This window comes from Pseudomonas juntendi (assembly GCF_009932375.1).
In the GTDB taxonomy this organism is placed as follows: Bacteria; Pseudomonadota; Gammaproteobacteria; order Pseudomonadales; family Pseudomonadaceae; genus Aquipseudomonas; species Aquipseudomonas juntendi.
Genome location: NZ_BLJG01000020.1, coordinates 1 through 46,173, shown reverse-complemented (window position 1 = coordinate 46,173; position 46,173 = coordinate 1). Strand labels below are relative to the sequence as shown.

At 63.0% G+C, this 46,173-nt stretch carries 47 protein-coding genes; 28 read left to right on the top strand and 19 right to left on the bottom strand.

All coding sequences use genetic code 11. From position 1 onward, the window contains the following. Window positions 1–131: 131 nt before the first annotated feature. A complete protein-coding gene (locus GYA94_RS03270) occupies window positions 132–587 on the top strand; it encodes an REP-associated tyrosine transposase (RefSeq protein WP_110679976.1) in 456 nt (151 codons plus the stop codon). A 110-nt stretch (window positions 588–697) separates the two neighbouring features. Here GYA94_RS03270 and GYA94_RS03265 read toward each other — a convergent pair whose 3' ends face one another. Then, the gene (locus GYA94_RS03265; protein WP_236185716.1) at window positions 698–976 is read right to left on the bottom strand and encodes a DUF3077 domain-containing protein; all 279 of its coding nucleotides are present in this window, start codon (window positions 974–976) and stop codon (window positions 698–700) included. A 961-nt stretch (window positions 977–1,937) separates the two neighbouring features. Continuing rightward, window positions 1,938–2,276, bottom strand: a complete 339-nt coding sequence (locus GYA94_RS03260; protein ID WP_009686802.1) for a YgaP-like transmembrane domain — start codon at window positions 2,274–2,276, stop codon at window positions 1,938–1,940. A gap of 325 nt (window positions 2,277–2,601) precedes the next feature. On the opposite strand from GYA94_RS03260, the gene GYA94_RS03255 reads away from it, so the two are divergent. From GYA94_RS03255 to GYA94_RS03235, 5 genes are all read left to right on the top strand, one after another. Next, window positions 2,602–3,318: a GntR family transcriptional regulator gene (locus GYA94_RS03255; RefSeq protein WP_054913774.1), complete on the top strand. Its 717-nt coding sequence runs from the start codon at window positions 2,602–2,604 to the stop codon at window positions 3,316–3,318. 61 nt (window positions 3,319–3,379) lie between these two features. Further along, window positions 3,380–4,699 carry an NAD(P)/FAD-dependent oxidoreductase gene (locus GYA94_RS03250; protein ID WP_110677837.1) on the top strand — a complete coding sequence of 440 codons (1,320 nt, stop codon included), beginning with the start codon at window positions 3,380–3,382 and terminating at the stop codon, window positions 4,697–4,699. 182 nt (window positions 4,700–4,881) lie between these two features. Beyond that, window positions 4,882–6,210 (top strand): MFS transporter, encoded by a 1,329-nt coding sequence (locus GYA94_RS03245; protein ID WP_054913772.1) that lies wholly within the window; start codon window positions 4,882–4,884, stop codon window positions 6,208–6,210. A gap of 72 nt (window positions 6,211–6,282) precedes the next feature. After that, a complete protein-coding gene (locus tag GYA94_RS03240) occupies window positions 6,283–7,176 on the top strand; it encodes a dihydrodipicolinate synthase family protein (RefSeq protein WP_161891776.1) in 894 nt (297 codons plus the stop codon). Window positions 7,177–7,190: 14 nt separating this feature from the next. After that, window positions 7,191–8,681 (top strand): aldehyde dehydrogenase, encoded by a 1,491-nt coding sequence (locus GYA94_RS03235; RefSeq protein WP_110677831.1) that lies wholly within the window; start codon window positions 7,191–7,193, stop codon window positions 8,679–8,681. A gap of 104 nt (window positions 8,682–8,785) precedes the next feature. On the opposite strand, the gene GYA94_RS03230 is transcribed toward GYA94_RS03235, so the two are convergent. Next, entirely contained in the window at window positions 8,786–9,256 is a 471-nt protein-coding gene (locus GYA94_RS03230; RefSeq protein WP_009686799.1) for an RNA methyltransferase, read from the bottom strand. A gap of 72 nt (window positions 9,257–9,328) precedes the next feature. Continuing rightward, window positions 9,329–9,700, bottom strand: a complete 372-nt coding sequence (locus tag GYA94_RS03225; RefSeq protein ID WP_009686798.1) for a YajD family HNH nuclease — start codon at window positions 9,698–9,700, stop codon at window positions 9,329–9,331. Window positions 9,701–9,832: 132 nt separating this feature from the next. Here GYA94_RS03225 and GYA94_RS03220 point away from each other — a divergent pair, with 132 nt between their 5' ends. Then, entirely contained in the window at window positions 9,833–10,111 is a 279-nt protein-coding gene (locus tag GYA94_RS03220) for a hypothetical protein (protein WP_009686797.1), read from the top strand. 289 nt (window positions 10,112–10,400) lie between these two features. Here GYA94_RS03220 and GYA94_RS03215 read toward each other — a convergent pair whose 3' ends face one another. Next, window positions 10,401–12,443, bottom strand: a complete 2,043-nt coding sequence (locus tag GYA94_RS03215) for a S9 family peptidase (protein WP_161891775.1) — start codon at window positions 12,441–12,443, stop codon at window positions 10,401–10,403. Window positions 12,444–12,565: 122 nt separating this feature from the next. Between GYA94_RS03215 and GYA94_RS03210 the strand changes: the two genes are divergently transcribed. Genes GYA94_RS03210 through GYA94_RS03200 form a run of 3 tightly spaced genes read left to right on the top strand, consistent with a single transcriptional unit; the run spans window position 12,566 to window position 14,382 of the window. Then, on the top strand, window positions 12,566–13,063 hold the full coding sequence (locus GYA94_RS03210) for a hypothetical protein (protein ID WP_009686795.1): 498 nt from the start codon (window positions 12,566–12,568) through the stop codon (window positions 13,061–13,063). 14 nt (window positions 13,064–13,077) lie between these two features. Further along, window positions 13,078–13,851, top strand: coding sequence for a class II glutamine amidotransferase (locus GYA94_RS03205; RefSeq protein ID WP_009686794.1), 774 nt, complete (start codon window positions 13,078–13,080; stop codon window positions 13,849–13,851). 9 nt (window positions 13,852–13,860) lie between these two features. Further along, window positions 13,861–14,382 carry a DUF2937 family protein gene (locus GYA94_RS03200; protein ID WP_161891774.1) on the top strand — a complete coding sequence of 174 codons (522 nt, stop codon included), beginning with the start codon at window positions 13,861–13,863 and terminating at the stop codon, window positions 14,380–14,382. Window positions 14,383–14,424: 42 nt separating this feature from the next. Here the strand turns inward: GYA94_RS03200 and GYA94_RS03195 are convergent, their stop codons facing one another. After that, window positions 14,425–15,339, bottom strand: coding sequence for a LysR family transcriptional regulator (locus GYA94_RS03195; RefSeq protein WP_161891773.1), 915 nt, complete (start codon window positions 15,337–15,339; stop codon window positions 14,425–14,427). Window positions 15,340–15,467: 128 nt separating this feature from the next. On the opposite strand from GYA94_RS03195, the gene GYA94_RS03190 reads away from it, so the two are divergent. From GYA94_RS03190 to GYA94_RS28470, 5 genes are all read left to right on the top strand, one after another. Further along, on the top strand, window positions 15,468–16,754 hold the full coding sequence (locus GYA94_RS03190) for an MFS transporter (RefSeq protein ID WP_054905135.1): 1,287 nt from the start codon (window positions 15,468–15,470) through the stop codon (window positions 16,752–16,754). 9 nt (window positions 16,755–16,763) lie between these two features. Beyond that, a complete protein-coding gene (locus GYA94_RS03185) occupies window positions 16,764–17,540 on the top strand; it encodes a 5-oxoprolinase subunit PxpA (protein WP_110677825.1) in 777 nt (258 codons plus the stop codon). Next, window positions 17,540–18,226, top strand: coding sequence for a 5-oxoprolinase subunit PxpB (pxpB, locus tag GYA94_RS03180; protein ID WP_009686789.1), 687 nt, complete (start codon window positions 17,540–17,542; stop codon window positions 18,224–18,226). The genes GYA94_RS03185 and pxpB overlap by 1 nt, the downstream gene beginning before the upstream one ends. After that, window positions 18,223–19,140 (top strand): 5-oxoprolinase subunit C family protein, encoded by a 918-nt coding sequence (locus GYA94_RS03175; protein ID WP_161891772.1) that lies wholly within the window; start codon window positions 18,223–18,225, stop codon window positions 19,138–19,140. The genes pxpB and GYA94_RS03175 overlap by 4 nt, the downstream gene beginning before the upstream one ends. A gap of 375 nt (window positions 19,141–19,515) precedes the next feature. Further along, a complete protein-coding gene (locus GYA94_RS28470) occupies window positions 19,516–20,229 on the top strand; it encodes an RHS repeat-associated core domain-containing protein (RefSeq protein WP_161891771.1) in 714 nt (237 codons plus the stop codon). A gap of 95 nt (window positions 20,230–20,324) precedes the next feature. On the opposite strand, the gene GYA94_RS03165 is transcribed toward GYA94_RS28470, so the two are convergent. From GYA94_RS03165 to GYA94_RS03155, 3 genes are all read right to left on the bottom strand, one after another. Next, window positions 20,325–21,503: a vWA domain-containing protein gene (locus GYA94_RS03165; protein ID WP_009686787.1), complete on the bottom strand. Its 1,179-nt coding sequence runs from the start codon at window positions 21,501–21,503 to the stop codon at window positions 20,325–20,327. A 13-nt stretch (window positions 21,504–21,516) separates the two neighbouring features. Beyond that, window positions 21,517–22,362 carry an AAA family ATPase gene (locus GYA94_RS03160; RefSeq protein WP_009686786.1) on the bottom strand — a complete coding sequence of 282 codons (846 nt, stop codon included), beginning with the start codon at window positions 22,360–22,362 and terminating at the stop codon, window positions 21,517–21,519. 221 nt (window positions 22,363–22,583) lie between these two features. Beyond that, on the bottom strand, window positions 22,584–23,657 hold the full coding sequence (locus tag GYA94_RS03155) for a DUF748 domain-containing protein (RefSeq protein WP_161891770.1): 1,074 nt from the start codon (window positions 23,655–23,657) through the stop codon (window positions 22,584–22,586). Window positions 23,658–23,790: 133 nt separating this feature from the next. On the opposite strand from GYA94_RS03155, the gene cysK reads away from it, so the two are divergent. The 4 genes from cysK (at window position 23,791) to GYA94_RS03135 (ending at window position 27,159) form a co-directional block, all read left to right on the top strand. Further along, window positions 23,791–24,765 carry a cysteine synthase A gene (gene cysK / locus GYA94_RS03150; protein WP_009686784.1) on the top strand — a complete coding sequence of 325 codons (975 nt, stop codon included), beginning with the start codon at window positions 23,791–23,793 and terminating at the stop codon, window positions 24,763–24,765. A 172-nt stretch (window positions 24,766–24,937) separates the two neighbouring features. Continuing rightward, on the top strand, window positions 24,938–25,873 hold the full coding sequence (locus GYA94_RS03145; RefSeq protein WP_009686783.1) for an aspartyl/asparaginyl beta-hydroxylase domain-containing protein: 936 nt from the start codon (window positions 24,938–24,940) through the stop codon (window positions 25,871–25,873). A gap of 127 nt (window positions 25,874–26,000) precedes the next feature. Then, window positions 26,001–26,162, top strand: coding sequence for a hypothetical protein (locus tag GYA94_RS03140; RefSeq protein WP_009686782.1), 162 nt, complete (start codon window positions 26,001–26,003; stop codon window positions 26,160–26,162). 115 nt (window positions 26,163–26,277) lie between these two features. Beyond that, complete coding sequence (locus GYA94_RS03135) at window positions 26,278–27,159, top strand: DMT family transporter (RefSeq protein ID WP_110677810.1); 882 nt, start codon at window positions 26,278–26,280, stop codon at window positions 27,157–27,159. Window positions 27,160–27,162: 3 nt separating this feature from the next. On the opposite strand, the gene GYA94_RS03130 is transcribed toward GYA94_RS03135, so the two are convergent. Both GYA94_RS03130 and GYA94_RS03125 read right to left on the bottom strand, forming a co-directional pair. Further along, window positions 27,163–27,621, bottom strand: a complete 459-nt coding sequence (locus GYA94_RS03130) for a DUF4265 domain-containing protein (protein ID WP_054881627.1) — start codon at window positions 27,619–27,621, stop codon at window positions 27,163–27,165. 13 nt (window positions 27,622–27,634) lie between these two features. Beyond that, window positions 27,635–28,510, bottom strand: a complete 876-nt coding sequence (locus GYA94_RS03125; protein ID WP_110677808.1) for a DMT family transporter — start codon at window positions 28,508–28,510, stop codon at window positions 27,635–27,637. A gap of 144 nt (window positions 28,511–28,654) precedes the next feature. Between GYA94_RS03125 and aceK the strand changes: the two genes are divergently transcribed. Then, complete coding sequence (gene aceK / locus GYA94_RS03120) at window positions 28,655–30,370, top strand: bifunctional isocitrate dehydrogenase kinase/phosphatase (protein WP_161891769.1); 1,716 nt, start codon at window positions 28,655–28,657, stop codon at window positions 30,368–30,370. Window positions 30,371–30,402: 32 nt separating this feature from the next. Here aceK and GYA94_RS03115 read toward each other — a convergent pair whose 3' ends face one another. Further along, window positions 30,403–31,266, bottom strand: coding sequence for a DUF6279 family lipoprotein (locus GYA94_RS03115; protein WP_054912669.1), 864 nt, complete (start codon window positions 31,264–31,266; stop codon window positions 30,403–30,405). A 130-nt stretch (window positions 31,267–31,396) separates the two neighbouring features. Between GYA94_RS03115 and GYA94_RS03110 the strand changes: the two genes are divergently transcribed. After that, window positions 31,397–32,233 (top strand): CvfB family protein, encoded by an 837-nt coding sequence (locus GYA94_RS03110; protein WP_009686776.1) that lies wholly within the window; start codon window positions 31,397–31,399, stop codon window positions 32,231–32,233. On the opposite strand, the gene GYA94_RS03105 is transcribed toward GYA94_RS03110, so the two are convergent. Both GYA94_RS03105 and GYA94_RS03100 read right to left on the bottom strand, forming a co-directional pair. Further along, complete coding sequence (locus tag GYA94_RS03105; protein ID WP_009686775.1) at window positions 32,234–32,614, bottom strand: hypothetical protein; 381 nt, start codon at window positions 32,612–32,614, stop codon at window positions 32,234–32,236. Window positions 32,615–32,778: 164 nt separating this feature from the next. Continuing rightward, entirely contained in the window at window positions 32,779–34,251 is a 1,473-nt protein-coding gene (locus GYA94_RS03100) for a right-handed parallel beta-helix repeat-containing protein (RefSeq protein WP_110677804.1), read from the bottom strand. 243 nt (window positions 34,252–34,494) lie between these two features. On the opposite strand from GYA94_RS03100, the gene GYA94_RS03095 reads away from it, so the two are divergent. The 3 genes from GYA94_RS03095 to def all read left to right on the top strand — a co-directional run bounded on the left by GYA94_RS03095 (window position 34,495) and on the right by def (window position 36,319). Continuing rightward, the gene (locus GYA94_RS03095) at window positions 34,495–34,674 is read left to right on the top strand and encodes a CsbD family protein (RefSeq protein WP_029885390.1); all 180 of its coding nucleotides are present in this window, start codon (window positions 34,495–34,497) and stop codon (window positions 34,672–34,674) included. A gap of 152 nt (window positions 34,675–34,826) precedes the next feature. After that, window positions 34,827–35,786, top strand: a complete 960-nt coding sequence (locus tag GYA94_RS03090) for a YihY/virulence factor BrkB family protein (protein WP_009686772.1) — start codon at window positions 34,827–34,829, stop codon at window positions 35,784–35,786. Further along, complete coding sequence (def, locus tag GYA94_RS03085; RefSeq protein WP_110677802.1) at window positions 35,783–36,319, top strand: peptide deformylase; 537 nt, start codon at window positions 35,783–35,785, stop codon at window positions 36,317–36,319. Before GYA94_RS03090 ends, def begins: the two co-directional genes overlap by 4 nt. Here the strand turns inward: def and GYA94_RS03080 are convergent. Then, window positions 36,274–36,642 (bottom strand): GNAT family N-acetyltransferase, encoded by a 369-nt coding sequence (locus tag GYA94_RS03080; protein WP_054912666.1) that lies wholly within the window; start codon window positions 36,640–36,642, stop codon window positions 36,274–36,276. The two genes, def and GYA94_RS03080, sit on opposite strands and share 46 nt — an antisense overlap. 352 nt (window positions 36,643–36,994) lie before the next feature. Here GYA94_RS03080 and GYA94_RS03075 point away from each other — a divergent pair, with 352 nt between their 5' ends. Then, on the top strand, window positions 36,995–37,252 hold the full coding sequence (locus tag GYA94_RS03075; protein WP_161891768.1) for a DUF2790 domain-containing protein: 258 nt from the start codon (window positions 36,995–36,997) through the stop codon (window positions 37,250–37,252). Between the two features lie 187 nt (window positions 37,253–37,439). Next, entirely contained in the window at window positions 37,440–37,925 is a 486-nt protein-coding gene (locus GYA94_RS03070) for an SRPBCC family protein (RefSeq protein WP_009686768.1), read from the top strand. 57 nt (window positions 37,926–37,982) lie between these two features. Here GYA94_RS03070 and GYA94_RS03065 read toward each other — a convergent pair whose 3' ends face one another. Then, window positions 37,983–38,453 (bottom strand): MaoC family dehydratase, encoded by a 471-nt coding sequence (locus GYA94_RS03065; RefSeq protein ID WP_009686767.1) that lies wholly within the window; start codon window positions 38,451–38,453, stop codon window positions 37,983–37,985. Between the two features lie 34 nt (window positions 38,454–38,487). Beyond that, window positions 38,488–39,432 carry an alpha/beta hydrolase gene (locus GYA94_RS03060; protein WP_110677798.1) on the bottom strand — a complete coding sequence of 315 codons (945 nt, stop codon included), beginning with the start codon at window positions 39,430–39,432 and terminating at the stop codon, window positions 38,488–38,490. A 219-nt stretch (window positions 39,433–39,651) separates the two neighbouring features. On the opposite strand from GYA94_RS03060, the gene fadD2 reads away from it, so the two are divergent. Further along, entirely contained in the window at window positions 39,652–41,340 is a 1,689-nt protein-coding gene (gene fadD2, locus GYA94_RS03055; protein ID WP_125920310.1) for a long-chain-fatty-acid--CoA ligase FadD2, read from the top strand. A gap of 355 nt (window positions 41,341–41,695) precedes the next feature. Then, window positions 41,696–43,393, top strand: a complete 1,698-nt coding sequence (gene fadD1, locus GYA94_RS03050; RefSeq protein WP_009686764.1) for a long-chain-fatty-acid--CoA ligase FadD1 — start codon at window positions 41,696–41,698, stop codon at window positions 43,391–43,393. 150 nt (window positions 43,394–43,543) lie between these two features. Here the strand turns inward: fadD1 and GYA94_RS03045 are convergent, their stop codons facing one another. Then, entirely contained in the window at window positions 43,544–44,851 is a 1,308-nt protein-coding gene (locus tag GYA94_RS03045) for an NAD(P)/FAD-dependent oxidoreductase (protein ID WP_029885384.1), read from the bottom strand. A 25-nt stretch (window positions 44,852–44,876) separates the two neighbouring features. Further along, on the bottom strand, window positions 44,877–46,173 hold a 1,297-nt coding region (locus GYA94_RS03040), incomplete at its 5' end, for a glutamine synthetase family protein (RefSeq protein WP_161891767.1).

The window sequence follows — 46,173 nt, the reverse complement described above, 5'->3', positions numbered from 1 at the left end:
GCGGGCAAGCCCGCAAAAGGGCCGGCACAGCCAAGCACATGCTTCAGTCATATCCGGAAACCACCAACCACCCGGCCACCCCGCTTCAGCCACTACTTTCAAAGGGAGGTTCAATTTCAAGGAAGATCACAATGCCGTTAGCCGAATCCCATCTGCTGCGCCGTGGGCGCTTTTCCGAGCCAGGCAGGCTCTACATGCTGACCACCATCACGCAACAGCGAAAGTCACTTTTCCTCGACTTTCACCATGCCCGGCTGGTGGTCAAACATCTGCGGATCTCAAATGATATTCAGGACTGCCGGTCATTGGCCTGGGTAGTGATGCCGGACCATCTGCATTGGTTGATCGAACTGAAGGAAGTGGCATTGGCGACACTGATGCGCAAGTTCAAATCACGCGCAGCCATTGCCTTGCGCAAGGCAGGTGTCAGGCACAAGCCGATATGGCAACCGGGGTATCACGACCATGCACTGCGGCGGGAAGAGAATGTGGTGCATGTGGCCCGGTACATCGTTGCCAATCCCTTGAGGGCAGGCTTGGTCCGGAGTGTCAGGGATTATCCACACTGGGATGCGGTATGGCTTTGAATCGGTGCTGGGGCCTTCGCGGGCTCGCCCGCTCCCACAGGTACAGCGCAGGCCCTGAGACTTCGCTGTACCTGTGGGAGCGGGCGTGCCCGCGAAAGGGCCGGTACAGGTCAGACCTGAACTGAGGCCTTGTTGAGGCCAAGCTCAATGTCATCAATGAGGGCTTTGGCAAAGCCACTGAGAATTCTTGCTGCACTACCTGCCAGCCGATCATTTTCCATCTCGGCTTCGGTTGTCAGGTGATTGATACAGCCGAGCATGACGGAGAGTTCGGAGAAAGCATGATTGAAGGGGATGTTGGCCTGTACGCGGAAAAGCTCCATGCAGGTTTCTTTACCGACAGTGCTGCTGTAGCTCGGATGGGTAGAATCAAGGTCGTGCTTGGTCATGGTTGGAATCCAATGTCGTTAATTGGACCACCAACTCGTCTTTCTCACGGACAAGGGGTGGCAGCCGTACGCGGGGTGAGAAACCGAGGACATTGAACCCGGCCAGGCCGAAGCCTGCCCACGTAGGCTGCCATGACTGGAAGTCCGTTCAACATCGTTCGGGTTCTCACACCCGATCACCATGAATGGCGACCCTACGACGTTAGCCCTGGGGCATTTCCCCTACAACAGAGCAGCTTCCACGCGGCTCGTAGGATAATTCCCAAGCAGCGCCGATTGAAGCTTTGGGCTCAGGTTGATGAAAAGTCGTACGCCATCAGGGCCTCTTCGCGGGCTTGCCCGCTCCACAGGTCCAGCGCAGGCCCTGAGACTTGCGCTGTACCTGTAGGAGCGGGCGTGCCCGCGAAAGGGCCGGTACAGCCAAGCACATGCTTCAGTTATATCCGGAAACCACCAACCACCCGGTCACCCCGCTTCAGCCACTACTTTCAAAGGGAGGTTCAACTTCAAGGAAGATCACAATGCCGTTAGCCGAATCCCATCTGCTGCGCCGTGGGCGCTTTTCCGAGCCAGGCAGGCCTGCATCTTTCTCACGGATGGGGCGGCAACCGTACGCGAGGTGAGAAACCGCGGATATAGGAACGCAGCCAGACCTGGGTCTGCCCGCGCACGGCTGCCATGACGGAAGCACTATATCGTTGGGTTCTCACACCCAGTCGCCAGTACTGGCGACCCAACGACATTAGCCCTGGGGCATTTCCCCTACAACAGAGCAGCTTCCACGCGGCTCGTAGGATAATTCCCAAGCAGCGCCGATTGAAGCTTTGGGCTCGGGTTGATGAAAAGTCGTACGCCATCAGGGCCTCTTCGCGGGCTTGCCCGCTCCTACAGGTACAGCGCAGTCTCAACGCCTGTGGGAGCGGGCAAGCCCGCGAAGAGGCCGGCACAGGCAATGCATCAATCAACCGCCAGCCAACGGATCCTTCCCGGTCACCGTCACCCCGCGCGTCGCCGCCTCGGCGCTGGCCTTCAACGCCTCCAGGTCCGCCGCGCTACGCTCGATATCCGACCGCAATCGCTGATACTCCTGCCGGTGCCGCTGCCACCAGGCCTTGGTGGCGCAGTGCCCGCTGACCCCACGCGCCACGGCCAGGCCGCCCACCGCCATCTGCAGCAAGCCAACCAAGCCGCCACGGCGCAGCCCTTTGCTGAACATCAGCGCACCACCGGCCAGCGAGCTGGCACGTTCCAGGCCATGAACATTGTGCTGCGACGACGCAGCGGAATGGCTATCGAGCATGGCAAACCCTCCTTGTGGAATGTAAGCAGCTGACCTGCACGGCAACGCCAGCGTTCAGTTGCATCGCTCGGCGGCGAGCCCTGGGTGGGGTTGAAACGGTGAAAAGCAGCTGGCTGTGTCGTATATGGCGAATACCCTGTCCGGTTTGGCAATGCAGCTTCAAGGGTGTTTAATCACCGCTGTCGAAACCGCTGGAGGCCTTGAAAACAAAGGCTCAGACAGATTCAGCCGTTTATCTGAAATGCTGTAGACACATTGTCTAACAGTGCCCTATAGTCGTTATACAAATAGTAGACACAGCGCCATGACCACAAAGAAGGCCGCCATGAAAGCCACCGTTCAACCCCTCGAAGCGCAAGTGCCACCGGACCGCAAGGCGGTGTTGGCCGAGGCGCTGCGCCGCCGGATCCTGAGCATGGAACTGGCCCCGGGGGCAGTAGTGGACGAACTGGCCCTGTGCGACGAATTCGGCCTGTCGCGGCCACCCGTGCGTGAACTGCTGCGCCAGATCGCCGCCGAGGGCTACATCGAACTGGAAGCCAACCGCGCACCACGGGTGGCGGCCATGAACCACGAGTCGCTGCACAGTTTTTTCGTTGCCGCACCGCTGATCTACATTGCAACCACGCAGCTGGCCGCCACCTATGCCAGTGCCGATGAAATCGACGCGCTCAAGGCCATCCAGGCCCAGTTCCGCCAGGCGATCGAAGACCGTGATGTGGAAAACCGCGTGCTTTACAACGACGCCTTCCACCTGGAAATCGGCAAGATGGCGCACAACGACTACCTGCTGCCGAGCCTGCGTCGCTTGCTGATCGACCACACCCGGCTGGGCAAGATCTTCTATCGCCACCCGACCACCGATGACATGCAACGTGACCTGGAAACCGCTTGCGCGCAGCACGACCAGATGATTGATGCGATCGAGCGCCGTGACCCGCAAACGGCTGGGCAACTGGTGCGTGAGCACTTCGAGCTGTCGCGCCGGCGCATGGCTGAATACGCCGCACCACAAGGGCTGGATGTACCCATACAGATATGAATGACCCGGTCAGGCCGGCGCTGGCTGACCGCTCGACGACAACAAGCACCAGGTTAGCCCAATGACAAGAATAAGTTCGTTACCTGCCGATGATGCCACCTGTGGCTGGTATCACCTGAGCCAGCCCCGCACGCCAAGGCCGGCCCACAGCGGCAACACCCAGGCCCGCTGGGTGATCGTCGGCGCCGGTTTCACCGGCCTGGCTGCTGCGCGCCAACTGGCAACGAACTTTCCGCATGACGAAGTGGTGTTGGTCGAAGCCCAGGAGGTCGGCTTCGGCACCTCCGGGCGTAACGCCGGTTTTGCCATCGACCTGCCGCACGACATCGGGGCCGAGGACTACATTGGCGACATCGATATCGCCAAAACCGTGCTCAAGCTCAACCTGGGCGGGCAGTCGTACCTCAAGGAGCTGATCGAGCGCTACGCCATCGAGTGCCAGTTCCGCCACTGCGGCAAGTACCAGGCGGCCGTCGAGGACCGCGGTATTGCCGTGCTGGACGCCTACCGCCGAGGCCTGGACAAGCTGGGCCAGCCTTACGAGGTGATCGAGGGCCGTGACCTGCCCGGGCACATTGGCACGCATTTCTACCGCAAGGGCCTGTTCACCCCGGGCACTGCCTTGCTGCAGCCCTCGGCCCTGGTCAAGGGCCTGGCCGACAGCTTGCCGAGCAATGTTTCGCTATACGAGCACACGCCCATCACCGATGTGGAGTATGGCGACAAGGTAGTGCTGCGCCACGCCAAGGGCTCGATCACAGCCGACAAGCTGGTGCTGACCACCAATGCCTTCGGCATGAGTTTCGGCTTCCTCAAGGGCCGCATGCTGCCGGTGTTCACCTACGGCAGCATCACCCGCCCACTGACCGCTGAAGAGCAGGCGCGGCTGGGGGGCAACCCCTACTGGGGCGTGATCCCTGCCGACCCGTTCGGCACCACCATGCGCCGTACCGTCGACAACCGCCTGCTGATCCGCAACAGCTTCAGCTACAACCCCGACGGGCGCAGCAACCGCAAGTTCCTGCAGCGCTTTGCCGAGCGCCACCGTGAATCGTTCGCCCGGCGCTTTCCAATGTTGCCCGGGGTGGGCTTCGAGTACACCTGGGGCGGTGCCCTGGCGCTGTCGCGCAACCACATGGGGTTTTTCGGCAAGTTGGCGCCCAATGTAGTCGGCGCACTGTGCTGCAACGGCCTCGGCGTTACCCGTGGCACGGTCACCGGCAAGTTGCTGGCTGACTGGCTGGCGGGCGACAAGAACGAACTTATCGAGTTTTTGCTAAATGCCCCCGGGCCTTCCGCGAACCCGCCGCAACCCCTGGTTTCGTTGGGTTTGAACGCCAACTTGATGTGGGGGCAGTTCCGCGCTGGCAAAGAAAGCTGATCGCTGACAGGCATCAGGCATAGCACAGACAGGTCGGCATCCAGTTAGCCGGCACGGGCTCGCTCGGCCCGAAATTGACCACCGGTGGTTATTACCGGGTCCCCGGGGCTGAACAGTCTTTTCAGTTTCGCGGGCGCGTTCGCCTTGAAAACACGTAGTAAGCAGAAATGGTAGGAACAATAATGACAAGTCCGAATGTTTCGATTGAAGAAGTACCGATCAACAACTTTCACCAGTTGCTGACTTTGCGTTCCGGCGGCGGCTCGTTCGTTGACGGCTATGTACTGAGCATCATTGGCGTGGCCATGGTGCAGATGTCTGCAGGCTTGAGCCTGAGCAGTTTCTGGCAAGGCATGATTGCCGCATCGGCGCTGATCGGCATTTTCTTCGGTGGTTTCTTCGGCGGCTGGCTCACCGACCACTTTGGCCGCAAAAGGGTGTTCTTCGTCGGCCCGACCCTGTTCATCCTGGCCTCGCTGGCGCAGTTCTGGGTGGAGTCGGCCCTGGCGTTGTTCCTGCTGCGGTTTGCCATCGGCATTGCCGTGGGCATTGAATACCCGGTGGCCACCTCGTTGCTGGTGGAGTTCCTGCCGAAGAAAAACCGCGGGCCGCGCCTGGCCACCCTGACCGTGCTGTGGTTCGCCGGTGCGGCCACCGCCTACATGGTCGGTGAGGCCATTCTGCGCCACGGCGGTGAAGATGCCTGGCGGCTGGTGCTGGCCAGTGCCGCGGTGATCGGTGCACTGCTGTTTGCCCTGCGCCTGGGTACCCCGGAATCGCCACGCTGGCTGATCAGCAAGGGGCGTTCGGCCGAAGCCGAGCAGGTGATCAAGCGTGTGTACGGCCCTGGCTTCTCGCTGAACAACCTGCCGGAAGAGCCCAAGACCCGCAAGCTGTCGTTCCTCAGCCTGCTGCACTCCGGTTACGGCAAGCGCATGTTGTTCGTCAGCCTGTTCTGGACGTGCTCGGTGATCCCGGTGTTCGCCGTGTATGCCTTCGCGCCCAAGGTGCTGGGCGCACTGAACCTGAAAGGGGACTGGGCCGCCATTGGTTCGGTGGCGATCACCTGCCTGTTCGTGGTCGGCTGCATTATCGGTACCCGCCTGCTGAATACCATTGGCCGGCGCACCACGCTGCTGCACAGCTTCTTCTGGTCGGGGCTGGCGCTGCTCGGGCTCGGCGCCTTCAGCAACGCCAGCGAGATGCTCATCCTGGCGCTGTTCGGCGCCTACGCGCTGTTCATCGGCGGCGCCCAGGTGCTGCAACTGGTCTACCCCAACGAACTGTTCCCCACCGAGATCCGCGCAGGCGCGGTGGGCGTGGGCACCTCGCTGTCGCGCGTTGGCGCCGCGATCGGCACCTGGCTGGTGCCCATCGCCCTGGACAGCTATGGCATCGGCGCGACCATGTACGCCGCTGCAGCGGTGACATTCATCGGCCTGGCGATTTCCGTCGCGCTGGCCCCGGAAACCCGCTCGCTCAACCTGCAACAAGCGGCTTCGCTGAGCTGAATGCGTATGACCCGCCGCAGCCACGTGTGCTGCGGCCTTCAAAACACTGAGCAACGCACTGGAGAATCTACCGTGAAATTCGAAGGCATCTACACCCCGGCAATCACCCCGCTGGCTGCGGACGGCTCGATCGACAAGGCGGCGTTCGCCGAGGTCCTCGAATACCTGGTCGAAGCGAAGATCCACGGCGTCATCATTGGTGGCTCCACCGGTGAGTACTACGCCCACACCGCCCAGGAGCGTGTCGAGTTGGCCGCCCAGGCCAAGGACGTGCTCAACGGCCGCCTGCCGCTGATCGTTGGCACCGGTGGCATCCGCACCGAAGACGCCGTGGCCTTCGCCCAGCATGCCAGGGAAATCAAGGCCGATGCGCTGCTGGTCGGTACCCCGCCGTACGCGCTGCCGACCCAGCAGGAAATCGCCCTGCACGTCAAAGCCGTGGACGCTGCCGCCGGCCTGCCGATCATGCTCTACAACTACCCAGGCCGCATGAGCGTGAGCATGGGCGAGGCGTTTTTCGACGCCGTGGCCGACGTGAAGAACATCGTCGCCATCAAGGAAAGCTCCGGCGACATGGCCCAGCTGCACCGCCTGGCCATCCATCGCCCGAACATCCAGTTGTCCTGCGGCTGGGACGATCAGGCCCTGGAGTTCTTCGCCTGGGGCGCTCAGAGCTGGGTCTGCGCCGGCTCCAACTTCATCCCGCGCGAGCACGTGGCCCTGTACGAGGCCTGCGTGATCGAAAAGAACTTCGACAAAGGCCGCAAGATCATGAGCGCCATGATGCCGCTGATGGACTTCCTCGAAGGTGGCAAGTTCGTCCAGGCGATCAAGCACGGCGTTGCCCTCAACGGCCTGAAGACCGGTGGTGTGCGCAAGCCGCTGTACGACCTGGATGACGCCGAGAAGGCCGAACTTCAGCGTGTGGTCACCGAACTCAAGGCCACCATCGCCCAGATCAAATAAGGAGGCTGGAAAAAATGGCTGAATTGCTGAGCAAGGAACAATACGCGGCCATCGCCGCCGACCTGCAACTGCGCACCCAGGCGTTCATCGACGGTGAGTTCCGCGATGCAATCTCTGGCCGCACCTTCGTCACCACCAACCCGGCCACCGGCAAGCAGCTGGCCGAAGTCGCCGCCTGCGACGTCAACGACGTGAACGTCGCCGTGGCGGCGGCCAAGCGGGTGTTCGAGGCAGGCACCTGGTCGAAGATGCAGCCGAACGACCGCAAGCACGTGCTGCAGAAGTTCGCCCAGTTGCTGGAAGACAACGCCCACGAACTGGCAGTGCTGGAAGCGCTGGACAGCGGCAAGCCGGTCAGTGAATGCCAGACCGTCGACGTGCCGGAGACCATCCACACTATCCGCTGGCACGCCGAGCTAATCGACAAGATCTACGACGCCACCGCCCCGACCGGCAACGCTGCCGTGACCATGGTGGTGCGTGAAGCCATTGGCGTGGTCGGCCTGGTGCTGCCATGGAACTTCCCGCTGCTGATGCTGGCCTGGAAGATCGCCCCGTCGCTGGCCGCCGGTTGCTCGATCGTGGTCAAGCCGGCCAAGGAAACCACCCTCAGTGCCCTGCGTGTGGCCGAGCTGGCCCATGAAGCCGGTATCCCGGCCGGTGTGTTCAACCTGGTGCCCGGTGGTGGCCGTGAAGTGGGCGAGGCCATTGGCCGCCACATGGACATCCCGATGGTCAGCTTCACCGGCTCCACCGACACCGGCCGCCTGTTCCTGAAATATGCTGCCGAGTCCAACCTCAAGCGCATCGTTCTGGAGCTGGGGGGCAAGAACCCGGCCGTGGTCATGAACGACTGCGAAGACCTCGACGAAGTGGCGCAGTTCGTCACCGCCGGTGCGTTCTGGAACATGGGTGAGAACTGCTCGGCCTCCTCGCGCCTGATCGTGCACAAGGACGTGAAAGACGAACTGCTGGGCCTGATCGCCAAGCACTTGAAGGACTGGAAGCTGGGCGACCCGCTGGACCCGGACAACCGCCTGGGCGCGATGGTCAGCAAGTCGCATTTCGAGAAGGTCAAGTCGTACCTGGAATACGCTGCCGGGCAAAAACTCAGCATCGTTCAGGGCGGCGAAACCGAGAACGGCGTGTATGTGCAGCCGACCATCGTTGACAACGTTGGCCGTGACAGCAAGCTGTTCGTCGAGGAAATCTTTGGCCCGGTGCTGAGCGTGACCAGCTTCGCAACGATTGATGAAGCCATCGAGCTGGCCAACGACACCGTGTACGGCCTGGCCGCCTCGGCCTACACCGGCAGCCTGCGCAATGCGCTGCGCCTGTCGCGTGAAATCCGCGCCGGGGTGGTCACGGTCAACTGCTTCGGCGAAGGTGACGTGACCACGCCGTTCGGTGGCTACAAGGAGTCTGGCTTTGGTGGGCGCGACAAGTCCATCTGGGCCCATGACCAATACACGGAGCTGAAGACCATCTGGATCAACGCTTCGTGAGCTGAGCAAGACCGGTGCTGTTCTGACGGAGTTCGGCACCTGGCCGCTTTTGTGGTGGCTGTACCGGCGGTGAGCCGGTACAGGCTCTGCAAGGGCGGCTTTTTTTACTTGAATTTGGGCCCCGACCGGGTATTCAGCCCCTTGGCCATGCGGTCGTACAGCACCACATTCACCGTCGCCGCCAGGTTCATGCAGCCCTCGGTCGGGATGTAGATGGTCTCTTCACACCAACCGCGCACTTCTTCGCTCAGCGACCCGTCTTCTGGGCCGAAGATGTAGATGGCGCGGTCCGGGTGGGTGTATTCCGGCAGGGGCCGGGCGCCGTCCACCAGCTCTACCGCCACCGGGGTGCAGCCCAGCGGAATGATGCGTTGCAGGTCATCGATGCCGATCAGCGGGATGTCGTAGTGCACGCGCTTGGTGTCGGTGACGAAGTCACGGGCGCGCTCATACCGTTTGCCGGTATAGAACACCGAGTTGACGCCGTAGCAGCCCGCGGCGCGCATCACCGAGCCGACGTTTTCCGGCGACTTGGGGTTGAACAGGCCGATGCAGCTGTATCGTTTGTTTGCCACGTACCGGGGCCCTTCGCGAAAAAAAGCGCGATTATACGGGCTGCCCGGTAGCAGCGGGGGGCGAATCGATGGTCAGTCTTTCTTCAGCAAGCCAGCCAGGCCGGCAAACGGGTTGTGCGTGGCCTTGGCGATGCTCGGGGTGCTGGTGGAGCCTTCGCTGAAGTACTGCTGGTCGGTGTAGCGCGAATGCTCGTTGTCGTGGCAGTACAGGCACAGCAGCTCCCAGTTCGAGCCGTCCTGGGGGTTGTTGTCGTGGTTGTGGTCGCGGTGGTGCACGGTCAGCTCGCTCAGGCGCTTGCCGGCGAACTCGCGGGCGCAGCGGCCGCACACGTGCGGGTACATTCTCAGGGCCTTGTCGCGGTAGCCCATTTCCTTGTCACGCTTGGCGTCGGCGAGAATGCGGTCCAGGCGCGCGGTGGCGGCAGCGGAAGAGGAGGCGCTCATGGTGTTTCCTTTGTTCTGATCAGGCAGGTGACGGTTATGCCATTGAGTCTAGCGCGCTTGCAGGGCGGGCGGACAGGCGAAAGCGTTGATTTAGGCGTAGCCTGTAGGAAGGTTCCCGACAGGAGGTTACTGATGTTGCGCGCGATCCTAGCCGTGCTGTGGCTGGCGGGCCTGCCCATGGCCGATGCCGCCAGTACGCCGCCCCGGCTGGCGACCCCGGTGCCCGGTGCGCCGGGTACGCCAACGCCCACGCCTTACCCGCAGATCACCCCGAGCACGCCGCCCAAGGCTTACGACAGCCAGCCGGGTGCGCCTTTGCTGCCACCGATGCCGGTGCCCGGGCCGCCGAAGGACCAACCCTTGCCGGGGTTGCGGCCGGAGCCGGCGAAGCCGGCGCAGGATGATGACTGACTGCAGCGGTGCGTTGGCGCTGGGTTTACCAGGGGGCCAGTGCCCTGTGGGAGATAACACAGCCCTACGGGCTGCGCTGTCGCGCAGAGAACTCAATTCGTAACCGCGACGCGGCCTGTGTGGGAGCGGGCGTGCCCGCGAAGAATCCAGCGCGGTGGCTGGCACCGGCTACGCCGGTGATCGCGGGCACGCCCGCTCCCACAAAGACCCCGCTAAATCAATAAGTTATGTACTGTTCTATGAGAGCGGCCTTGTGTCGTGAAAGGGGCGCAAAGCGCCCCCGGCAATCTCAGGCAATACCCAATTCGCCAAACACGAACGCATATTCCAGCGCCACATCCTTGAGCCCCTGATACCGCCCGCTCATCCCGCCGTGCCCGGCGCCCATCTCGGTCTTGAGCAACAGCAGGTTGTCATCGGTCTTGCGTGTGCGCAGCCGCGCCACCCACTTGGCCGCCTCCCAGTACTGCACGCGGCTGTCGTTGTAGCCCGCCACCACCAGCATCGCCGGGTAGGCCTGGGCCTTCACGTTCTCGTAGGGCGCATATGCCTTGATCCGCGCGTACACCTCCGGCTCCTCAGGGTTGCCCCACTCGTCGTACTCGGTCACGGTCAACGGCAGATCGGGGTCGAGCATGGTGTTGAGCACGTCGACGAACGGCACTTCGGCGACCGCACAGCGGAACAGTTCGGGGCGCAGGTTGAGCACCGCGCCGATCAACAGGCCACCGGCACTGCCACCACTGATGGCCAGCCGGTCGGGCGCCGTCACGCCCTGGGCGAACAGGTGTTCGGCACAGGCGATGAAGTCGCTGAAGGTGTTGTGCTTGTGCGCCTGCTTGCCGGCACGGTACCAGGCTTCGCCCAGCTCGCCACCACCGCGTACATGGGCGATGGCGAAGGCCACGCCGCGCTGCAGCAGGCTCAGGCGTGCATGCGAGAACCACGGGTCGAGGCTTTCGCCATAGGCGCCGTAACCGTACAGGTACAGCGGCACGGTCTGGCCCAGGTCCTGGCGGCGACGCACCAGGCTGATCGGCACCTGGGTGCCGTCGGCGGCAGTCGCCCACAAGCGTTCGCTGACATAGTCGTCGGCATCGAAGGCGCCCAGTACCGGTGTTTGCTTGAGCACCACCTGGGCGCCGCTGGCCAGTTCCAGCTGGCGCACCTGGGCCGGGCGGTTGAGTGCTTCGTAGCGCAGGCGCAGGCGGGGGCTGGCGAACTCCAGGCTGTCTTGCACGTACAGGCTGTAGGCGGCATCCGGCAGCTCGACACGGTAGGCCGCCAGACCTTGCGGGCGCACTTCGATGATCGGCAGGCCGCCTTCGCGCAGGCTCAGGATGAGTGCGCCGGCATTCAGGCTCAGCCCTTCAAGCATGACTGCCTCGCGGTGCGGCACCAGTGCCTGCCATTGCTCGCGGCCCGGTACCTCGGTAGCCGGGGCGTAATACAGGGCGAAGTTGATGCCGTCCTGGTTGGTGCGGATAAACCAGCACCACGCGCCGTCGAGCTGGCCGTGGTCGGGGAAGTATTCATGGCCCTCGACACGTGGCGCCAGGCAAATGAATGGCGCCTGTGGGGTTTCGGCGTTCAGCACCCAGGCTTCGCTGGTGGTCTTGCTGTTCAGCAGCAGCACCAGCTGGCGCTCGGAGCTGGTGCGGTAGCAATGCAGGAAGAAGCGCCCGTCGGGCTCCTCGAACACGCGCTCGGCACCGGGGCTGCCCAGCGTATGGCGGCACAGGCGCCATGGCCGGTGGGTGTCGTCCAGCTCGGCGAAGAACAGTGTCTGGCTGTCGTTGGCCCAGGTCATGCTGCCATCGCAGTCTTCGAAGGGCAGGGCGGTGATCGCGCCGCTGGCGAGGTCTTTCACGTACAGGCTGTAGACCTCGTCGCCACTGGTATCCAGGCTGTAGGCCAGCAGGCGGTGGTCGGGGCTGACACTGAACGCGCCCAGCGACAGGAAGCCGCCGTTGGCCAGTGCGTTGGGGTCGAGCAACAGCTGTTCCTGGCTTTCATCGACGGTGTTGCTGTCGTCGGCCGGGCGTGGGCAGCGGTAGTGGCGCGGATATTCGTCGCCAGCAGTGGTGCGGGTGTAGTACAGATACGGCCCCCAGGGTGAAGGCAGCGACAGGTCGGTCTCCTGGATGCGGCCCTTGATCTCTTCGAACAATTGCTCGCGCAGGGGCTCTTGGTCGGCCAGGCAGGCTTGCTGGTAGGCGTTTTCGGCCTGCAGGTAGGCGAGCACCTCGGGGGTGTCGCGCTGTTGCAGCCAGGCATACGGGTCGGCGGCCTGGTCGGCATGGGCAATCGGCGGTTGGGGCTTGGTCGGCATCGAGGATCTCTTGGTTGGGGTGGCCTGGGCCCGGCTGCGAAGCGGCCGGCGCAGGCAAACACTGTGTGCGCCCGGAAAAGTGTTTATCATAGGCACCTCTTTGCCTGGCTTGCACGAACACCATGATCGAGAACGACTACACCTTGGCCTGGGGCCTGTACGCGGTTGCCGCTTTGGGCTGCCTGCTGGTGGGCTTCAAACTGACCGGCTGGATGTGGCGCTGGTTGCGCGAGCCCCTGCGCGTGGTGCTGGCGGTGCTGTTGCTGACGCCGACCGTGGTTGACCCGGTCAAGGACAGCTTCGCCCCGGCCATCGCCATCACCACCCTGGATGTGGCGTTCAAGGTTGGCAACAATGCCTGGCGCGCAGTTTCCGATTTTGCCATGTACGGCATGATCGCCTTTGCCTTGTATGCCCTCTTCGTATTGCTGCGCTGGCCGCTGGAAAAGCGCGCCCGCGAGCGGCGGGCCCAGGCTGAGGCCGCGGCCCAGCGCGAGCAGGCCGAAGATGACCGGCTCGGCGCCCAGGCCCCTTTGGCCGCCGAGCGCAGCGACCGTTACCGTGACCTCCCGCCACCTGCGGCACCCCGGGGAAATGGCCGGGTCGAGCCCCGTCTGTAAGCGGAGACACAGCCATGTGCGAACTGTTGGGCATGAGTGCCAACGTCCCTACCGACATTGTCTTCAGCTTTACCGGCCTGATGCAGCGCGGTGGCCGCACCGGCCCGCACCGCGATGGCTGGGGCATCGGCTTCTATGAAGGGCGCGGCCTGCGCCTGTTCCAGGACCCGGCTGCCAGCAGCGAGTCGGAGGTAGCCAGCCTGGTGCAGCGCTACCCGATCAAGAGCGAAGTGGTCATTGGCCATATCCGCCAGGCCAACGTCGGCAAGGTCTGCCTGGCCAACACCCACCCGTTCATGCGCGAAATGTGGGGCCGTAACTGGTGCTTTGCGCACAACGGCCAGTTGGGCGCCTTCAAGGGCTTGGGCAGTTTCTATCGGCCGGTAGGCGATACCGACAGCGAGGCGGCCTTTTGCGACCTGCTCAACCGCATTCGCAGCGCCTTCCCCGAGCCGGTGCCGGTGGAACAGCTGTTGCCGGTGCTGGTCGAAGCCTGTGCCGGTTACCGCGGGCAGGGCGTGTTCAACTGCATGCTCAGCGACGGTGACTGGCTGTTCTGCTTCTGTTCGACCAAGCTGGTGCACATTACCCGGCGTGCGCCGTTTGGTGCGGCACGCTTGAAGGATGTCGACCTGATCGTCGACTTCCATACGCAAACCACCCCCAACGACGTGGTCACGGTGATTGCCACCGAGGCCCTGACCGAGAACGAGACCTGGCAGCGCTACGAGCCGGGTCAATGGGCCCTGTGGCGGCACGGTGAATGTGTGGCGCACGGCCAGAGCTAAGGACGCTGCATGTTCAGAAGTTACCTGCGGTTGCTGCTGTTCACCTTCGGCCTGTTGGCCGGTATTCAGGTGCCGGGGCTGGTGAAAGACTACAGCCAGCGGGTGGAGGCGCACCTGTACGAGTCGCGCGAGGCGCTGGACGGCTTCAAGCAGACGGCCGAGCGCTTTTTCAATGGCGACCTGCAGGCCTTGCTACGGCACTACCGCAGCAGTGATGACCCAGTGTTCAACAGTGACGCCAACAGCATCGAAAGCCTGATGATCCGCAACCAGTTGCTGGAGAACGAGTGGCAGGCCCTGCAAGGGCCTTGGGTCGCACGCACCTGGCATGTGCTGGTGCAGGCCGACCCGCAGCTGCGTGCAGAAACCCTCAACGGCTACAGCTACCAGATTCTGCTGGTGCCCGAGGCCATCGGCTGGGGTGTTGGCGCAGGGTTCGTGCTGGCGTTCTTGGTCGAAAGCCTGTTGCTGGGGCTTGGCTGGGTGATCCTCGGGGGGCGGCGTCGGGTGGTGAAAGAGAGCTGGCGCTGAAGGTGATCGCCAGCACAGGCACTGCGTCCTCAACACCAACCCCTAGGAAACCAGCACGATCCGCTGCCCACCCATGTCCCGTGCATACCCCTCCAGCACCTGTCGGCACAGCCCGACTACCTCATCCACCAGCGCAACGCCGGTCTGCCAGGCCACCACCAGCTCCAGGCTCGGCGGCGGTTGCAGCCCGGCTAGCAACACCAGCTCGCCGCGGCCCAGCTCGGCATCCACCAATGCCGGTGGCAACGCGCCGATGCCGAAGCCGTCGCGTAGCAGCCGGGTAATGGCCGCCACCGAGTTCACGCAGTTCAGCCGCGGTGCGTCAGCCCCGGCACCCTGCAGCAGGCTCAGCACCTCCTGGTGCGGCCGTGAATTCTTCGAGAAGGTGATGATCCGCTCCCGACCGAGCTCGGCCAGCGAGCCGAAAGCGCGGTGCTGGGGCGAGCCGGCGGCAACCACCCACCCCATCGGGTAGCGCGCCAGATCCAGGCTGCGGATCGACTGCTCGCGCAGCAGGTCGGTCTGCAGGATCACGTCGAGAAACCCCTTTTGCAGTTGTTCGCGCAGGTTCAGTGCAGTGTCCGCCACCAGCTCGATTTCTACCTGTGGGTAGCGCTCGGTCAGTTCCGCCACCAGCGCACTCATCCAGGTGTGGATGACCGTGTCCATCACCCCGATGCGAATTCGCCCGACCTTGGCCCGGTCGCTGTCCAGTGATTGCTTCATGGCCTTGGCGGTGTCCAGCATGCGTTCGGCGTATTCCAGCACCTTGCCGCCTTCCGGGGTCAGGCTGACGCCGCGCGAGTCGCGCAGCAGCAGCTTCACGCCCAGGTCGGCCTCCAGCGCGGCAATACGGCTGGAGACCGAGGCCTGGGTGGTGAACAGCTTGTCTGCGGTCAGGCGGAAGCTCTTGAGGCGGGCGACCCAGACAAAGGTTTCGAGAAAGCGAAGGTTCATGATCAGTTTTTCTTGTTCCAGACCGGCGGTTTTTCTCGTTGGACGCAGCGCGCGCGGGCTCCGAACATTGGCCCAGGCCGCGACAGTACAGGTCGCCCATACAACAATACCAACAAGCCGAGGCAAGCATGAACCCCACCGGCGTGCAGCAGCAGGTCAGTTCTTCCCCTTCGTCCGGGCCGTTCGCCTGGTACCGCGACATCGACTCACAGCAACGGCGCACCTTCTGGAGCTGCAAGATTGGCTACGGCCTGGATGGCATGGACACCCAGATGCTCAGCTTCGTCATCCCCACGCTGATCATGCTGTGGGGGATAACCACCACTGAAGCCGGGCTGATCCACACCAGCACGCTGATCGCCTCGGCGGTGGGCGGCTGGATAGCCGGTATACTCTCCGACCGCATCGGCCGCGTACGTACCCTGCAACTGACGGTCCTGTGGTTTGCGTTTTTCACTTTTCTCTGCGGGTTCGCCCAGAACTACCAGCAGTTGCTGATCGCCCGAACCTTGATGGGCTTCGGCTTCGGCGGCGAGTGGACCGCCGGCGCAGTGCTGATCGGCGAAGTGATCCGCGCCCAGGACCGTGGCAAGGCGGTCGGCATGGTGCAGTCCGGGTGGGCCATTGGCTGGGGCCTCACCGCCATCCTCTATGCGCTGCTGTTCTCCTGGCTGCCGCCTGAGCAGGCCTGGCGGGCACTGTTCCTGTTGGGCCTGGTGCCGGCCATCTTCGTGATCTTCGTGCGCCGCCTGGTCAAGGACCCGGAGGTCTACCGCCAGGCCAAGGCGACGCCAGCGGCCGAGGCACCGTCGCACTTCTACGAGATTTTCGCCCCAGGCATGCTCTGGACCACCGTGCGCGCCTCGTTGTTGACCACAGGCGCGCTGGGCGGTTACTACGCCATCACGTCCTGGTTGCCGACCTTCCTCAAGAATGAACGCGGCCTGAGCGTGCTGGGAACCGGTGGCTATCTGGCGATGGTGATCGTTGGTTCGTATGTGGGCTACGTCGTCAGTGCGTACCTGTCCGACCTGCTGGGGCGTAAGAAGAACTTCATCCTGTTCGCCGTGGGCTCGTTCGTCATCGTGCTGCTGTACACGCAGATGCCCGTCAGCGATGGCGTGATGCTGTGGCTGGGCTTCCCGCTGGGCTTCTTCGCCTCGGGGATCTTCAGCGGCATGGGCGCGTTCCTGACAGAGCTGTTCCCAACACGTATCCGCGGTTCGGGGCAGGGCTTCTGCTACAACATCGGCAAAGTTGTTGCGGCGCTGTTCCCGTTGCTGATTGGCTTGCTCGGCCAGCAGGTGCCGCTGGGCCTGGGTATCGGTGTGTTTTCTGCCGTGTCCTATGGCGTGGTGATCGTTGCAGCGCTGAGCCTGCCGGAAACACGCGGCAAACAGTTGCAAGCGCGGTAAGGTAGGCACATGCACGACAACAACGGAGGCCGCGTGGTGGAACGCCTGCTACTCAATTGCGACATGGGTGAAAGTTTTGGCAGCTGGCGCATGGGCCTGGATGCCGAGGTCATGCCCTACATCGACTGCGCCAACATCGCCTGCGGTTACCATGCCGGTGACCCTGGCATCATGCGCCGCACCGTGGCCCTGGCACTGGAGCACGGGGTGGCGATCGGTGCCCACCCGGCCTACCCGGACCTGGTCGGCTTCGGGCGCCGGTCCATGGCCTGCAGCCCCGAGGAAATTCGCGATTTGCTGCACTACCAGATCGGCGCACTGGAGGGCATCTGCAAGGTGCTCGGCGGCCGTGTGGCCTATGTCAAGCCGCATGGTGCGCTGTACAACGACATGATGGCCGACCCGCTCAAGCTGCGCACCGTGCTGGAAGCTGTGGCGGCTTACGGCAGCGACCTGCCGCTGATGCTGATGGCCACCGCCGACAACCGTACTGCCCAGGCGCTGGGCGATGAAATCGGCGTGCCGCTGTGGTTCGAGGCATTCGCCGACCGGGCCTATACCGCCAGCGGCCACCTGGTCTCGCGGCGCCTGCCCGGCGCCGTGCATCACGACCCGGCGCGTGTGGTGGAGCAGGCCGAGCGCCTGGCCCGTGGCGATACGCTGGTGGCGAACGATGGCAGTGCCTTGAAGCTGGCGGCCAGCACACTGTGTGTGCATGGCGACAACGACAGTTCGGTAGCAGCGGTGCGGCAGATTCGCCAAGCCCTCGATGCCATGGAGCGATGATGAAGCTGCGTATCGAAGTGGTCGCGGTCGACAGCCTGATGGTGCGCCTGTTCGAGCGTATCGACGAGGCCAACATGCCGTGGATGCTTGCTGCCAGCCAGTGCTTGCGCGCAGCGTTTGGCCAGCACCTGCTGGACTTGGTGCCGTCGTACACCACGCTGATGGTGCACTTCGACCTGCCGCCGGCCGAGGCGAGGGCGCTGATCGCCCAGGCACTGGACGGTTTGCAGCCTGACGCCGGCAGTGGTGGCCGGCGCCACGAGATCCCGGTGTGGTACCACGCCAGCGTCGGCCCGGAGCTGCCTGTACTGGCTGCCCGCAGCGGCTTGACCGAGGGTGAAGTGGCCCGCTTGCACAGCGAGCGCGAGTACCCGGTTTTTGCCTTGGGCTTCGCCCCCGGGTTCGGCTTCATGGGCCTGGTCGATGAACGCCTGGCCAGCCCCCGCCTGAGCACCCCGCGCAAGCGGGTGGCGGCGGGCAGCGTGGGTATTGCCGAGCGCCAGACAGCAGCGTACCCGGCGGTGTCGCCGGGGGGCTGGAACCTGATCGGGCGTACACCGGTGCGTTTGTTCGACCATGAACGTGAGGGTTATAGCCTGTTGCAACCCGGTGACCGGGTGCGTTTCGTGGCGGTTACGCGTGATGAGTTTCTGGCCCTGGGCGGCGATGTGGAGGCGCAAGGATGAAGCAGTTGACGATCGAGGCCAGCAACGCCTTGTGCCAGTTGCAGGACGCCGGGCGCTTCGGCGTACGGCACCTGGGCGTGACCCAGGGCGGGGCGCTGGACTGGGTGGCGATGTACTGGGCCAACTGGCTGTTGGGCAATTCGCTGGCCGCACCTGTGGTGGAGGTCGCGCTGGGTGGCTTCTGTGTGGTGGCGCAGCAGGATTGTGTGCTGGCGCTGGCCGGTGCCGACCTGGATGCGCGAGTTGATGATCAGCCGGTAGCGCCCTGGCGCAGCTTTGCTTTGGGCAAAGGGCAGCGCTTGGCCCTGAAGCAGCCCAAGCAGGGCGTTCGGGCGTACCTGGCGGCGCCTGGCGGGTTTCGCGGCGAGGCGGTGCTGGGCAGCTGTGCCACCGTGGTGCGCGAAGCGCTGGGCGGTACAGACGGCCAGGGCGCTGCGCTTGGTAAAGGCCAGCTGCTGGCTTTTGCGGGTACGCCGGCAACCCTTCGTGAAGTGCCGGATGCGTTGCGCCCGCGCTATCACCACAAGCCTGTGCTCGACCTGGTGATGGGCGCGCAGCTCGGCGATTTCAGCGGTACCAGCCTGTACCAGGCATTCAACACGGACTGGACCCTGGACAGCCGGGCCGACCGCATGGGCATCCGCTTGCTGGGGCCGCAGCTGGTCTACCAGGGCGCGCCGATGATTTCCGAGGGCATTCCCCTGGGGGCGGTGCAGGTGCCGCCGGACGGGCAACCGATCGTGTTGCTCAATGACCGGCAGACCATTGGCGGTTACCCGCGCCTGGGGGCATTGACGCCGCTGGCGTTGGCGCAACTGGCGCAGTGCATGCCGGGGGCGCAGGTACGGTTCAGGGCGGTGGTGCAGGATGAAGCGTGGCGGGAGCAGCAGCAATACTTGGGCCGGTGGTTGTAAGGCTGCGGGCCCTTTCGCGGGCACGCCCGCTCCCACACAGGCCTGCGCCATACCTGTAGGAGCGGGTTTACCCGCGAAAGGGCCGGCACAGCCCCCCACTTGGACAGGTCTTATCCCTTCTTCCGTCTTCGCTAGAGCCCACAGATACCGTTTGTTTAGAACTATACCTCGCGGTAGTGTTTCTGATGTCATCTGAGTTCACCCTTGGCTGCAGTGGGCGCAAGCGCTTGAGTAACGGTCAGGTTACGCGTGCCTGATAATTCTGCTAGTTGATTCATGTGGGGCACTGACTATCCTGTTGAGAGGAGGTCGTTAGGCTTGTTTTCTGAGTCCACCTTGATTTTGAGTAGGCTTGAAAATTGATAAGGTGTCCACATGGATTACACACCGCATGGGTACTCTTCATCGCGGCTGATCGAATGTTTTGCGCTTGGGTATGCTGGTGAACGTATTGATAGAATATCGGGGTGCTATCCGCTCGGTGCTGGGAGACGTTCTTACAGTCCGGTCCTGATGAGATTTACTTCGTCAGATGCTTTAAGCCCCTTTGGTGATGGGGGGGGAAACGGCTACGCGTATTGCAGTGGTGATCCAGTCAACTACAATGACCCGACAGGCAAGACCCGGGTGCCCAGTCGAATTATGGCGGGTAGGGGGCGTTCTCTTAAACTCACCTGGAATGAAACAAAGTTTAAACTCGACCAATCCAGCCCCGGCGAACTTTTGGAGCTTGTTAAGCGCTCACCGGATTATGCTCTGCAGATTGAAGCGGCTGAAGCGGCAAATGTGCTTAATCATATTGAAGCGCTGAGGCGTAATCCGCGAGCCGAGACGCCGCTGGGGCTGTTTGCCTTTAGCCGAAAAGTGTTTGAAGATGCGCGCTCGCTGTTTGTTAGTATGCCTTCCAGAATTCAGTCGCACTTGCAGGCGCCTTCGCCAGAGCAAAGGCAGCGTCTGGAGTGGCAGCTATACAAGTGGAGGAATATGATTCAGTTTGAGAGCGAACGCGCTCATATCCGCATCAATTCGGTTGCTAGAAAGTTGCTTGCTCCGATACAGGAAGACATTCGATCGTGGCGTGGTCAGTGATTGCGATAATGATCAGGCCGTTTCGCTGTCAACAATTGAACCCTACGGTCTACGGGCGCCTACGATAACCTGCTCGTATGCAGCCCGTAGGTACGTCATTTGGACAGATACCGCATCCCTTCCTCCAACCCCTGCAAGGTCAGTGGGTACATCTTGTCCTCGATCAACTCCCGCACCAGGTGGGTCGAGGCGGTGTAGTCCCAAGCCTGCCGGGGATAGGGGTTGATCCAGATGATCTTCCTGAATTTCTCCATGAAACGCTGCAGCCACACATACCCGGCTTCTTCGTTCCAGTGCTCCACGCTGCCACCGGGCTGGGTGATTTCGTAAGGCGCCATGGCCGCATCGCCAACGAAGATCACTTTGTAGTCGTCGCCATACTTGTGCAGCAGATCGAACGTGGAAAACCGCTCCGAGGTGCGGCGCAGGTTGTTCTTCCAAACCGACTCGTACACGCAGTTGTGGAAGTAGTAATACTCCAGGTGCTTGAACTCGGTCTTGCAGGCCGAGAACAGTTCTTCGCACACCTTGACGTGGGCGTCCATGGAACCACCGATGTCGAACAGCAACAGCAGCTTCACGGTGTTGCGCCGCTCCGGGCGCATCTGGATGTTCAACAACCCGGCATCGCGCGCGGTGTGGTCGATGGTGCCGTCGATGTCGAGCTCTTCGGCGGCGCCTTCACGGGCGAACTTGCGCAGCCGGCGCAGGGCCAGCTTGATGTTGCGCGTGCCCAGTTCCACCTGGTCGTCGAGGTTCTTGTACTCGCGCTGGTCCCAGACCTTCACCGCCTTGCCCTGGCGTTTGCCAGCCTCGCCCACGCGGATGCCCTCGGGGTTGTAGCCGCCCGAACCGAACGGGCTGGTGCCGCCGGTGCCGATCCACTTGTTGCCGCCGGCGTGGCGCTCCTTCTGCTCTTCCAGGCGCTGCTTGAAGGCCTCGATGAGCTTGTCCAGGCCACCCAGCGACTGGATTTGCGCGCGTTCTTCGTCGCTGAGCGAGCGCTCGAACTCCTTGCGCAGCCAGTCTTCCGGAATCAGCGCCTCGATGTGCTGGTCGAGGTTTTCCAGGCCTTTGAAGTAAGCGGCGAAGGCGCGGTCGAACTTGTCGAAGTGGCGTTCGTCTTTCACCAGAATGGCGCGGGCAAGGTAATAGAATTCGTCCATGTCGGCGAACACCACGTGCTTTTGCAAGGCCTGGTGCAGGTCGAGCAGTTCACGCACCGACACCGGCACCTTGGCCGCTCGCATTTCATTGAACAGGTTGAGCAGCATGGCCCGGCTCCTGTCAGCGGTTGCCGCGCCGGCTCATGAAGGCCAGGCGCTCGAGCAGTTGCACGTCCTGCTCGTTCTTCACCAGCGCACCGGCCAGCGGCGGGATCGCCTTGGTCGGGTCGCGTTCACGCAGCACCGCTTCACCGATGTTGTCGGCCATCAGCAGCTTGAGCCAGTCGACCAGCTCGGAGGTGGAAGGCTTTTTCTTCAGGCCAGGCACCTTGCGTACGTCGAAGAACACGTCCAGCGCCTCGCTGACCAGCGCCTGGCTGATGTTCGGGTAGTGCACGTCGACGATCTGCTGCAGGGTGCTGCGGTCGGGGAAGGCGATGTAGTGGAAGAAGCAGCGGCGCAGGAAGGCGTCGGGCAGTTCCTTTTCGTTGTTCGAGGTAATGATGATGATCGGGCGCTGCCGGGCCTTGATGGTCTCGTCGATTTCGTAAACGTAGAACTCCATCTTGTCCAGTTCCTGCAACAGGTCGTTGGGGAACTCGATGTCGGCCTTGTCGATTTCGTCGATCAGCAGGATGACCCGCTCCTCGGCCTCGAAGGCCTCCCACAGCTTGCCTTTCTTCAGGTAGTTGCGCACGTCATGGACCTTGTCCACGCCCAGCTGCGAGTCGCGCAGGCGGCTGACCGCGTCGTACTCGTAGAGGCCCTGGTGGGCCTTGGTGGTGGACTTGATGTGCCAAGTGATCAGGCGCGCGCCGAACGAAGCTGCCAGCTGTTCGGCGAGCATGGTCTTGCCGGTGCCGGGTTCGCCCTTGACCAACAGCGGGCGTTCGAGGGTGATGGCCGCGTTTACTGCCAGTTTCAGGTCGTCTGTGGCGACGTAGTCGCGGGTGCCTTCGAACTTCATGGGGCTGTCCTCTGTTGTAAGCCTGTGCCGGCCTCTTCGCGGGCACGCCCGCTCCCACAGGAATTGCACAAACTTCTGAATCTGCGGAAGTACCTGTGGGAGCGGGCGCGCCCGCGAATGGCCCAACACCTGTTTTCGATTTGTTACCGACTATAACGCGGGCCCGGGCAGCTGCAAACGCGGACCGGGTATTCAGTCCCTGAATGTCCCGTCACGCTGTTTCAGTCGGACTTCGGCGCCGGTTGCTCATAGCGTGCATTGAACGCCTGGATGAAGCCGTTGCGCAGGATCTGCAGGAAGGCCTCGAAGGCGCTGATGTTCTGCTTGTGCACGCTGCCGCTGAGCTCCACCCGGGTGGCGAACTGGTTTTTCGGCTGGTTCTTCAGCACCGTCTCGGAGGCGCCCACCAGGGCCTCCCACACCGAGCGGAAGAAGCCTTTGTCCTTGTCCTCGACATCTTGCTGCCAGTCGAACACGTCCACGTCACGCAGCAGAGGTTTGATGTAGCCATTGAGGCGGCCGTTTTCCGCCTGGGCCTCGATGACCACGTCACCATGCCCTGCGCTGAAGTCGAACTTGCCGTAGGCACTGGCGAAGTCATTCAGGTTGCGCAGTTCTATGCCGGTGGCACGCAGGCGGAACTCGAAGTCATCGAAGTCACTGAACGGGTCGAAAGTGGCGCGGCTTTCGACCTTGGCATTGCCGGCGATCAGCGCCGTGCCCTCGAAGCTGGCGTCGCGCCGGCCTTGCTTGTCGCGCACGTTGGTCAGGTTGCTGATGGTGGCGTCCAGCCGGGTTGCCTTGAGGTTGACCGGGGGGTTGGAATTGAAATTGCGAAAGGTCAGGGTGCCATTGTCGATACGCACTTCATCGAGGGTAATCGGCAGCAGCTTTTCCAGTTGTTGCCGCCAGTCAGTGCCCTGGCCGGTCTGCGAGGCCTGCTTGTTGCCGCCGTCGACGAAGTTCAGTTCGGGCTGCTCGAAGATCACTTTCGCCACCACGGCCTTGTCGTAGATCAGCGAGTGCCAGCTGACCGACAGGTCGATAACCGGTGCATCCAGCAGCGGCACTGGCACTTTGCCGCTGGTCTTGACGATCCGCAGGCCGTTGATCCGGTAGGCCCCGCGCCACCAGGCCAGGTCCACGTCGGCCACGTGGCCACGGTAGTCGCCCATGTCGGCCAGCTTGTCGTTGAGGTAGTCGCGTACCAGGTAGGGCAGCGCCAGGTGCAACGCCACCAGCAGCGCCACCAGGCTGGCCAGGCCGATCAGCGGCCAGCGATAACGGGCTTTCATCGGGGTGTCTCCCAGGAGGATGTGCGGTGGACCGCAATGCGCCCGGCTGAGTTCGAACAGGCTTTACGGGCCTACGGCCGGGGCTTACCCTTGAGGTCTTTTCCTGCTCGCTTTCATGCCAAGGACCCCTGCCATGAGCCGTATCTTTGCAGACAACGCCCATTCCATCGGCAACACGCCGCTGGTGCAGATCAACCGGATCGCCCCGCGTGGCGTGACCATCCTGGCCAAGATCGAGGGGCGCAACCCGGGCTACTCGGTCAAGTGCCGCATTGGCGCGAACATGGTCTGGGATGCCGAAAGCAGCGGCCGGCTCAAGCCGGGCATGACCATAGTCGAGCCCACCTCGGGCAACACCGGTATCGGCCTGGCCTTCGTTGCCGCCGCGCGTGGCTACAAGTTGATGCTGACCATGCCCGCGTCGATGAGCCTCGAACGGCGCAAGGTGCTGAAGGCGCTGGGCGCCGAACTGGTGCTGACCGAGCCGGCCAAAGGCATGAAGGGCGCCATCGACAAGGCCAACGAAATCGTGGCCTCAGACCCGGCGCAGTACTTCCTGCCAGGCCAGTTCGAAAACCCGGCCAACCCCGCCATTCACGAAAAAACCACGGGCCCGGAAATCTGGAACGACACCGACGGCGCGGTAGACGTGCTGGTGGCGGGGGTGGGCACGGGCGGCACCATCACCGGTGTGTCGCGCTACATCAAGCATACCCAGGGCAAGGCGATCCTGTCGGTGGCCGTGGAGCCAGAGGCTTCGCCACTGATCACCCAGACCCTGGCCGGCGAAGAGCTCAAGCCCAGCCCACACAAGATCCAGGGCATCGGGGCTGGCTTCGTACCGAAAAACCTCGACCTGTCGATTGTCGACCAGGTGCTGACGGTGGCCGACGAAGAGGCCAAGGCCATGGCCATTCGTCTGATGCAGGAAGAAGGCATTCTCTGCGGCATTTCTTGCGGCGCAGCCATGGCGGCGGCCGTACGCCTGGCGGAAAAACCGGAAATGCAAGGCAAGACCATCGTCGTGGTGCTGCCCGATTCCGGCGAGCGTTATTTGTCGAGCATGCTGTTCAGCGACATGTTCAGCGACCAGGAAAACCAGCAGTAACCGGCCATGCCGCTGACCGGGCTCAATGTTCGGCGGCCTGGTTGACTGCACAATCTTCATCGACACGATCCCGCCCCGGTGGTTTGTACCGCGGCGGGATCGGTTTATGATGGCAGGATGATTTTCAGGAAAGCAGGCCGCGCAGCCCTGTTTCTTCCCCTAGGAGTGATGCATGACCTTATCCTTTGCAGCCAAGGCGGGTGTCTTGCTGGTGTTCTTCGGCAGCGTGCTGTTCGTGCACCTGCGCGGCAAGGCCCGCCTGCCGGTGTTGCGCCAGTTCGTCAACCATTCGGCGCTGTTCGCCCCCTACAACGCCTTGATGTACCTGTTTTCCGGGGTGCCGTCCAAACCCTACCTGGACCGCCAGCGCTTCCCGGAACTGGATGTGCTCAAAGACAACTGGCAGGAAATCCGCGAAGAGGCCATGCGCCTGTTCGACGAGGGCTATATCCGCGCCGCTGAAAAGGACAACGACGCCGGCTTCGGTTCGTTCTTCAAGAAGGGCTGGAAGCGGTTTTACCTGAAGTGGTATGACAAGCCGCTGCCATCGGCCGAGGCGCTGTGCCCGAAAACCGTAGAACTGGTCAGCAGCATTCCCAACGTCAAGGGCGCGATGTTCGCCCTGCTGCCTGGCGGTAGCCACCTGAACCCGCACCGCGACCCATTCGCCGGTTCGTTGCGTTACCACCTGGGCCTGTCCACGCCGAACTCCGACGCCTGCCGCATCTACGTCGATGGGCAGGAGTACGCCTGGCGGGACGGCGAAGACGTGATGTTCGATGAAACCTACGTGCACTGGGTGAAAAACGAGACCGATGTGACCCGGGTGATCCTGTTCTGCGACATCGAGCGGCCGTTGAGCAGCCCGCTGATGACCCGCATCAACCGCAAGGTCAGTGCCTTCCTGGGCCGCGCCACCGCGCCGCAGAACACCGACGACGAGCGGGTGGGCGGCATCAACCAGGCGTATGCCTGGAGCAAGCGCTTCTCCAACAAGCTCAGCACCCATGTGAAGCAGTTCAAACGGGCCAACCCCAAGGCCTACCGGGTCTTGCGCCCGGTGCTGGCGGTGGTCGTGGCTTATCTGCTTTACCGCTGGTTGTTCTGAGCGCAGGCAGGCCTGTGCGCGGGTTCACCCGCGCACAGGCCTGCTCACCTCACACTGGCGCCCGCTATTGCCCAATCGTGGATTCACCGCTATTCTCCACAACACTTCCTTCCCTGAAGCCTGAATCATGCCCGCCAAGCCCTCCACCACCAGCTTTGCCATCGCGCCAGTCGCGGGCATGGTCGTGCGTGGCAGCCAGCAGCCGGCCATGGTCAGTCATTACCCACCACCTGTCAGTGGCGCCGTAGGCGGCGTAGCTCCGCCATGCTGCGTGGTCGTGTTGGGCTGATCGGCTTAGGCCGAGTCCCTTCGCACACGCAACCCACTGAACCCGGCCGGCTACTTAGTGCGCTTTAGCGCAGGCCGTCCGCTTGGCTTATCTGCCTATCATCAGGTGGCAATACATGTCCTTTTTCAACAAAGCATCCGTGGCCTCGGCGGCCACTACCAGCCTGTTCGTCCTGCTGTGGAGCAGCGGGGCGATCGTTTCCAAACTTGGCCTGGCGCATGCCAGCCCGTTCGCCTTCCTGCTGCTGCGCTCTGCCTTGGCCCTGGCGGGCCTGTTGCTGATCGGGCCGTTGCTGGGGCTGCGCTGGCCACGCCGTAAGGGCGCCATGCTGCGTGCCCTGGGCACTGGCTGCGTGTTGCTCGGGGCTTACCAGATCTTCTATCTGCTGGCCCTCGACACCCACGTCACGCCAGGCATCATGGCCACGGTCATGGGCGTGCAACCGATCCTCACCGTCGTGCTGATGGAGCGCCAGCGTTCGATCAGCCGCCTGTTCGGCCTGGGGCTGGGCTTGAGCGGCTTGATCATGGTGGTGTACCAGGGGCTCAACCTGGGTGGGATGTCGCTGGCGGGCATGCTGTTCGCCCTGCTGGCGCTGGCCAGCATGACCTGCGGTTCGATCCTGCAAAAACGCATCACCGACAACCCCATGGGCACGCTGCCGCTGCAGTACCTGGCCGGCTTTGCCCTGTGCGCGCTGTTCGCACCCTTGCAACCCTTACAGGTGCAGTGGACCGGGGGTTTCGTGGCTGCCTTGCTGTGGATGGGCCTGGTGGTTTCGCTGCTGGCCACCTTGCTGCTGTATCGGCTGATCGCCAAGGGTAACCTGGTCAACGTCACCAGCCTGTTCTACCTGGTGCCGGCGGTGACCGCGGTGATGGACTTGCTGATCTTCGGCAACCGCCTGGCGCCGCTCAGCCTGCTGGGCATGGGGTTGATCGTGGTCGGCCTGCTGTTCGTGTTCCGCAAGCCTGCCAAGCGCCTGGCCGAGGCCTGAGCCCTAGCGGAACTCGGCGGGGATGGCGTGCCGGAGTACGCCTTCCTCGAAGTCCAGCAGCCCGGCTTCGCGCTGGGTGAGCAGGTAGTAGAGCAGGGTGTCGATTGAGCGCTGTTGCGGTACTGCCACGGCCAGCAGTCTTACCGACTGCTCGGTTTCACAGGCGCAGCCGAAATCCTGCAAGGCAGCGCGAACCTGATCGAGGGTTTCCGGGGGCTTGACCAGCACCCGGAACACCGAGGTGCCGCTGCTTTGGCGCAGTTCGGCGAACCAGGTCTGGCCGTCTTCTTCATAGGTGCCGATAAGGTCACCCGGCGCGATGCCGTACACATGAAAGGGGATGTTGTCCACGGCATGGCCGCCTTCCACAGCCTTGGCCCAAAGGCCTTCGACCGAGGCCGGTGGGTAGCCGTTGGCGTCCTGTTCCAGGCGGAACAGCACCTTCTTGCAGGTTGGGCTCATGCCGTTCTCCCGGTCAATTGCGCGCCGGGCGCAGTACCAGCCACAAGGCCACAGCAATCAGCAGGCCGCCATACAGGTGCGCCAGCGACAGCGGCTCGTCCAGCAGCCATGCGCCCCATAGCACGCCGAACACCGGGATCAGGAAGGTCACGGTGCTGGCCTTTACCGGGCCTATTTCTGCCAGCAGACGGAAGTACAGGATATAGGCGAATGCCGTGCACAGCAGGCCCAGGCCGAGCAGCGACAGCCAGACCTGCCAGCCGCCCCAGCTGGCGGGCGGCTGGCTGAGGGCGCTCCAGGCGAACAGCGGGCTGAGCATCAGCGTAGCGCCGAGCATGCTGCCCAGCGCCGACAGGCGGCTGTCCAGGCCGCTGACCCAGCGCCGCGCGAGGAACCCGGCAAAGCCGTAGCAGGTGGTAGCTGCCAGGCACGCCAGGGCGCCTTGCAGCAGGGCCATGTCCAGGGCCACCGGCCCGGCCCCGCTGAGGATGCCGACACCGAGCAGGCCAAGGAAAATGCCGCAGAGCTTGGCCAACGTCATGGGTTCACGGAAGCACAGCACGCCGATCAGCACGCCCATCAGTGGCGTGGTGGCGTTGAAGATCGCCGAGTAACCGGCTGGCAGCACCTGGGCAGCTACTGAATAGAAGGTTGCCGGGATGCCGGAGTTGATCATGCCCAGTACCAGGCAGGCCCCGAGCTTGCCCTGGAAGTCCCAGCGCACGCGGCTGGCGGCGACGATGGCGACCAGGCCCAGGCAGGCGATCGAGACCCGAAAGAACGCGGTCGGCACCGTGCCCAGCTCGGGGGCGATAATGCGCATGAACAGGAAACTCGCCCCCCAGACGGCAGCAAGGGTCAGCAGGCGGGTTAGGGCAATCGGGCTCACAACGGTCTCCGGAGGGCAGGGCAGGGGCGCGAGTGTACGCGAGGGGGCGGGGCGATACTTGTGCTTTCTTGCGCAGTGAACCTGGCCCGCATTTGCGTCAGGCCGACTAAGCTGTGTAACTCATTCACCCATGAGGTGCCCGGCATGCCCCAACCCTGGCCCGCTGTCGAAATCGCCCGCACCATCCTGGCGGGCTTCGACGATTACCGTGACCACTTCCAGCGCATCACCCTCGGCGCCCGCCAGCGCTTCGAACAGGCGCGCTGGCAGGAAATCCAGCAGGCCGCGGCTGCGCGCATCAGCCTGTATGAAGAAAAAGTCGCCGAGGTCAACGGCTGGCTGCGCCAGGCCTTCCCCGCGCCGGTGTTGCTGGACGTGGCGCAGTGGCCGCTGGCCAAACACGCCTACATCCAGCAGATCGACCCCCGGCTGGACGACGAGTTGGCCGAGACCTGGTACAACTCGCTGTTCTGCAGCCTGTTCAGCCACGACCAGATCAGCGATGGTTGCATGTTCATCCACACCACCCGGCCGTCGCTGCGCGGGCGTGAGCGCGCCGCGCAAACCCGTACCTATGCGCTGGGCGGTAGCCTGAAGGGAATGCTGCAGGCGATCTTCGCCGACTACCCGTTCGATGTCGCCTACGGTGACCTGGAGGGTGACCTGGCACGGCTGGAAGCGCAGGTGCGCGAATGCCTGCCCGACTGGGTTTGCAAGGACCCGGAGCTGGCGGTGGAGCTGTTCGTGCCCGTGCTGTATCGCAACAAAGGTGCCTACCTGGTCGGCCGCCTGTACAACCGCGATGAGCAATGGCCCTTGGTGATTCCCTTGCTGCACCGCGAAGGCCATGGCATCGAGGTGGACGGGTTGATCACCGACGAAGCCGAGGTGTCGATCATCTTCTCGTTCACCCGCTCCTACTTCATGGCCGATGTGCCGGTGCCGGCCGAGTTCGTGCATTTTCTCAAGCGCATTCTGCCGGGCAAGCACATTGCCGAGCTGTACACGTCGATCGGTTTCTACAAGCAAGGCAAGTCGGAGTTCTACCGGGCCTTGATCAACCACCTGGCCAACAGCGACGACCGTTTCGTCATGGCGCCGGGGGTGCGCGGCATGGTCATGAGCGTGTTCACCCTGCCGGGTTTCAACACCGTGTTCAAGGTCATCAAAGACCGCTTTTCACCGTCTAAAACCGTTGACCGCGCCACGGTGATCGACAAGTACCGGCTGGTGAAAAGCGTGGATCGGGTAGGGCGCATGGCCGATACCCAGGAGTTCGCCGATTTTCGTTTCCCACGCAGCAAGTTCGAGCCCGATTGCCTGGCCGAGTTGCTCGAAGTGGCGCCCTCGACCGTGGCCCTGGAGGGCGACACGGTGCTGGTGCGCCACTGCTGGACCGAGCGGCGCATGACCCCGCTGAACCTGTACCTGGAGCGCGCGGGCGAAGGCCAGGTACTGGCGGCGCTGGAAGACTACGGCCTGGCCATCAAGCAACTGGCGGCAGCGAACATTTTTCCTGGTGACATGCTGTTGAAGAACTTTGGCGTCACCCGGCATGGGCGGGTGGTGTTCTATGACTATGACGAAATCTGCTTTCTGACCGAGGTGAATTTCCGCCACATACCGCCACCGCGGTATCCGGAAGACGAGCTGTCGGGCGAGCCGTGGTATTCGATCGGGCCGCACGATGTGTTCCCCGAAGAGTTTCCGCCGTTTCTGTTTGCCGACATGGGCCAGCGGCGCTTGTTCAGCCGCTTGCACGGCGAGCTGTATGACGCGGATTACTGGAAGGGCCTGCAGGCGGCCATTGGCGAGGGGAAGGTGATCGACGTGTTCCCGTATCGGCGCAAGGGGCGCTGATGGCGGTGTTGCAGGCCAAGCCCCTCACGCCTTCAGGCACTCTTCAGGCACTTCAGCTCACTAAAGTGGTCGCGCACCTTGGCCAACCGCGCTTGCAGCAACTGCCGTTGCTGCACGCTACTTTGCTGCACCAGGTCTACCAACAGGCTGCGCGCCTGTTGCTCGGTGTTCTGGAAGGCCGCGCGGTATTCCGGCGTCCACAGGCTTTCCTTGTGTTGCAACAAGGTTGCCAGGCGCGGCTCGAAGCTGGCGTCGTTGCGTTGGTTCATCGCCAGCAGCAGCTGTTGCTGCCAGTGGGCGCGGTTGGCGATCCATTCGCGGTTCTGGTCGCCCAGCGCTGCTGACCAGGCTTGTACGCGTTGCTTCTGCACCGCGGACAGTGGGCCAAACCAGGCGCTCAGGCGTTTTTCCATACGCGCGCTGCGCTCGCTGACCTGCTCGGCCAGCGGGGTATCGACGTACTCTTTTTGCCGCTCGGCGATGTCGTCGCGGAACGCTTCACGCATTTCGGCCACCTGGCGGTCGCTCATGCCGCGCAACAACTCGGTCGCCGAAGGGGTGATTTCCTCTGCCACACGGCCAATCGCCTGGCGCGCTTCGCGGGTGCGTTGCTGCAGCGCCTGGTCGGTCACCTGGTTGTCGGCGACCATGGCGCGGACCCGCTCCAGCCAGTCGAGGTAGCCCGGTAACTGGGTCTTGCAGTGCCAGGCCAGGTGTTGCTTGAGGCGGTCGTCGAGCAAGGCCTTTTGCGTGCCGTTCATGTCCAGGTAGTCGCCCAGCGACCACGGCACCAGGCGGTCGAGGTTGCGGTAGGCCAGGTCCATGCGGCTGCAGGCGCCTAGGGCCAGGGCGAATCCAAGGGCGATGAGCAGGGCTTTGGACAGGCGTGAAGGCATGGGCTGTTCCTTGCAGTGGCTGGCCAGACGGTAGACGCGAGGGGGGCACGGCGGTTCCACTGCATCAGCGGTCGGGCGGCGCGCTGGCTTCAGGTGTAGAATAGCCGCCTTGTCATGAGGATCATCGGAAATGGCTCTGCTTGGGCGTTACAACAGTTTGCAAATCGTGAAACACGTGGACTTCGGTCTGTACCTGGACGGCGGCGCCGATGGCGAGATCCTGCTGCCCGGGCGCTATATCCCGAAAAACGCCGAAACCGAAGTCGATGACTGGTTGAACGTGTTCATCTACCTGGACAGCGAAGACCAGCTGATTGCGACCACCGAGAAGCCCAAGGTGCAGGTCGGTGAGTTTGCCAGCCTCAAGGTCAAGGACATCAACGGTGCCGGCATCTTCCTCGACTGGGGCTTGTCCAAGGACCTGTTGATGCCGTACTCGGAAGAGGCGCGGCCGTTGAAGATCGGCGACTACTGCGTGGTGCACGTGTACCTCGACAAGCGCACCCGCCGCATCACCGCCACGTCCCGCCTGGACCGCTACCTCGACGTGGCCCCGGCCGATTACAAGGTCGGGCAGCCGGTCGAGCTGTTGGTGGCTGGCGAAACGCCGATGGGCTTCAAGGCCATCATCAACAACCGCCACTGGGGCCTGATCCACAAGAACGAAGTGTTCAAGTTCCTGCGCTCGGGCATGCACGAGAAGGGTTTCATCAAGGAACTGCGCCACGACGGCAAGATCGCCCTCAGCCTGCAGCCGGTGGGCGCCGCCCTGGCCGACAGCCTGCAGGAGCAGATCATGGCGCGCCTGGAGGCCGAAGGCGGGGTGCTGGGGGTGTGTGACAAGAGCGACCCGGCGTTGATCAGCAAGCTGTTCAATGTCAGCAAGGGCAACTTCAAGAAAGCCATTGGCGGCTTGTTCAAGCAGGGCTTGATCGTCATCCATGACGACCGGATCGAAAAGGCCTGATCAGGCCTGAACGAAGTTGCGGAAGTCCAGCTGCTCGCCACCTGGGCGGGTGTCGCGCAGCAGCGAGTCGCGGTCGGCGCTCAGCGCCAGGCTGATGGTCGAGCGGCGCTTGCCAGGCTTGCGCACTTCCATCTGCTCCAGGTGGGCCTTGAGGAAGTTGGTCGGCACTTTCAGGTGCTGCAGCTCGTCGGTTTGCGGGGTGTGCAGCAGCAGGTTGACCCAGTCGGCCTGGCCCTTGCCCAGCAGCGCCACCGGCACTTCGAACCACCACAGGTTGCGTTTGTTGTCCAGAATGGCGAACAGGGTGTTGCTGCTGTTCAGCACCGGGCGGGCCAGTGCTTGGTTGCGCCGGGCGATGGCGGCGGGTTTGTCGAGTTTCATGCAGGTTCCTGCGGGTTGACGCTATGAAGGCCTGCATTGTGAGGGGTGCCACGGGGCGGGGCAAGGTTTGATGGTTGTGCCTGCTGCGGGCGCGCCAGGCGGGGGGCGCGGGCGCTGCCTTGGGTTGCGCCCCACCCCCGCCATCAGCCGGCCCTGGCGGTGCGTCAGCGACGAAGCGGCGGGCTCAGCTCGGAGGTTGCCCCGTCAGCGGTGGTCACGGTCGCGGTGAAGCTGCGCAACCCGGCGATGTCGTCCAGCGCCTGGGCAAACCGTGCCTGCCCTTGTGCGTCACTGTTCACCTGCACTTCGCCAAGGTAGTGCTCGGCCTCGGTGGCGTCGGCCTGGGCATTGCCGAAGAACTCAACGCGCAGCAGGCTCGATGCCGGCCCCTGTACTTCACCGCGCAGCACATTGCCTTCCAGCGCCAGCAGCCGTGGTGCCGGCTGATTGTGGTTGGGCAGCGGCTGGCACGGCTTGGGCTCGCCCTTGGCGTTGCAGATAAGTGCCTGGTCCTGCTTTGGCAGGTCGGCGCCAACCCCGCGTGAGCCCACATACAAGGCGTGTGCCTGGGCTGGCACGCCAAACACGATGGCCCCGGTGCGCTGCCCGGGTACGCATGAGCCGCCCGCCTGGCAGCGGCGGATATCCTGGCTGTTGGCCCAGATGCGGTTCCCGCTGAGGCGTGTGGTAGTCACCTCAGGCTCCGGGCGCAGGGCCACGCCGATGCGGTTGCCGTGGATCAGGTTGCCGTCGAGGATGTTGCCCTCACCGGTGACGCTGACCCCGATCGAGTTGCCGCTGAAGGTGTTGGCCGCCAGGTAGTTGCGTTTGCCCCAGTTGATCTGCAGGCCGTCGGAGTAGTTCTCGAAGCGGTTGCGCACCACGCTGTTGTCGTTGCCCAGCAGAATCTCGATACCCTGTGAGGGCTCGGGGTTGGCTGCTGTGGAGCGGAACAGGTTGTCGGCTACCAGGTTGAATGCTGCGCCACGGGTCAGCTCCAGCCCATCCCCGTTGTCGATCAGTTGGTTGCGCAGCACCTTGTTGTTGGTGGTGGTGGTGGCAGTGGGGTTACCCGCGCCGTCGTCGCCAGTCAGCATGATGCCGGCGCCGCCTTTGTTGGCGACGATGCGGTTGTCTTCGATGACGTTGTGGCTGGCGCGGTTGACCAGGATGCCGATGCAGAAATTGCGCACTTCCAGGCCGCGCAGTTGCACGCCCTGAGTGTCACGCAGCACCAGCCCAGGGTTGGTGGTGGTGCGCACATTGGTGCCGAACTGGCCGGGCAGGGCGCCGGGGCAGGTGCGAACACCCTGGTCCTTGATGTAGGCGGAGCCGTCGATGGCAATGTACTGACCCTCGCGTGCCCAGGCCAGCCCGGTGATGCTGACCGGGCCTTTGATTTCCGGCAGCGCGTGGCTGGGGCGGATCACATAAGGTGGCTTGCCCACGGCGGCGATGTCGATACGGTAATGGCCGGGGTTCCGGTTACTGGTTTCAATGGCCCAGCGCAGGGTGCCGGGGTTGCCGTCGTCGGTGTAACGCTCGACACGCAGGGTTTCAGGGCTGGCGGCAGCGGTGGCCAGGGTGGACAGGGGCAGCAGTGGCAGCAAGGCCAGCAGTGCAGGCATCAGACGCATGGGGCGGGTATCCGAAAACATTGTTCTTGTCGTGTGCTCGCCTGGCTTGAGGCGCACATTTGCACCGCATTCTAGGGGAGCCGTGGCGTCAACGCAGGGCTGCCTGTGTGATTTGGTGCGGTATTCGCCCGTAGATTGACCGCTTGGCTTGCGGGGTGAAAATTCGTTGAAACTCTTACGCTGGGTGCTGGGTCCACCTTTTGTCGACACTGTACACGTGTCTCCATTTGCAGGAGTTTTGCCATGAGCGGTACTAAAGACAAAGTCAAAGGCCTGGCCAATGAGGCGATGGGCAACGTGAAACAAGGTGTCGGCAAGGTGACCGACAACGACAAGCTGCGTGCCGAGGGCAAGGCGCAAGAGCTCAAAGGCGAGGCGCAGCAAGTGAAGGGCGATGTGAAGGACGCGGTAAAAAAACCGTGATCTGAACACGCCTGTGCCGGCCTCTTCGCATGCGTGCGGAGGGGCCGTTACTTTTGCCGCCAATTTCTTCAATCGCGACTGGGAGCAGCACAGCATCGGCACGGTCTATTAGACTTGTGTGTTGATTCGATCAAGCGGCGAAAGGAGACGCTATGATTTTTTCCGCCCTGCAGGGCCTGCCTTTGCACCGCGTGCTGGCGCGCACCGTCAAGGAATTTCTCGATGACGAGATGTCCACCTATGCGTCGGCGCTGGCCTACCAGGCGCTGTTCTCGCTATTCCCATTCTTGCTGTTCCTGATTGCCCTGATCGGCTTTTTGCACCTGCCCGACTTTTTCTCCTGGCTGCGCCTGCAATCGGAGCTGGTATTGCCACCCCAGGCCCTGGAGCAGGTGAACCCGGTAATCGACCAGCTACAGCAATCCAAGGGCGGGCTGTTGTCGGTCGGTATCGTGATTGCCTTGTGGACCGCATCGGCCGGTGTGCGCTTGATGATGAGCGCCATGAACGCCGCCTATGATGTGCCCGAGGGCCGGCCGGTGTGGAAGCGCATCCCGTTATCCATTTTCTACACCGTGGGCCTGGCCGGCATGCTGTTGGCAGCCGCCGCGCTGATGGTGCTTGGCCCGCAAGTCATGGAGTGGATCGCCGCCCAGATCGGCATGCAGGAGTTCATCGTCACCTTGTGGACGGTGTTGCGCTGGCCGGTGATCGTCTTTCTGCTGATGGTGGCGGTCGCGTTGATCTACTACGTAATGCCTGATGTGAAACAGAAGTTCCGCTTCATCACGCCGGGCTCGGTGCTGGCGGTGGTGGTGTGGATCATCGCGTCGCTGGGCTTTGCCTACTACGTGAAAACCTTCGCTGACTACAACGCCATGTACGGCAGCATTGGTGCAATCATCGTGCTGTTGCTGTATTTCTACATCTCGGCTGCTGTGCTGTTGCTTGGCGCCGAAATGAATGCGGTGATCGAGCACATGTCGGCCGAGGGCAAAAACCCCGGTGAAAAGGATTTCGACGAGCACGCGCCCGCGCAGACCATCAGTGTTCTGGGCCATGAGCACCCCACTTCGGGCCAGGCGCAGACTTCCGAGCCTAACCCCCGATGATCCGTGACATTCTCAAGATGGGCGACGAGCGCCTGCTGCGCGTTGCCGCGCCGGTGCCCGCGCAGCTGCTGGGCAGCGGCGAGCTGCAGCAACTGATCGACGACATGTTTGAAACCATGCGCCATGTCGGCGGCGTGGGCCTGGCCGCGCCGCAGGTGGGCATCGACCTGCAACTGGTGATTTTCGGCTTCGAACGCAGCGAGCGGTACCCGGACGCCGAAGCGGTGCCGCAGACCATCCTGCTGAACCCGGTCATCACCCCGACTTCCACTGAACTGGAAGACGGTTGGGAAGGTTGCCTGTCGGTGCCCGGCTTGCGCGGCGTGGTACCACGCTTCAAGCACATTTGCTATGAGGGCATCGACCCACAGGGCAACGCGATCCGCCGCTTTGCCGAAGGCTTCCACGCGCGGCTGGTGCAGCATGAGTGCGACCACCTGATCGGGCGTTTGTACCCATCGCGGATCCAGGACTTTACCAAGTTCGGCTACACCGACGTGCTGTTCCCAGGGCTGGAAGCAGGCGACGACTGACCCTGCTGCAGGGCCACCAGGCGTTTGCTGCGCTGGTAGCGTTGCAAGCGGCCATGCAGGGTGTCGGGCAGGCACTGCGCCAGTTCGAAACCCAGGCGTTGATAGAACGGCAGCAGGTCGGGGTGGCAAAACAGCCAGGTTGGCCCGTCAGCCTGGGCCAGCGCCGCCTTCACCAGTTTGCCGGCTACCCCTTGCTGGCGCCGTTGCGGGTCGACGAACAGGCCGGTCAGCCAGAAACCCCCGGTTACCCTGGCCAGGCTCAGCCCGGCAATGATCCCCGGCCCCCTGGCTACCCACAACTGCGCATCGCTTGCCGCGCGCATGCGCGAGCCTTGTTGCCGGTAAAAATGGTCCAGCAGCCGGCGTTCTGTATCCGCAAGTGTCGAGCAGGTTAATTGTTCAGAAATGGCGAATTTCTCCTGAGTACAGAGCAGAGGCTCTGGCGTAATGCTTTGCGGGTATTTTGTCGCAGATTGTTGCAAATTCGGCAAGAGTGAATATCCGAGTTCGGGGTTCAACTATTAACCGCCAGGCGTAGAATTTCAGGCATCCCCCCTGCAGTACGAAGCGGGATCGGTACTTCGTGCCATCTTCACCGTAGATGGCAACTTCTCCGCGCCGGAAACGGCATTAGAAGTCAATCGATCAGCTTGAATGCTCAAAAGGCAAAACACCATGAACCCATTACTGATTCTTGCATTGGTCGGTATGTCCTCGTTCGCCCTCGCCGATGAGGCCAAGCCCGTCTCCACCCAGCCAGTGGCCCAGCAGTACGACTACTCGATGAACCTGGATATCAAGCGGGTAATCGACCTGTCGACCATTCCCAATGTCTGCGAAGTGGTGCCTGCCACCATGACCTATGAAGACCACCACGGCCAGGTGCATACCATCCAGTACCGTGCCATGGGCGAGGGCTGCCAGCAGGGTTGACCGGCTACAGGAGGTTCGAGCGCCCCCGCGCGGCGCTCGAACGCCGTGGGCCGTTATCGCCAAACGCACTGAGCCGCTGCTCGGCGGGCCACCCTCGTGGGGCGGGCCTGGTCTATCGTGGACGTGGGGAATTCGCACAGCCTTGCTGCGTGAACTGCCACCCTGACTGCCACGGAGACAACACCCGATGAGCCTTGCCCCTGCTGCGCAAGCGCAACATGAGTTGTTGATCAGTCGCCTGATCGACGCCCCACCGGCCAAAGTGTTCCGCGCCTGGACCGAGCCCGAGTGGCTAAGGCAATGGTGGGGGCCGCATGGCATGAGCACCCCGGAATGCGAGATGCAATTGTGGCCCGGCGGCCTGTTCCGCACCTTGATGCGGGCGCCGGATGGTAGCGAGTACCCCACCCAGGGCGTGTTCCTGGAAATTGCGGCACCGCGGCGCCTGGTGTTCACCGATGCGTTTGGCCCCGGCTGGGTACCGTCGAACAAGGCGTTCATGACCGCCGTGATCAGCCTGGACGAGGAACGGGGCAAAACCCGTTATACCGCCCGGGCCTGGCACTGGAATGCTGCCGATTGCAAGGCCCACGAGGACATGGGGTTCTACCAGGGCTGGGGTGAAAGCCTGGACCGCCTGGTGGAGTTGGTCACCCAGCGGATGCCAGACTGATGGTTGCCTGGGGGCGGGCATTCGCCCGCCGCAGGGCCGGTAGTGCCAGCGCTATGCTCAGCTGGCAACGAAATTCGGTGGCGATACCAGTTCCACGGTCTGCTGCTTGCGTGGCGCCAGGATTTCCGCTTCGCCCTGCACCACCAGCTCATCGTTCTGGTTGTACACATTGGTCGCGATGCGCACTTTGAACTTGGGCAGTTTTTCCAGAATTTCCAGGCGTACGGTGAGCGTGTCGCCAATCTTCACCGGCTTCTGGAAGCTCATCTGCTGGCCCAGGTAGATGGTGCCAGGGCCTGGCAGGGTGCAGGCCACTGCCGCACTGATCAACGCGCCGCTGAACATGCCGTGGGCAATGCGTTCGCGGAACATGCTCTTGGCCGCAAACTCGGCGTCCAGGTGCACCGGGTTGTGGTCACCGGACATCGCCGCGAACAGCTGGATGTCGCGCTCTTCGACGGACTTCTGGTATTGCGCCTTCTGGCCAACTTCGAGGGCTTCGTAAGGCGTGTTGGTGACCTGGGACATCGGGGTTTCCTTGAGCGGTAGGCGAGGGTGGCTGTCATTCACTGCGCACAGGCCGATCAATGGCCAGTGCCTGTTCAAGCCAGCCGACAATGTCGGCAGTGACCTCGTTACGGTTGGTTTCGTTGAGTACTTCATGCCGCGCTTCAGGATAGACGCGTAGCTGTACATGTCGATTGCCGGTGGCGCGCAGGGCGTCGGCCAGATGGGTGAGACGCTTGCCGGCACTGACCGGATCACATTCCCCACCCATTATCAGTATCGGCAGGTTCGGATCGATCTGTGCGAGGTTACCCGGCTGGCTGATCTGCGCCAAGCCTTGCAGCAGGTCCAGCCACAGCTGGTTGCTGCACCGAAAGCCGCACAGCGGGTCGTTGACGTAGCGGTCGACCTCGGCCGGGTCGCGGCTGAGCCAGTCGAACGGCGTACGGTTGGGCTTGAAGGCCTTGTTGAACGCGCCGAAGGACAACCATTCGATCACCGCACTTTTGCCCAGCGGCCCCTGGCGCCAGGCCTCCAGCCGCGCCACCAGCCGGGCCATGCGGTACAGCGCGGCAGGCTGGTAGTTGGAACCGCTCAGGATCGCCCCGTGCAGGCTGGCGCTGTGGTGCAGCAGGTAAGCCTGGGCGATATAGCTGCCCATGCTGTGGCCGAACAGGAACAGCGGTGTGCCCGGGTAGTGTTGGCCAATGTACTGGGCCAGCCGGCCGAGGTCGTCGACCACGGCATTCCAGCCATGATGGCGGCTGAACAGGCCCAGGCTGCCGTGCTCGGCGCTACGCCCGTGGCCACGCTGGTCAGCGGCGAACACGGCAAAGCCAGCCGCGGCCAGGGCCAGGCCCAGGCGCTGGTAGCGCCCGGCATGCTCGGCCATGCCATGGGCCAGCAGGACTACGGCTTTCACTGGCGAGGCTGGCAGCCATTGGTGCACGTACAGGCGGCAGTGTTCGCTGACGGGCAGCCAGAAGGCGTCGTGGGGCATGGCGGCTCCTTGTGCGCATGGGGTACCGGAACAGTGTATGCACAACCGGCCCGATTGCAGGAAGGGCACAAATAAGATTCACAATGTTAATGGCGGCACTTGGCGTATAGGCCACCCTGGGCTTACCTGCTAACGTCGAAGCAACGCCTGTTTGCCGGTTGGCGACCAGGTCAAGGATCCAAGGACGCAGTGCAGGTCCAGGCAGAGGAACAATAATAAATGCAAGCCGACTTCTGGAATGACAAGCGCCCGGCGGGCGTGCCTTCCACCATCGACATCAATGCCTATGCCTCGGTGGTCGAGGTGTTCGAGCGCTCTTGCAAGCGCTTTGCCGACCGCCCGGCATTCAGCAACCTGGGCGTGACCCTGACCTATGCGCAACTGGAGCGACATTCAGCCGCGTTTGCCGCCTGGTTGCAGCAGCACACCGACCTGCAGCCGGGCGACCGTATCGCGGTGCAGATGCCCAACGTGCTGCAGTACCCGATCGCCGTGTTCGGGGCCATGCGTGCCGGGCTGATCGTGGTCAATACCAACCCGCTGTACACCGAGCGCGAGATGCGCCACCAGTTCAATGACAGCGGCGCGCGGGCGTTGGTCTACCTGAACATGTTCGGCAAGCGGGTGCAGGCCGTGTTGCCCGACACCGGCATCGAGTACCTGATCGAAGCGAAAATGGGCGACCTGCTGCCCACTGCCAAGGGCTGGTTGATCAACACGGTGGTCGACAAGCTGAAAAAGATGGTGCCGGCCTACCACTTGCCCCAGGCACTCTCGTTCAAGCAGGTGCTGCGCCAGGGGCGCGGCCTGTCGCCGCAACCGGTGCCGCAGAGCCTGGACGACATCGCCGTGCTGCAGTACACCGGCGGCACCACCGGGCTGGCCAAAGGCGCCATGCTTACTCACGGCAACCTGGTGGCCAACATGCTGCAGGTGCTGGCGTGCTTTTCGCAGCACGGCCCGGACGGGCAGAAGCTGCTCAAGGATGGCCAGGAGGTGATGATCGCGCCGCTGCCGCTGTACCACATCTACGCGTTCACCGCGAACTGCATGTGCATGATGGTCACCGGCAACCACAACGTGCTGATCACCAACCCGCGGGATATTCCCGGCTTCATCAAGGAGCTGGGCAAGTGGCGTTTCTCTGCATTGCTCGGGCTCAACACCCTGTTCGTGGCGCTGATGGATCACCCGGGCTTTCGCCGGCTGGATTTCTCGGCACTGAAAGTTACCAACTCCGGTGGCACGGCGCTGGTCAAGGCCACTGCCGAACGCTGGGAGGCGCTTACCGGCTGCCGCATTGTCGAAGGCTATGGCCTGACCGAAACCTCGCCGGTGGCCAGCACCAACCCCTACGGCCAGTTGGCCCGGCTGGGTACGGTGGGCATCCCGGTGGCCGGTACCGCCTTCAAGGTCATCGATGATGACGGCAACGAGCTGCCGTTGGGCGAGCGTGGCGAGTTGTGCATCAAGGGGCCGCAGGTGATGAAGGGCTACTGGCAGCAGCCTGAGGCCACCGCCCAGGCCCTGGATGCGGACGGTTGGTTCAAAACCGGTGATATCGCCGTGATCGACCCCGACGGCTTCACGCGGATCGTCGACCGCAAGAAGGACATGATCATCGTCTCGGGTTTCAACGTGTACCCCAACGAGATCGAAGACGTGGTGATGGGCCACCCGCAGGTCGCCAACTGCGCGGCCATCGGCGTGCCCGACGAGCGTTCCGGCGAGGCGGTGAAGCTGTTCGTGGTGCCGCGCGAGGGGGGGCTGAGCGTGGATGAGCTCAAGGCCTACTGCAAGGCCAACTTCACCGGTTACAAGGTGCCCAAGCACATCGTGCTGCGCGAGTCCCTGCCGATGACCCCGGTGGGCAAGATTCTGCGCCGGGAGCTGCGGGATATCGCTTGAGTCAGCTGCAAGCTGCAAGCTACAAGCTACAAGCTACAAGCTAGAAGCTAGAAGCTAGAAGCTAGAAGCTAGAAGCTGCAAGCGGTGAATCAGAGCCTTTGGCGCGCTCTATCTTGCCGCTTGAAGCTTGTAGCTTGCCACTTTAAGCTAAATACTCTAAAAATGACCTAAATTGTTCATTGAGTCATTTTTGTGACCTTAAGGCCAGTTTTGGCCTCTAGGCGACCCCAGGCAAAGCTGTTACTCTCGGCCCGCTTTCAGATGATCCGGTTTGCAACGAACCGTCATCTCATATCAATAATAAGCGCATCGACGCGTGAATCGAACTTCGCTGTTGCTGAAGGAGTGGGCTTCCATGATCGAACATTTTTGGAAGGATAAGTACCCAGCCGGGATTACGGCGGAAATCAATCCTGACGAATTCCCCAATATCCAGGCAGTACTCAAGCAATCCTGCCAACGCTTTGCCGACAAACCGGCCTTTAGCAACCTGGGCAAGACTATCACTTATGGCGAGTTGTATGCGCTGTCGGGGGCATTTGCCGCCTGGTTGCAGCAGCATACCGACCTCAAGCCGGGTGATCGTATTGCCGTGCAACTGCCCAATGTCCTGCAGTACCCGGTCGCGGTGTTCGGTGCCATACGCGCCGGGCTGATCGTGGTCAACACCAACCCGCTGTACACCGCGCGGGAAATGGAACACCAGTTCAACGACTCTGGCGCCAAGGCCTTGGTGTGCCTGGCCAACATGGCCCACCTGGCTGAGAAAGTGGTGCCCAAGACCCAGGTCCGGCACGTAATCGTCACCGAAGTGGCCGACCTGTTGCCGCCGGTCAAGCGCTTGCTGATCAACAGCGTGATCAAGTACGTGAAGAAGATGGTGCCGGCCTACCACCTGCCGCAGGCCGTGCGTTTCAACGCTGCGCTGGCGCTGGGCAAGGGCCAGCCGGTAACCGAGGCCAACCCGCAGGCCAACGATGTGGCGGTGCTGCAGTACACCGGCGGCACCACCGGCGTGGCCAAGGGTGCCATGCTGACCCACCGCAACCTGGTGGCCAACATGCTGCAGTGCCGGGCGCTGATGGGCTCGAACCTGCACGAAGGCTGTGAAATTCTCATCACCCCGCTGCCGCTGTACCACATCTACGCGTTCACCTTCCATTGCATGGCGATGATGCTGATCGGCAACCACAACGTGTTGATCAGCAACCCGCGTGACCTGCCGGCGATGGTCAAGGAACTGGGCAAGTGGAAGTTCACCGGCTTTGTCGGCCTGAACACCCTATTCGTTGCCCTGTGCAACAACGATGGGTTCCGTGCCCTGGACTTCTCGGCGTTGAAAATCACCTTGTCGGGCGGCATGGCCCTGCAGTTGAGCGTGGCCGAGCGCTGGAAGGCGGTGACCGGCTGCGCCATCTGCGAAGGCTACGGCATGACGGAAACCAGCCCGGTGGCCACGGTCAACCCTGCCGAAGCGAACCAGGTCGGCACCATTGGTATTCCGGTGCCGTCGACCCTGTGCAAGGTAATCGACGAGGCTGGTAACGAGTTGCCGTTGGGCGAAGTCGGCGAACTGTGCATCAAGGGCCCGCAGGTCATGAAGGGCTATTGGCAGCGCGAAGAGGCCACTGCCGAGATCCTCGACAACCAGGGTTGGCTGAAGACCGGCGACATCGCCTTGATCCAGCCAGACGGCTACATGCGTATCGTCGACCGCAAGAAGGACATGATCCTGGTCTCCGGCTTCAATGTGTACCCCAACGAGCTGGAGGATGTGCTTGCCGGCTTGCCTGGCGTGTTGCAGTGCGCGGCCATCGGGGTGCCGGACGAGAAGTCGGGCGAAGTGATCAAGGTGTTCATCGTGGTCAAGCCGGGCATGACCGTGACCAAGGAGCAGGTGATGGAGCACATGCGTGCCAACGTGACCGGCTACAAGGTGCCGCGCCATATCGAGTTCCGCGATGCGCTGCCGACCACCAACGTAGGCAAGATCCTGCGCCGCGAGCTGCGTGATGAAGAGCTGAAGAAGCAGGGCCTGAAGAAGATCGCCTGACCCTGCGTTGCCCTTGTAGGAGCGGCCTTGTGTCGCGATGGGCCGCAAAGCGGCCCCGTCCATTTCAGCGCCCATGCCAAGATCCAGGGGCCGCTTTGCGGCCCATCGCGACACAAGGCCGCTCCTACAGCTAGGGCATGGGTTTTGGGCTCAGCGCAGTTTTTCCAGCATCTGGTAATACCACATGCCGGCCGCCAGCAGCGGGTTGCCCAGCAAGTCACCCATCGGCACCCGCACATGCTTGCACTGGGCGAAGGTGTCGAACTGCTCGAGCGTACCGGTCAACGCCTCGGCCATGATCTCGCCCATGATGTGGCTGGTGGCAATGCCGTGCCCGGAATACCCCTGGCAATACCACACGTTGTCCGACAGCTTGCCCAGCTGTGGAATGCGGTTGACCACGATGCCCATGGCGCAGCTCCACTGGAACTCGATCGGCACGCCCTTCAATGCCGGGAACGTGCGCTCGATGCATGGCCGCAGCTCGCCTTCGATATCCCGCGAGTCACGGCCGGAGTAGTTGGCGCCGCCACCGAACAGCAGGCGCTTGTCGGCCGTCAGGCGGTAATAGTCGAGCACGAAGCGGCAGTCGTACACCGCCAGGTCGTGGGGGTTGATCTGCTCGGCCAGTTCGCCCAGTGGCGCGGTGGTGACGATCCCGCCCATGGCCGGGAATATCTTGCCCTTGAGTTGGCGCTTTTCCAGCTTGTGGTACACATCGCCGGCCAGCATCACCTGGCGTGCCTCGACCCGGCCGTGGGCGGTAACCACCGCCGGGCGCGGGCCATGCACGATGTCCAGCACTTCGGAATTCTCGAACACCAGTGCGCCCAGGCCATGTGCGGCGCGGGCCTCACCCAGGCACAGGTTGAGCGGGTGCAGGTGCAGGTTGCGCAGGTTCTTCAAGGCGCCCATGTACAGTGGGCTCTGCAGGTGCTCAGCCACTGCCGCGCGGTCGAGCATTTGAACCTGCTCGCCCATGCCCCGGCGTTGCGCTTCGGCCTCGAACGCGCGCAGCTCGTTCATGTGCGAGGGTTTCATGGCGGCATGCAGGTGGCCACGCTTGAGGTCACAGTCGATGCCGTAGCGCGCTACGCGCTGCTCGATTACCTGGTGGCCACGCCAGCGCAGGTGCCAGATGAAGTCATCGACCTCGGCGCCCAGGTGGTTGCGCATCTGTGAGCGCATGGCTTCGTCGCCCGACAGGCTGCCAGTGACTTGGCCACCGTTACGGCCGCTGGCACCCCAGCCTATACGGTTGGTTTCGACGATGGCCACCTTGAGGCCGCGCTCGGCAAGCTCGACTGCCGTGGCCACGCCGGTGAAGCCGCCGCCGATGATTGCCACATCCACCTGCACCGTGCCCTTGAGTTGCGGGTACTCGGTAGGGTCGTTGAGGGTGGCGCTGTAGTAGGACGGCGCGCGCTGCGCCGGGCCTTTGTGCAATGCTGCGTTCATGGGTGTTCCTTGAATGTTGAGGGGCTCAGGCCTGGTGCAGGTACCAGCGCCAGTCCTGTTCGCTGACTTCGGCCATGAACTGGCGGTACTCGGCGCGCTTGACCTTCAGGTACACGCCGAGGAAGTCCTCGCCCAATGCTTCGCGGGCCCAAGCCGACTGCTGCAAGGCGTCGAGCGCCGTCAGCCAGTCGGTGGGCAGGTGTTCGGTGGCCTGGGCATAACCGTTGCCTTGCACCGGTGCCCCTGGGTCCAGCTGTTCGCGAATGCCACGGTGGCTGGCTGCCAGGATCGCCGCCGCCGCCAGGTAGGGGTTGGCATCGGCGCCGCAGATGCGGTGCTCCACATGCCGGCTGTTGGCCGGGCCACCGGGTACGCGCAGGCTCACAGTGCGGTTGTCCACGCCCCAGGTGGGTGCCAGTGGTGCATAACTGTTGGCCTGGAAGCGGCGGAACGAATTGGCGTTGGGGCAGAACAGCAGCAGTGATTCGCGCAGGTGGCGCAGCATGCCGGCGACCGCCTGGCGCAGCAGCGGCGTGCCAGCCTTGTCGTCGCTGGCGAACAGATTGGTGCCGGCGTGGTCAGCCAGGCTCAGGTGCATGTGCATGCCAGTACCCGCCAGGTGCGCGAATGGCTTGGCCATGAAGCAGGCCTGCATGCCGTGGGCATGGGCCACGCCCTTGACCAGGCGCTTGTAGCGTACCGCCTGGTCCATGGCCTGCAGTGCGTCACCGTGCTCCAGGGTGATTTCCACCTGGCCGGGGGCGTATTCGGAAATGGCCGTGCGGGCCGGGATGCCCTGGGCTTTGCAGGCGGCATACAGATCGGCGAGAAACGGCTCGATCTGTTCCAGTTCGCGCAGGCCGTACACCTGGGTGCTGCGCGGGCGCCCGCCATCGTTGTCCAGTGCCGGTTGCGGGCGGCCTTGGGCGTCGCGCTGCTGGTCAAGCAGGTAGAACTCCAGTTCGCAGGCCATCACCGGGTGGTAGCCGTCGGCCTGCAGCGCCTCGATGGTGCGCAGCAGCACGTGGCGCGGGTCGGCGATGCTGGCAGGCAACCCCTCACTCGGGTGCATGCTCACCTGCACTGCGGCGGTCGGCACCCGGCGCCAGGGCAACCTTGTCAGGCTGCCCTCGAGCGGGTAGGCGCGGCAGTCGATATCACCCACATCCCAGACCAACCCGGAGTTTTCCACATCGTCGCCGTTCAGGGTCAGGCCGAGAATGGTACTGGGTAGCGGCCGGCCGCTCTGGTACACGGCCAGCAATTCGTCGCGGTGCAGCAGCTTGCCGCGGGGTACGCCGTTGGCGTCGAGAATGAACAGC

What these genes read in the sequence shown, in the direction of transcription:
- GYA94_RS03070 (WP_009686768.1), top strand. Translation starts at nt 37,440, where the DNA reads ATGAGCCTTGCCCCTGCTGCGCAAGCGCAACATGAGTTGTTGATCAGT.
- GYA94_RS03220 (WP_009686797.1), top strand. Translation starts at nt 9,833, where the DNA reads ATGTTGCGCGCGATCCTAGCCGTGCTGTGGCTGGCGGGCCTGCCCATG.
- GYA94_RS03250 (WP_110677837.1), top strand. Translation starts at nt 3,380, where the DNA reads ATGACAAGAATAAGTTCGTTACCTGCCGATGATGCCACCTGTGGCTGG.
- GYA94_RS03130 (WP_054881627.1), bottom strand. Translation starts at nt 27,621, where the DNA reads ATGAGCCCAACCTGCAAGAAGGTGCTGTTCCGCCTGGAACAGGACGCC.
- GYA94_RS03045 (WP_029885384.1), bottom strand. Translation starts at nt 44,851, where the DNA reads ATGAACGCAGCATTGCACAAAGGCCCGGCGCAGCGCGCGCCGTCCTAC.
- GYA94_RS03210 (WP_009686795.1), top strand. Translation starts at nt 12,566, where the DNA reads ATGATCGAGAACGACTACACCTTGGCCTGGGGCCTGTACGCGGTTGCC.
- GYA94_RS03185 (WP_110677825.1), top strand. Translation starts at nt 16,764, where the DNA reads ATGCACGACAACAACGGAGGCCGCGTGGTGGAACGCCTGCTACTCAAT.
- GYA94_RS03195 (WP_161891773.1), bottom strand. Translation starts at nt 15,339, where the DNA reads ATGAACCTTCGCTTTCTCGAAACCTTTGTCTGGGTCGCCCGCCTCAAG.
- GYA94_RS03110 (WP_009686776.1), top strand. Translation starts at nt 31,397, where the DNA reads ATGGCTCTGCTTGGGCGTTACAACAGTTTGCAAATCGTGAAACACGTG.
- GYA94_RS03200 (WP_161891774.1), top strand. Translation starts at nt 13,861, where the DNA reads ATGTTCAGAAGTTACCTGCGGTTGCTGCTGTTCACCTTCGGCCTGTTG.
- GYA94_RS03160 (WP_009686786.1), bottom strand. Translation starts at nt 22,362, where the DNA reads ATGAAGTTCGAAGGCACCCGCGACTACGTCGCCACAGACGACCTGAAA.
- fadD1 (WP_009686764.1), top strand. Translation starts at nt 41,696, where the DNA reads ATGATCGAACATTTTTGGAAGGATAAGTACCCAGCCGGGATTACGGCG.
- GYA94_RS03100 (WP_110677804.1), bottom strand. Translation starts at nt 34,251, where the DNA reads ATGCGTCTGATGCCTGCACTGCTGGCCTTGCTGCCACTGCTGCCCCTG.
- pxpB (WP_009686789.1), top strand. Translation starts at nt 17,540, where the DNA reads ATGAAGCTGCGTATCGAAGTGGTCGCGGTCGACAGCCTGATGGTGCGC.
- GYA94_RS03080 (WP_054912666.1), bottom strand. Translation starts at nt 36,642, where the DNA reads ATGCGCGCGGCAAGCGATGCGCAGTTGTGGGTAGCCAGGGGGCCGGGG.
- GYA94_RS28470 (WP_161891771.1), top strand. Translation starts at nt 19,516, where the DNA reads ATGGATTACACACCGCATGGGTACTCTTCATCGCGGCTGATCGAATGT.
- GYA94_RS03260 (WP_009686802.1), bottom strand. Translation starts at nt 2,276, where the DNA reads ATGCTCGATAGCCATTCCGCTGCGTCGTCGCAGCACAATGTTCATGGC.
- GYA94_RS03235 (WP_110677831.1), top strand. Translation starts at nt 7,191, where the DNA reads ATGGCTGAATTGCTGAGCAAGGAACAATACGCGGCCATCGCCGCCGAC.
- GYA94_RS03190 (WP_054905135.1), top strand. Translation starts at nt 15,468, where the DNA reads ATGAACCCCACCGGCGTGCAGCAGCAGGTCAGTTCTTCCCCTTCGTCC.
- cysK (WP_009686784.1), top strand. Translation starts at nt 23,791, where the DNA reads ATGAGCCGTATCTTTGCAGACAACGCCCATTCCATCGGCAACACGCCG.
- GYA94_RS03165 (WP_009686787.1), bottom strand. Translation starts at nt 21,503, where the DNA reads ATGCTGCTCAACCTGTTCAATGAAATGCGAGCGGCCAAGGTGCCGGTG.
- GYA94_RS03265 (WP_236185716.1), bottom strand. Translation starts at nt 976, where the DNA reads ATGACCAAGCACGACCTTGATTCTACCCATCCGAGCTACAGCAGCACT.
- GYA94_RS03270 (WP_110679976.1), top strand. Translation starts at nt 132, where the DNA reads ATGCCGTTAGCCGAATCCCATCTGCTGCGCCGTGGGCGCTTTTCCGAG.
- GYA94_RS03065 (WP_009686767.1), bottom strand. Translation starts at nt 38,453, where the DNA reads ATGTCCCAGGTCACCAACACGCCTTACGAAGCCCTCGAAGTTGGCCAG.
- GYA94_RS03255 (WP_054913774.1), top strand. Translation starts at nt 2,602, where the DNA reads ATGAAAGCCACCGTTCAACCCCTCGAAGCGCAAGTGCCACCGGACCGC.
- GYA94_RS03175 (WP_161891772.1), top strand. Translation starts at nt 18,223, where the DNA reads ATGAAGCAGTTGACGATCGAGGCCAGCAACGCCTTGTGCCAGTTGCAG.
- GYA94_RS03105 (WP_009686775.1), bottom strand. Translation starts at nt 32,614, where the DNA reads ATGAAACTCGACAAACCCGCCGCCATCGCCCGGCGCAACCAAGCACTG.
- aceK (WP_161891769.1), top strand. Translation starts at nt 28,655, where the DNA reads ATGCCCCAACCCTGGCCCGCTGTCGAAATCGCCCGCACCATCCTGGCG.
- GYA94_RS03090 (WP_009686772.1), top strand. Translation starts at nt 34,827, where the DNA reads ATGATTTTTTCCGCCCTGCAGGGCCTGCCTTTGCACCGCGTGCTGGCG.
- def (WP_110677802.1), top strand. Translation starts at nt 35,783, where the DNA reads ATGATCCGTGACATTCTCAAGATGGGCGACGAGCGCCTGCTGCGCGTT.
- GYA94_RS03205 (WP_009686794.1), top strand. Translation starts at nt 13,078, where the DNA reads ATGTGCGAACTGTTGGGCATGAGTGCCAACGTCCCTACCGACATTGTC.
- GYA94_RS03140 (WP_009686782.1), top strand. Translation starts at nt 26,001, where the DNA reads ATGCCCGCCAAGCCCTCCACCACCAGCTTTGCCATCGCGCCAGTCGCG.
- GYA94_RS03215 (WP_161891775.1), bottom strand. Translation starts at nt 12,443, where the DNA reads ATGCCGACCAAGCCCCAACCGCCGATTGCCCATGCCGACCAGGCCGCC.
- GYA94_RS03095 (WP_029885390.1), top strand. Translation starts at nt 34,495, where the DNA reads ATGAGCGGTACTAAAGACAAAGTCAAAGGCCTGGCCAATGAGGCGATG.
- GYA94_RS03060 (WP_110677798.1), bottom strand. Translation starts at nt 39,432, where the DNA reads ATGCCCCACGACGCCTTCTGGCTGCCCGTCAGCGAACACTGCCGCCTG.
- GYA94_RS03155 (WP_161891770.1), bottom strand. Translation starts at nt 23,657, where the DNA reads ATGAAAGCCCGTTATCGCTGGCCGCTGATCGGCCTGGCCAGCCTGGTG.
- fadD2 (WP_125920310.1), top strand. Translation starts at nt 39,652, where the DNA reads ATGCAAGCCGACTTCTGGAATGACAAGCGCCCGGCGGGCGTGCCTTCC.
- GYA94_RS03115 (WP_054912669.1), bottom strand. Translation starts at nt 31,266, where the DNA reads ATGCCTTCACGCCTGTCCAAAGCCCTGCTCATCGCCCTTGGATTCGCC.
- GYA94_RS03145 (WP_009686783.1), top strand. Translation starts at nt 24,938, where the DNA reads ATGACCTTATCCTTTGCAGCCAAGGCGGGTGTCTTGCTGGTGTTCTTC.
- GYA94_RS03075 (WP_161891768.1), top strand. Translation starts at nt 36,995, where the DNA reads ATGAACCCATTACTGATTCTTGCATTGGTCGGTATGTCCTCGTTCGCC.
- GYA94_RS03135 (WP_110677810.1), top strand. Translation starts at nt 26,278, where the DNA reads ATGTCCTTTTTCAACAAAGCATCCGTGGCCTCGGCGGCCACTACCAGC.
- GYA94_RS03225 (WP_009686798.1), bottom strand. Translation starts at nt 9,700, where the DNA reads ATGAGCGCCTCCTCTTCCGCTGCCGCCACCGCGCGCCTGGACCGCATT.
- GYA94_RS03245 (WP_054913772.1), top strand. Translation starts at nt 4,882, where the DNA reads ATGACAAGTCCGAATGTTTCGATTGAAGAAGTACCGATCAACAACTTT.